Genomic DNA, 56809 nt, shown 5'->3' with positions numbered 1-56809 from the left:
CGTCCACGCAGGCGTTTGCGAAACCACATGGCCATTGCCGGAGCTGTCTGCGGATTGACTGGTTTGGTGGTCGAAAAAAAGAGATGACTCGCCGATTTGGCGGGCCGATAAATCAGATATAACGGCCCACCGGAGTTCTGGATTGTGAATGTCCAGACTCCAGGGGCCGGTCCGAAGACTTTATCGATTCGACGTCCCGCCAGTGCGGACGCAAGTTCTTTCCCGAGAAAACGGAAAAAGTTCGCTTCCATGGTTGGCGATGCCGGTTTGACGAAGGTTGACGGCTAGTCGCCGCGAACAGCCTCGTCTTCTTCCTGTTTACTTTTGCAATTGATGCAGAGCGTGGTCATGGGTCTGGCCTTCAGCCGAGGAATCGATATGTCGTCACCGCACTCCTGGCAAATGCCGAACTCGCCTTCCTCGATACGGATGGCCGCCTGTTGAATCTTCTTAATCAGTTTCCGTTCACGGTCACGCAGTCGTAAAGTGAATGCACGGTCCGATTCCGCGGTTGCCCGGTCTGCCGGGTCGGCATAAACTTCGCCAGATTCCGTCATGTCCTCGATGGTTTCCTCACTTTTCCTGAGAATTTCATCGAGCATACCGTTCAGGGTATCTTTGAAGTATTGCAGATCTTTCGCTTCCATAGGTACCTCCCCTCAGGATTTTAACAAAGTTTGAGGAGTTAAGGGTGTAATCCTTTTTCTACTGAATTAAAGCGCGTTGGTATACCAAAAAGATACAAAAAGTAAAGTCTTTCTATGAGTCGATAAATTATAAGAAGTTCTTTACCCCTCGGAATAGTGAAAAAAATGAAAATACGCTTGACACTCGCAAGACCCGTGGGTAAACAGTAACTCGCTTTTGAGAGCGGGAATAACTCAGTGGTAGAGTGCAACCTTGCCAAGGTTGAAGTCGCGAGTTCAAATCTCGTTTCCCGCTCCAAAGTATGGCGACATAGCCAAGTGGTAAGGCAGAGGTCTGCAAAACCTCCATTCTCCGGTTCAAATCCGGATGTCGCCTCCAAGTCGCGGGAATAACTCAGTGGTAGAGTGCAACCTTGCCAAGGTTGAAGTCGCGAGTTCAAATCTCGTTTCCCGCTCCAGAGAATTCGGCCGGTCTCATCGAGATCGGCCTTTCTCTTGGGAGAAATTTTGTTTTTTTGAAAATTTATACTGACATTCAAAGTAGTTGTCGTTAGACACATTTGAGTATCAAGCGCGGGAATAACTCAGTGGTAGAGTGCAACCTTGCCAAGGTTGAAGTCGCGAGTTCAAATCTCGTTTCCCGCTCCAAAATATGGCGACATAGCCAAGTGGTAAGGCAGAGGTCTGCAAAACCTCCATTCTCCGGTTCAAATCCGGATGTCGCCTCCAAGTCGCGGGAATAATTCAGTGGTAGAGTGCAACCTTGCCAAGGTTGAAGTCGCGAGTTCAAATCTCGTTTCCCGCTCCAGGAAATTAAGCCGATTTCATTGAGATCGGATTTTCTTTTGAATAAAATTGTTTTTTTGAAATTTTGTGTTGACATCCCAGTAGGCTGTCGTTAGACAAGCCTTCGCTTCAAACGCGGGAATAACTCAGTGGTAGAGTGCAACCTTGCCAAGGTTGAAGTCGCGAGTTCAAATCTCGTTTCCCGCTCCAGAAAATCAGGCCGACCTCATTGAGGTCGGCTTTTTCTGTTTTGGGCGGTTTGATCTGCTGGAGAAACGTATTTCCCTTTCAATGTAAGTCATTCTCGGTATGGTCCCTGCATTTCCTGATACGGCGGCAAGAATTTCCCAACAGCGCGTATCGCCCGGACATTATGACGACGATTGAATTTTCTCAAGAACAGACAGATATTGACGGCTCGGCCCTGACGAAATCGCCTTTGGTTTCAACAGGGATTCAGGCCAGGAACTTCACGACTGCCTTCAATTGTTTTGAAAAAAGGAATGCCCCGGCATTTTATTCCTCGGACAGTTTGGCGCATGAGGTTGAGTTGGCGTGCGATCCCCATAAGCCGATCTCCGATGCAAGTCTTCTCAATATCGCGGTGAAGTATTTTTTTGCTTATGTCCATGATGCGTGTGATGTCTCTGTACCCTATGAGGAAATTGCCACATTGTATGGACAGTTCTCTAGACATCAATCCATGAATGAACCCGCGGACGACATTGAAATCATGAATCGATTGCGGATGTGGTCTTCGGTTTTGCGCGTTTTGGCCGATGTCCCCCGAGCAGCGTCTGTGATGCGGTGTGTGCTGAGTCAGAGTCGGCCACGGCAATCAGAGGGTGGCCCTTTCGTCGGTGTCGATCTTGGGACCGGCACGGGTATCGTGTTGCTCGCGTTACAGATTCAGGCGAGAAGGAGCGGTTTTTCCGACATCCAAACCCTGGGCTTTCAGTCAGATCCTGTCTCCGGGGAACGCACCCATGACCTTATTCACGCTTTGGGGGCCGGGAGTGTCATGTTGGCTGATCCCACTCGTGAAGGCGCATATGCCGTGGTCAGGGGGCGAAATATTGATTTTGTCGCCAACGAGACCTTGGCAGGTATTCAACAGTCCCTTTCGGCGGATAATTGTTTTCGAAAATATCAGGCGTTTTTTGCCGCAGTTGGAAAGGAAGTAAATTCAGCGGTCTTTTTCCCGGACGGGGTTATCGCATACAGTGCCGTGGCACAGGCCTCCGTTATTCTGGCCAAGGAAAATGAATTTCAGCCTCCGCTTGATCGTGCGTATGAAACGTTGATCCCACAAGGACTGTTTTTCGACGGCGCATTGGTTCCCATCCACAAGCTCGGTCAAGAATTGTATCACCTCTTGGTGTGAGGCTGTGTCCGTTTATTAAAAAAGAGGGAGGATTTTATTCTCCCCCATGCCATCCTGAATAGGGCTTTGGGGCAATCGTCGGGTGTGGGTACAGATTCTTTGCATGAGCTCTTTAACAATTTGTCTCAAATTGAAGTTTTTCCCTTTCTATAGCCACCTTTTGGGCCTCCAAAATATGGATAAAGCCGTGGTCGTGTAGCGACCTGTGTCTTTTGATCTCTTTCAATATGTGATGATCCGTTGATCCGAGGGTGAATTGTTTGTTTGGTCCTGATTTTTCGAGCAGGATTTTGTTTGAGAAAGTGTTGTTGGGCCGAAATTTAATTTTTTAATCTGTCTATATCAACCCTTTATAATTATTGACAGCTTGAAAGATCTTCACTAGGCCTATGTACTCAATGATAATCACTACTGTTATCGGTTGGCGCGTATTCGATAGTGTGAGTTGAAGCGTGTTGCCGATTGAGTACAGAGTGCAAATAAAGGAGTGAGGGTGATTTGGTGTTAAAAAATATGTCTGTCAATTTGAAACTTTTTTTGGGGTATGCTCTTGTCTTGTTGTTGCTGTTGATTGTGGGGGGCATCGGCTATTATTCCATGTCCGGTGGAATGGACGGATTCATTTCTTATCGTAATCTCGCTCGGCATACCAATTTGGCTGGAAGAATTCAGGCAAATATGTTGATGGTGCGAATGAACGTCAAAGATTTTATCATTACGAATAGTGACGCAGATCGGCAACAGTATGAAAAGTATCATAAAAGTGTTCAGGAATTCATGCGCGCGGCCAAGACGGAAATCGTCGAGCCGAAGCGTGCCGAATTGGTTGCCCAACTCGCACGGGATTTGAGTGCGTACAATGAAGGGTTCACGTCATTGGTCGAGATGCAGTCCGAACGAAATACACTTGTCTCCAATGTATTGGATGTTCAAGGACCATTTATGGAGAAAACCTTGACCGGCATTCTTGATACAGCCAATCGTGACAAGAACACGGTGGTTGCTTTTAATGCGGCCGTTTGCAGCAAGCATCTCATGCTGGCCCGGTTGTATCAGGCCAAATTTATGGTATCTAATGATGTGGCGCATTTTAATCGGGTACAGAGCGAAGGGACCAAAATCGATCAATACTTGGGTGTCCTTGACAAGGCCGTGCTCAATTCCGATCAGCGTCAAGCACTGAGCATGGTTCATGAAGCAAAAGCCTCGTATTTCAAGACGATTGCTCAGGTTGCTGAAATTATTCACGAGCGAAATACTGATATTATTGCCGGAACACTGGATCGTATAGGTCCGAACATTGCCGAAAATATTGAAAATGTGAAATTGTCTATCAAGACAGAACAGGACGCCCTTGGTCCCATGCTTCAGGCTGCGAACGAACGTGCCGTGTTGTTGATTGCTTTTGTGGCCGGATTTGCCATTCTTATTGGCATGACGGCGGCATGGTTGATTGCCCGAGGTATCACCATTCCGTTGAATAAAGCGTTGCAACTGAGTACCGCTGTCGAAAATGGCGATTTGACCACCACCATCAATGTGGATCAAAAGGATGAAATCGGGCAGCTCTGTCATTCCATGGAAGCCATGGGCGACAAGTTGCGTGAGGTCTTTGCCACGGTTCAGGATGGTTCGGTGCAAGTGGCGACAGGCAGTGAAGAGCTGGCTTCGGCAGCGGGAAGTCTGTCGGACACCGCCAACGATCAAGCTGCTGGGATTGAAGAAATCTCTTCATCCATGGAAGAAATGGCGAATAATATCGGTCAGAATACGAATAACGCACAACAGACCGAAGATATTGCCCGCAAGGCTGCGACTGATGCGCAGGTCAGTGGAGAGGCTGTCTCCGAGGCCCGGAATGCGATGATAAATATCGCTGAAAAGATTTCCATTGTTGAAGAGATTGCGCGTCAGACCAACCTGTTGGCATTGAACGCGGCCATTGAGGCGGCTCGGGCTGGAGAACATGGCAAAGGATTTGCCGTGGTCGCTGCTGAAGTGCGTAAATTGGCTGAGCGGAGTGGGACAGCCGCTGCCGAAATCAGTGAATTATCCACATCCAGTGTCTCTGTCGCAGAAAAAGCGGGCGAGATGCTCGAAGTGCTTGTGCCGGATATTCAGAAAACCGCAGATCTAGTTCAGGAAATAGCGTCGGCCAGTATTGATCAAAATGAGAATGCCAGTCAGATCAATGAGGCGGTGTCCATGCTGGATTCGAATATCCAACAGACTGCGGCCGCAGCAGAAGAGTTGTCTTCGACCAGCGAGCAGTTGAGCAGCCACAGTATGCAGCTGGAGGAGGCCATGAGCTTTTTCAAGGTCGGCAATTCAGATATGTATTCCAATACAGTGACCAAGACAGTTACACGTCAGCCTTCGACACAGGCTCTTCCACAATCCAGGAATGATGCATCGACGCATGGTTCCGGTGTGGTGCTGTCAATGGATGGTGGTGACGAGTTCGAAAAGTTCTAATGAAATCTAAAAAAACGGAATGCGAGGCCGCCCGGAGTTCCGGGCGGCCTTTTTTGATGACTGAAAAGTGTCGAATCCGGGCTGGATCCGGAAATGAATTGACGAAATTTGAGAAAGGAAAAATCGTAAAATTCTATACGCCGGGGCAAAAATAGAGTAAAAACAAAACTTGCGGTTTACCGAAACGGTAGATAAGAATTGAAAAAAAGACGCAAAGGAGCATGAAATATCATGTTGAAACCCTCTGTTGGTGTCTCTCTTGAAGGGCTGCCGTATATTATTATTTCCGCTTTTACGACATTGATTTTTGCCGTGATCGGGTGTTGGCCTGTGGCTGTCATCGGGCTTGCTTTGACCTGTTTCATTGGACATTTTTTCCGTGATCCTGAACGTGTCGGACCGGAAAATGCCGAGGACGTGTGTTCACCTGCGGACGGAAAAGTCATCAAGGTCACGCGTGAAATCGACCCCGTCTCCGGCGAAGAACGTCAGGTCATCGCCATTTTCATGAATGTTTTCAACGTCCACGTGAATCGGATGCCGGTCAGCGGAAAGGTTGAACTCATTCGTTATATTCCAGGTAAATTCTTCAATGCCTCTTTTGACAAGGCGAGCACGGATAATGAACGGAATATCCTGGTGATAACCGGCAAGGGCAACCAGCGGTTTACCATGGTCCAGATTGCCGGATTGATCGCTCGTCGGATCGTTTGTTGGGCTGAACCGGGTGACAAACTCAAACGTGGCGAGCGGTATGGTTTAATTAAGTTTGGATCAAGAGTTGACCTTTACATGCCGGATGGCTATGTACCCACTGTCAGTGTCGGACAAACCGTTGTCGCTGGCGAAACCCCTCTGGCGGAAAAACGATAGGTTTTTCCGCTCGGATATAGAGAAATGATTGTCATGGCTAAAGAAAGAAAACTGCCGCGCCATAAGAGCGTCTACATCCTCCCGAACCTGCTGACCACGGCCAGCTTGTTCATTGGCTTTTTAGGACTGACATGGGCTATTCAGGGCGATTATGCCTCCTGTGCCATGTGCATTCTTGCAAGCTGTATTTTTGATGGATTGGACGGTAAAGTTGCGCGTATCACCAACACCACTAGTGAATTCGGCGTCCAATTGGACTCTTTGGCCGATCTGGTCGCGTTTGGTGTGGTTCCGGCAGTCATGACATATCTGTGGGTGCTCAACGACTACGGCAGACTCGGCCTCATGGCTGCATTCCTGTTCATGGCCTGTGGTGCACTCCGGTTGGCCCGTTTCAATGTACAGGCCGCCACTTCCTCGAAAAAACATTTTGTGGGGCTGCCCATTCCCGGGGCGGCCTGCACACTTGCCACATTGGTCCTTTTTTCCGAGTACGTTCCTGCCGAGTACATGCACACAGTCATGCCGACCGGTGCATTGGTGTTGGTGTATATCCTGTCCTTTTTCATGGTCAGCACCATCCGTTTCTATTCGTTCAAGGAACTCAGCACATTCAAGGCCCATCCCTTCAGCTGGATGGTCACCGCTATTCTGATTTTTTCTTTGGTCGCGTCCCGTCCCAAGGTGCTCGGCTTTCTCATCTTCTTGGGCTATCTTATTTCTGGCCCGCTCTACACCATTTTCCTACTATCCCGTCGAAACAAACGACTACGCAGGGATAACTCCAAGGAAGAAGGGCTGAACTAGCTCACTCCCCCATTCTCTCAATCCCATATTAGTACGTCGTACTGACCCTGTATCGCCACGCATTTGGTGCGTTTGGCGATTGTCTATATTTGCAATCATAGAGTAAATCCCCCATAACTGAAGGGGGAAGAACCGGAGGACATCATGGCAGACAGAGTGTATGTATTTGATACCACCTTGCGTGACGGCGAACAGTCTCCTGGCGCAACCATGAACCAGGATGAAAAAATTCGAATGGCACATCAGCTTGAAACATTGGGTGTGGACATTATCGAGGCTGGGTTTCCAATTGCCAGTCAAGGCGATTTCGAAGCGGTCCAGGCCATTGCCCGGGCCGTGGACTCCGTGCAGGTTGCCGGTCTGTGTCGGGCTGTTATCGGTGATATCGACCGATGTTGGGAAGCGGTGCAGGACGCGAAGAATCCACGGATTCACACTTTTCTTGCCACCAGTGATATTCACATGAAACACAAGTTGGACAAGACCCCGGATGAAGTGATCGACATGATCCAGACGGCGGTCAGCCATGCCAAACAATATACGGACAACGTGGAATTTTCCGCTGAAGACGCGTCTCGTTCTGACTGGGATTTTCTGGTCAAGGTGACGGAAGTTGCCATTGAGGCCGGGGCCACGGTGGTCAATATCCCGGATACTGTCGGGTATTCTCAGCCTTTTGAATATTACGAACTCATCAAATATCTGAAAGACAATGTGAAGAATGTGGATGACGCGATTTTGTCCGTGCATTGTCATAACGATCTCGGATGCGCTGTGGCCAATACCTTGGCCGCTGTGACAGCGGGTGCCCGTCAGGTTGAATGTACTGTTCTCGGTATCGGGGAACGGGCAGGCAACGCGGCTTTGGAAGATCTGGTCATGGCCATCAATACCCGCAAGGAATTGTATGATGTTGAGACCAATGTCCGAACCGAGCAATTATATCCGTCCTGCCGCCGCTTGTCGCAGATTATCGGTATGCCCATTCCGCCCAACAAGGCGATCGTCGGGGCCAATGCCTTTGCCCATGAATCTGGTATCCATCAGGATGGTGTTATCAAGAATCGGCTGACATATGAGATAATGACGCCGGATTCCATTGGTCGCACCAGTAATGATATCGTGATCGGCAAACATTCTGGCTCCCATGCTGTGAAGAACAAGGCGACGGAATTGGGATATGAGTTGGAGAATGATCAGATTCAGGTGCTGTTCAAGGCCGTGAAGGACTTGGCGGACAAAAAGGAACAGATTTATGATGAAGACGTCGAAGCCTTGATTCTGGAGTCGGTCTATCGGCGCAAGGATCGGTTCCGTCTGGTTGATATGTCTGTCTTTTCCGGGACAGGCGATGTGCCGCCCCATGCTGCAACCGTGATGGAATTCGGGGCCAAGGGGGCTGCGGAGATCAAGCGGACCAGCTGTTTCGGTGAAGGTTCCATTGACGCCGTGTTTCAGTCCATCTATTCATTGATAGGTGTGGTCCCGAGACTGGAAGTATATTCTGTCAACGCCGTCACTGAAGGAGCGGATGCACTGGCAAGTGTGGCTGTTCGCATCGCGCATAATGGGACAAAAGCCGTTGGGCGCGCCAATGACGCCGATGTGGTCAAGGCAAGTGCGCTCGCCATGATCAACGCATTGAATCGCATGGAAAAAGCCAAAGAGGAGAGATAGAACATGGGTCGAACTTTAGCTGAAAAGATATTGCAAAAACATACGGACCAGGAAATCACTGGTGCTGGGCAGATTGTCCAGTGCTCGGTGGATATGGTCCTTGCCAATGACATTACCGCGCCATTGGCCATCAAGTCTTTCAAGGCGATGGGGGCAAAAAAGGTATTTGACCGAGACAAGGTCTCTCTGGTCTGCGATCATTTTACGCCAAACAAGGACATTGATTCTGCGGAACAGGTCAAGGTCGTGCGTGAGTTCGCCGAAGAATTTGACATCACCCATTATTATGAGGGTGGTGAAGTCGGGGTCGAACATGCCTTGTTGCCGGAAAAGGGCATTGTCGGCCCGGGCGATATCGTGGTGGGTGCTGATTCTCATACCTGTACCTATGGCGGATTGGGCGCGTTTGCCACTGGCATGGGGTCCACGGATGTCGGAGCAGCCATGGCCCTTGGTGAAACATGGTTCAAGGTGCCGCCCACCATTAAGGTGAACCTCACAGGAACACCTGGTGAACATGTCGGGGCCAAGGATTTTGTGCTGCATCAGATCGGTCAGCTCGGTGTTGCCGGGGCCTTGTACAAGGCTTTGGAGTATTCCGGCGAGGTCGTGGATGCCATGTCCATGGAAGGTCGGATGACCATTGCCAATATGGCGATTGAGGCCGGCGGTAAGGTCGGGCTGTTTTCTGTTGATGAAAAGGCGATGGAATATGCCAAGTCTACCGGATTTTCCGGTGGAGAGTTGATGACGCCAGATGCGGATGCCGAGTATGAACGAGTGTTGAATATCGATGTCACGGGCATGGCTCCCCAAGTGGCTTGTCCTCATTTGCCGGACAACGTCAAATCCGTTGACGACACGAGCGGAGTGCGGATTCATCAGGCAGTCATTGGGTCCTGCACCAATGGTCGGATCGAAGACATGCGCGTCGCTGCGGCTCTTTTGAAAGGTCGCAAAGTCAGCCGTTCCGTCCGGTGTATTATCCTGCCCGCGACACCGGCCATCTGGACGGCCTGTATGCGCGAAGGCTTGATGGAGATTTTCATGGAGTCGGGATGCATTGTCGGTCCGCCGACCTGTGGTCCCTGTTTGGGCGGTCACATGGGTATTTTGGCGGGTGGGGAGCGGTGTATCGCGACCACCAACCGGAATTTCAAGGGGCGTATGGGATCACTTGAAGCGGAAGTCTTTTTGGCGAATCCCGCAGTGGCTGCGGCCAGTGCCATTACTGGCGAAATCACCAACCCCGCCGCATTGTAGGAGGTTAGTAGAATGAAAGTGACTGGAACTGCTCACAAAGTGGGCGACCATATCGATACGGATGCCATCATTCCGGCCCGTTTCCTGGTGACCACTGACGCCAAGGAATTGGGTGCGAATTGCATGGAAGGTTTGGAAGCCGGATGGGTTTCCCGTGTTCAGGAAAATGATGTCATGATCGGCGGTGTGAATTTCGGGTGCGGTTCATCCCGTGAACATGCTCCTATTTCAATTTTGGGTGCCGGTATCCCGGTTGTCGTTGCTCACAGTTTTGCGCGTATTTTCTACCGTAATGGTTTCAATATGGGACTGGTGCTGCTCGAAATCGGTGATGATATTGAAAAATTCAATGATACAGATACAGTAGAAGTCGATACCACGACCGGAATCATTCGAAATATGACCTCTGGTGAGACGGTACAGGCTGCGGCTGTTCCGCCGTTCATGCAGGAGATTCTGGATGCCGGTGGACTTGTCGAATACGCGAAAAAGAAATTGGCTTAATCGAACGACTGGAGAAAGAAATGAAAATATGTGTTTTGCCGGGTGACGGTATCGGACAGGAAATCGTGACCCAGGCCATGCGCGTTCTTGACGCAGTGGGGCAGCGGTTTGGTCGTACATTCGAGACCACGGAAGCCCTGATCGGCGGATGTGCCATTGATGCCGAAGGCGTTCCCTTGCCGGATCAGACTGTGGCCATGTGCAAAGAGGCTGACGCCGTGTTGCTCGGTGCGGTCGGTGGACCGAAATGGGACACGATCGATCCTGCCATTCGTCCGGAAAAAGGGCTGCTTGGTATTCGCAAGGCGCTTGGATTATTTGCCAATGTCCGTCCGGCTCGACTGTACAAGCAATTGGCGGACGCCTGTTATCTGCGGCCTGATATTGTTGCCAAAGGATTGGATGTCATGGTCGTGCGGGAGCTGACCGGCGGGATCTATTTTGGTGAGCCGCGTTTTGACGGGGAAAAGGACGGCGAACGTTTCGGGTACAACACCATGACCTATTATGAGCATGAAATTCGTCGTATTGCCCGAGTCGCTTTCGAGGCCGCGCGCAAACGGTCCGGTCGGGTTTGTTCTGTAGACAAGGCCAATGTGCTGGATGTCTCCCGCGTCTGGCGTGAAATCGTCATTGATGAGCATAAAAAATACGCTGATGTCGAGTTGTCCCATATGTATGTGGATAATGCGGCCATGCAGTTGGTGCGTGATCCCTCGCAGTTCGACGTGATTGTGACCGGGAACCTGTTTGGTGACATCCTGTCTGATGAAGCGGCGGCCATCACCGGGTCTATCGGGATGCTGCCGTCCGCATCGCTTGGCGAATCCAATCCCGGGTTATATGAACCGATTCACGGATCTGCGCCTGATATTGCAGGGCAGGACAAGGCCAATCCGTTGGCGACCATCCTTTCCGTGTCCATGATGTTGCGTCATTCCTTTAACATGGTCGAAGAAGCCGACTGCATTGAGAATGCAGTGGAAAAGACCTTGGAGCAGGGCTATCGGACCGGCGACATCAGGCAAGAACAGTGCGAGATGGTCGGTTGCACCGCCATGACTGAGGCTGTGCTCGCCAATATGGCCTAGATACGGCATCGCATCATATTAATATAATGAAAGAAAAGTCCCGAAGACAGAGCGTCTTCGGGACTTTTTTGATGTTCGTATTGGGGCTGAATTACAGTTGAATACCGGTGTCCTGCAAATCCTGTTTCAGCAACTCCCGGAGGCGTTGTGCGATCGGTCCCGGTTTGACATTGTGAATGGGTTTGTCATTGTACCTGATAACAGGGATGGCGTCGCCGGTGGTGCCGACGATGATGACTTCCTTGGCCATGAGTATTTCTTCTTCACGAATGCCACGGAACATGATTGATATTTCGTCTTTTATCAGATCGACCGCGCGCAACATGGTTGTGCCGGGCAGGGCATTGGTGAATTCGGGAATAATCAATGTGCCGTTGTCGTTGACGATACAGACGTTTTCGACAGCTCCTTCGGCGAGGAATCCGTCATCATCGTAGCAGAAGGGGTAATCGTAGCCTTTTTCAGAAGCCTCGTGTCGCATCAATACATTTGGCAGATAATCAATGGATTTGATGGTCGCCAGATAGGATTGTTTGGCCGGAACCGAGGTCTTGAAAGCCGTGACCCCTGTTTCATAGGCTGATTCTGATTTGGCAGTGAAGTCATAGGCCACGATATATAAACTGGTTTCTGGGCATTCTGCCGGATCAATGCCAAAACCACCGGGACCACGACCAATCATCACGCGGACCATGCCGGTAGCCCGGCCTCCGGCCCGACATACTTCGAGAACCAATTCACTGATTTTATTCCATGAACACGGTGGTGTCATGAAGATGGATTCGCAGGAACGTTGCATTCGTTTCATGTGCGGTTCGAGCTGATAGAGCTTGCCGTCAACAAATTTCATGACCTCGAAGATCCCATCTCCACGGTGTACCAGATGGTCATCCCATGGCATGAGCATGACTTCGGGATTCTTGCAAATTTTTTCGACACTGTGGTCGTAAAACGCATGAACTTTTTTGTTGATAGGTCTTTTGACCGCGAGCAGAGCCTCGATATATCCTTCAGAATCAGTCACTTGTACCACAACGGTATCCTCTTAGGGAACACGAACCAAATCGCGTTCAATCAAAGTTTCGGCAATCTGGATGGTGTTCAAGGCGGCACCCTTACGGATGTTGTCGGAAACAACCCACATGTTGATGCCATTTTCAATGGTCTCATCCTCACGGATTCGGCCCACATATGTCGCATCGTCTCCCGCAGCCATCACTGGCATGGGATAGGCGTTTTTCTCAGGGTAATCTTCAACGATGATACCGGGCGATTTCGCCAGCAGGGCACGGACGTCATTTGCCGTCAGCTTTTCTTCGGTTTCAATATTGATCGCTTCGGAATGGCTGTAGAAGACCGGGACACGCACGCAGGTGGCGGTGACCTTGATGGACGGATCGCCCATGATCTTGACGGTCTCGTTGACCATTTTCATCTCTTCCTTGGTATATCCATTGTCCATGAAGACATCGATATGCGGCAGGCAGTTGAAGGCAATCTGGTGCGGATACACATCGGCGACGACCGGCTGTCCCGACATGAGTCGGCGCGCTTGATTTTCCAGCTCTTCAATGGCCTTTTGTCCGGTACCGGAGACGGCCTGATAGGTGGAAACAACCACGCGTTTGATGCGGGCTTCGTCGTGAATGGGTTTCAGGGCGACCATCATTTGAATGGTGGAGCAGTTCGGGTTGGCGACAATACCCTTGTGCCAATCCAGGTCTTCGGGATTGACTTCGGGAACGACCAAAGGACATTCGTCATTCATTCGCCAAGCTGCGGAGTTGTCGACGACGACACAGCCCGCTTTGGCTGCGATGGGAGCGAATTTGAGGCTGGTTGCGCCTCCGGCGGAAAATAGCGCCAGATCAACGCCGTTGAAAGAGTCTTCGGTCAATTCGGCGACCGTGAGTTCTTCGCCTTTGCAGGTCACTTTTTTGCCGACGCTTCGAGCAGACGCCAAGGGAATGACTTTGCTATAGGGAAAATCGCGTTGTTCCAATACCTGCAACATCTCCTGACCGACTGCGCCTGTTGCGCCACAGACAGCCACTACCAGATCTTTCTTCATAGTGAGGTTCTCCACACTCTAAAATTGTACATCGTGTCCGATTTCAGACATGGTTTTGTCTGATTGAACGTATATAAATGCCCGCCAGGGTGTCTTTCCTTTGGCGAAAAAATTCCAAAGAGAGAAAAGGGATTTCCCTTTTCGTCCATCACAGACTCGCAATACGTTGTTTCTTCAACCATTGATGCAGATGTGCATCTTTTACTGTGCAAATAAAAACATATACCTTTTCGTAACGCAACCACCAATGCCGCTTGGCGGCGAATTCTCCTGCTATGATTCGTGGTGGTGCGAATGCAAACTTTCGACAATGCCGACATCGGCTGGCAAGAAGTCCAGGGATGCGGACTGACAGGGATCAACCCATTGGAACTGTTGATTCTCCACCATGGTCAACTCACCTGAGTAGTGATGAATATGGTAAAAATGAATGTGAACGACAAAGGCCTCATATTCATGCTCCCGTTCCTGCCAATACGTAAAATCCGTTGGAGTGAGTGCGAGTTCTTCCTGAAATTCTCGAACCAATGCCGTGTCACGGGATTCGTCCTGTTCCACTTTGCCGCCGGGAAATTCCCACCATCCAGCCATGGGCGCACCCTCTGGACGTTGAACCGCGAGATAGTTTCCGTCGTGCCAGAGAATACCGGCGACCACTTCGAGATGAGGTTTCATCACTCGTTTGCCACCGTGGCTGTCATGATTTCGATTTCTTCTTCCAGTTCGCCCATGCGAACCATCAGCTCTTCGGCCCAGTCTGAGGCTTCCTTGTAGGCGTTATTCAACTTGAGTGCCTCTTCCGGCTTTTCATAGGTCGCGGGATCGTTCATCTTTGCTTCAAGGAGAGCCTGCTCGTCCAAAACTTTTTCCAGATCGGCTTCGAGCTTTGTATATTCTTTTTTTCGTGGTTTGAGTTGGCGATACAGCATATTCCGTTCTTCGGCTTGCCGACGTTTTTCTTCCTTGGTCAACTTTTTCTTGTCACGAACGGCTTCCGAATTGGCTTCGGGCTGGCGATCTGGGGCCGATTCTTCCAAAATAGTCTTTGCGTGATAGGCTTCGAATCCACCGAGATGCTGTGTCAGACCGTTTGTATCCAATGCCCAGATTTCTTCGGCTATCTCATTGAGCAGATATCTGTCATGAGCCACGAAAAGCAGAGTACCGGAGTACCCTTTCAAGGCTTGAATCAGTCCCTCTCTGGTCTCAATATCCAAGTGGTTTGTTGGTTCATCAAGGATCAGCAGGTTGGATCGAGACAGGAAAAGAGTGGCCAGCAGCAACCGACTTTTTTCACCACCGGACAAGGCCTTGACCTTGCGTTCGAAAAAGGATTCGCCCAAAAGGAATAGTCCCAAGACGCTCATGACCTGTTCTTCGGTCAAATTTGAATCGGATAGTCGTCTGATTTCGCCAATCACCGTATTGTCAAGATTGAGAATTTCATGCTGATGTTGGCTGAAATATCCCAGGTCCGTTCCACTGCCGACCTTGACGTGTCCGGCCGTGGGAGTAAGCGAGCCAGTAATCAGTTTGAGCAATGTTGATTTGCCCGCGCCATTGGGGGCGACAACGGCAACTTTTTTCCCTCGGAAAAGTTGAAAATTCAACGTGGGCCAGATGGGGTCGAGCCCTTCATAGTGAAATGCCAAATCCACGGCGGAGACAGGAACCTTGTCGCCTCGTTTCGGTTCGGGCAAACGGAAATTCAAACTTTTGCCGCGATGCGAGGCAGCCTGTGCCTCTTTGATCTGGCGCAGTTCTATTTCCAGTTTTTCCACTTTTTTCAATTTGCTCTGGGCTTGCGCAGCCTTGCGGGCCTTGACGCGGAATTTGTTGATGTATTTATATTCGTTTTCAATTCTTGCGGAGAGCTTATCGGCTTCTTTTTGTCGTTGCGAGCGGTTTTCTTCATCCCACACCAGAAATTCATTAAAGGTGCCTTTTCGAAAAACCGGTTTGCCCGCACCAAGAAACAGCACGTGGGTGCCGACCCGATTCAGGAAAATTTTGTCGTGAACGACAAAGGCCAGCGTGCCTCGAAAGTTGAGCAGATAGTTTTCGAGCCATTCGACGGCTTCCAGATCAAGATGGTTGGTCGGTTCATCGAGCAGCAGAATGTCAGCGCCTTGCAGGAGCACGCGTCCGAGTTTGGCCCGTTCTCGCCAGCCACCTGACAATTCACCAATGTTTTTGAATAAATCGTCGTCCCTGAATCCCAGCCCTGTCAAAATGGCCCGAGCCTTGTGATCGGGGTTGTATCCGTACCGTTCTTCGAATTCGGCTTGGCGGTGCGACAGTTTTTCGATTCGTGCTGTATCGTTTTCAGCGACCGCTTTTTCCCAATCTTCCCAGAATTCGTTCCAGGAGGGGAGTGCAGACAGGACCCATGACAGCAGTTGATGTTCAAGCACATTGCCGGTCATTTCCTGCGCCACATAGCCGATCTGTGCTCCCTTGGATACCGTCAATTGTCCGGTATCGGGTTCTATTCGGCCAGCCAGGACCTTGAGCAGGGTACTTTTTCCACAGCCGTTGGGACCTGTCAGGGCAAGACGCATCCCTGGTGAAACCTCAAAGGCCACATCTGAAAAAACGGGGTCTCCTCCATAGGATTTCCCGAGACTCTGGACAGTGATTCGTGACATAAAATAAACTACCTCTTTAATGCTTGGATAAGGGAGTATATTGCGCAGTGCGGATTGGCAAGACTGTTTTGACCGGACATGCTGTTCAGGCTATGAAGGCCCATGCAATGCTGGTACGTTTATCTTATGCGGTGTGCTGATGACAGTTTGTACTGCGGCATAACCACTGATGTTGAAAGACGACTCAAGGAACACAATGCCGGAACTGCTTCGAAATATACTCGTTCGAGGCGTCCTGTCTGCGTTGCCGCTGCCGGTATGGTTGCAGACAAAAGTGCGGCCTTGAAATTGGAAATGGCCATCAAAAAACAAGATCGTGTCCATAAAATAGTCTATTTGGAAGCACATACTTCCAATTTAAGATGATGTGCTGGGAAAATGCACAAGAAGGTTGCCAAAATGTGCAATTACAGGCAATCACTATGGGTAATTTGTTGATAAATATTCATAACGCGGATATCTGAGCTGCCATGTTGGATTCGAATACGCTGTATCTTTTGCTGGCAATGGCTGGTTTTATTCTTATCGCTGCCCTTGTCGTGCACCATCACAATTGTTCTGATCAAATCAGACGAAAGCGGATGGAAGTGAAGGGTGTCTCTCAACAACTTGGATACAAGATTGACACTTTGGAACAGGAATTGACTGAACTTAAAAGCCAAATTGATGACCTTGACGAGCAGATAGGCGCTTTGAAGGTATAAACGAGATCATGACCATCCCCATTAGTCTTTTTTGTCTGACAATTGGTTTTTTCGTTTTTTCTCTTCGTGCCATCAATTTGCACAAAGAGTCAGTCATCACCGATCTTGCGCGTCAGCAACAGGAAATTCGTTTCAAATATGAATCCGTGGTCAAGCAGAAGAAAGCCCTGCATACTGAACATGAGAAAAAGGCTCGCCAACTCAGTCGGCTCAAGAATTCTCAGGATGGGGTCTCTGTCATTTCGTGCGAGGACTTGAATCTCGAAGAGATCGATGACGATCAAAAAGCCAGTCAATATCTGCTTGGGCAGGGAAAAATCACCCTGGAACAAAACGAGCGCGCTTTTCAGAAAATGGGTGTGTTGAAGATGGATTACCTCGGTGTCTGTCTCGCGCTTGGATTTATCGACATGGAAACCAGTCAGCGCGCTCTCAAGATCAATAAGGCAAGAAATTCTTCAGCATTGTGAGAAAACTGTGGCGAATGCCGCACGCTGTTCGGTGGTCAACAATGCGAAATCCAATCCGAAGGTGGTTGAGATTTTAACTCGGGAGCAGCGGATTGCAGGGGCGCAACTCAAAGCCATGTTTCAAGATATTTTCAACGAAGCCAAAGAGTACCAGTTCCCGTCGAGGAAAAACGGTTCACTCGACTTTCCTCGTGTGTCGAATGGGGAAGTGAATGCGAGTGCCGTTTGTTGTCTTGCCTTGTGCTGTCGTGTTTTCTTGTCCGGAAAAGAGGGTCACTGCTTGCGTGCATTGGGTGGTTCACGTATGTCTTTAAAAGACTGAGAGAATGTTCTCGCCGGAGCCAAGGTCCGGCTACACCGTACATCATATGCTTTTGGTGGTAGACTGTGGCGATTTTCAAATGCGATTCCTGTGGTTATGAACGCGAAGTCCCGGCACAATTGATCGGGAAAAAGGCACAATGTCCCGGGTGTGGACATGGTGTTGTCATTGTCGATGCGTTTTCGGGAAAAGATTTCGATTCTGAAGAGACACCGTTGGATTCAAGTGAAACGGGTGAGTCGGGTGAGCGCGAAACCTCGCAGCGACGGGCCTTTGATCTTGATGCGGCCATGGAAACTTCTGTTGTACAGGAAATCGACGAGGTGCTGTGTCCTCAATGCGGACATGTTCAGGCCGCCGATTTGGGAGAAATTTGCTCCAAGTGCTCGGCGTTGCTTGAACCCGAACTGGCTGCTGTGACCATTGACGAAAGTGCCATTGATGTCAGTGATCTGGCGGGTCAGGAAGAGGCGCAGGTCTGGGACGAGAACTACACGGAGGACTCGCAGGTTCATGTCGTCGAGCACATGGAAGACCCTGATCGTTGGGTTCTGTTTCGAGGAACGGTGTCTCTCAATCTGTATGCCGGAATCATTTCAGGCGTTTTGGCATTGTTTTATGTGTACTCGCTTTCACTCCTCGCTTCAGCCAATGCGGGAACGTATGAATTCTTGCCATATGTCATTGGCGCAACCCTGACAGGTATTATTGTCGGGAGCGTTTTCAATGCGTTTTTTTCTCGTATTCCATTTGGATTAGTTGGGCCGGAAACGATTTTGGTCTCTGTTGTTTTTCTCTTTGTCGGCAGCATGTATCGCTCCATGGCCGCAGAGTCTGGGGAACTGATTCTCCCGACGCTTTTGGCGGGGGTCGCTCTGGCCGCGCTGTTGACCGGCATAAGTCTGCTCATTCTTTCAAAATTTCGGTTGGGCGAATATGTCCGGTATATTCCGTTGCAGATTGTGGGCGGGGTGATCGGTGCTGTCGGTTTTATTGTGCTTTTGGCAGCCTTTGATTGGATCGATCAGATCGGCCTTGATTGGAGCAATAGTTACACGGTGGTCACATCTTTCGTGCATGGATTTGATGCGGATGTGGCGTTTCGATCTCTTGGACCGAGTCTGGTCTTCGGTGCGGTGCTTTTTTTCGCCATGTGCCGGGCCAAGAATTCTTTTTTCCTGGTCGCATTAATTCTGGCTGCTTCCGGAGCCGGGTATGCGGCAGGCATATGGGGCGGTTCCGATGCGGTGCGAGCCGTGTCAGCACCGATTCCTTTTCCTGATGGACCGAAAATGGTTTTTCCGGTTGAGGTCTTGAATTCGGAGTTCTTTTTTCGAAATATTCAATGGGCAGTCATCAAGGCGAATAGTCTCTACATCGGTGCCATGGTGGTATTGTCCGTTTTGACGGTCATGTACCGAATTACTCGGCTGGAGATCGTGCGAGGACGACAGAGCGACCTCAATGTCGAATATCGGGCCTTGGGGTTGACCAATGTGCTTTCCGGGCTGTGTGGCGGGATGCCTGCATCCTTGACATACGGCCGGAGTCATGGAAGTTACGCCACTGGTGCCCGCGGACCTGTTGCCGGAATCATGGCCGGAATCGTCTGCACTGTGGGGTTGTATTTTGCGGATACAGTGCTTCCACTTATCCCCCGATTTGTCCCTGAAGGGCTGTTGGTGTACGCCGGACTTGACCTGATTCGGGATTGGATGTTTCGGACACGAACTGCGTTTACCAGCCGATCAGAAATGTGTTTGCTTTGGTGCACCTTTTGCGTGACGCTTGTTTTCGGAATTTTGGAAGGGATCGGTTTCGGTGTGGCCCTGGCTTTGATGGTCACTGTGAGTCGGGCCAGCAAGGACGGAGTTGTTCGGAATGTCCTTTCCGGGGCGAATCATCGGAGTAATGTTGATCGGGCGTCCTCGCAACAGCGTATTTTGAAAGAATTTGGCGATCATATTTATATTCTTCGGTTGCAGGGATTCCTCTTCCTTGGCGCAATGGAACGGCTGCTCAAAGGGATTCAGATTCGTATTGATGATCGGGACCAATTGCCGGTCAAATTTCTTATTCTTGATTTTAAATTGGTCAGTGGGTTTGCTTCTGCGGCGGGGATTGGGTTCGATAAATTGCGTCAGTTTGTTGCAGAGGAGGAGTTGGAACTCATTATTACCAATGCGCCTCTGGAGTTGGAAGAACATATGGAGGCGATCGGGCTTGTTGGAGAACGGGACGGGGTCTTTAAATCCTTTCTCAATTTGGACTACGCGCTTGAGTGGTGTGAGAATCGGATTCTTGATGAAGAGAATATGTTGGAGCTGACGGAGTTGACATTGCCGGAGCTGTTGGCTCCGATTTTTCCTGAACCCAAATACATCCCGGCGTTGATGAAAGTACTCAAACGTGAGTGCGTGCGGCCTGGAACAGCCGTTTTCCGACAGGGAGACGTGTCTGATTCCATGTTTTTTGTTGAATCAGGATGTTTGGATGTTGAATTGGAGCGGGATGACGGTAAAGTCTTTCGTTTGAAAAAAGTTGGGCCGGGTGCCGTGTTTGGAGAAATGGGCATTTATACGCTGGCACCACGTTCCGCCACCATTCGGGCTGCGGAAAATTGTGTTTTGTACCGTATGACCCTGACGAAATTGGGTGCGATTGAAGAACGGGCACCAGCATTGGTGACCGTTATCAATCGTTTTCTTATCAATATGTTGTCGGCACGTCTGGTCGATGCGAACAGTCGGGTGCGTGACCTGATGCGTTAGACCGTGTCTGTTCCCAGATGGAGCTGATTGTGAATGTAGTCTTTGAGCGCGTCTTCCCATAATCGTGGGGTCAATCCGGTTGTCCGGGTGTATTTTGAAAGATCCAACACCGAATAGTGCGGGCGGACCGCTTTGGTCGGATAATCACTGGATGGCACTGGCGTGACCGTGCATTTTTTGTCAGCGAGTGTTGCGGCCATACTGGCGAGACCATGCCATGACGTTTGGCCGGAATTGGCCAGATGAAAAACACCTGTGGCTTGTTTTTTCAAAAGGTTGAGCGTGCCGGATGCAATGTCCGGGGCATAGGACGGTGAACCGAATTGGTCATCGACCACGGTCAGCGAGTCATGCGTGTCACATAACGTCAGAATTTTTTCCACGAAATTCATACGGTCCGGTCCGAAGAGCCAGGATATCCGAATAATCAGGGTGTGCTCATATCCCAGTTTGAGCAGACCTCGTTCGCCGTCAGCCTTGCTGATTCCATAGACGGAAAACGGGGTTGTCGGATCGTATTCCGTATACGGTGCAGTCTTGTCCCCCCTGAAAACGAAATCCGTGCTGTAATGGACAAAAGGGATAGAGCGTTGTGCGGCCAGGGCTGCGAGTAGTGGAGGGGCTGTTGCGTTGAGGGCAAAGGCCTTTTCTGCTTCGTCTTCTGCTTGGTCAACCTGTGTATAGGCTGCCGCATTGATGAGGATATCCGGGTCTTTTCTGTTCAGGATCCGTTCTACTGATTTGGGATTGAGAATGTCACAATCGGCGCTACTCAACGCAAGTGGATGTGCGCCGGCTTGGGAAAAGGTGCGGCAGAGAGCTTGGCCGAGCAATCCTGTTTTTCCGCCAATGATGGCGATTGTTTTTCCGGTGAGACTCATGCCGTTCGATCCTCATACCAGGAGTTCATGAATGTGCGGTATTCACCACTTTGCACCTGTTCGAGCCATTCGGTATTGGCTTCATACCAGTCGAGAGTCTTTTTCAGGCCGTCGGCAAAGTTGACTGTCGGGGAAAAACCAAGCTCTTCGTGTGCAAGGGAAAAGTCCATGGCATACCGTTTGTCGTGCCCCGGACGGTCCGTCACATAGGTAATGAGCGATTCTGGTTTGCCCAGCAGGGACAACAAAGTTTTGACGACCGTGATGTTCGGTTCTTCCGCAGCTCCACCGAAATTGTAGGCCTGACCTTCTCGTCCGTGCGTCAATGTCAGCTCAACGCCGAGACAGTGATCGTCGACATAGATCCAGTCCCGTACATTCATGCCGTCACCATAGACCGGCAACTGCTTGTCGGCCTTGGCATTGAGAAACATGAGAGGGATGAGTTTCTCTGGGAACTGGTAGGGACCGTAGTTATTGGAGCAACGGGTGACCAGAATCGGGAAGCCGTAGGTTTCAAAGTACGCACGGGCCATGAGGTCGGCCCCGGCCTTGCTGGATGAATACGGGCTGTTCGGGGCAAGGGGGGTTGATTCGGTAAATTTCCCTGTCGCACCGAGCGTGCCATAGACTTCATCAGTGGAGACGTGCACGAATCGGCCGATCCCGCGTTGACGGGCACATTCCATGAGATTTTGCGCCCCTCCCACGTTGGTGGTGACAAATGGAGAGGGATCGCTGATGGATCGGTCCACATGGGATTCAGCCGCGAAATTGACCACCGCATCAACGGCATGATTTGCCAGGATGTCCATAACCTGATTTCGGTCACAGATATCGCCATGAACAAAGGTGTATCGAGGTTCATTTTGTTCAAGATCGATCAAATTCAGCCGATTTCCAGCATAGGTCAATTTGTCCAGATTGATGATGGACCAGTCTGGGTGTTTGGCCAGCATGAGTCGAACGAAGTTCGTTCCTATGAATCCGCAGCCACCTGTTACGAGAATATTCATATGTATTGTCTGTCCCACATGTTTGGGTTGGTTGTCACAAAGTTTGTTGAATCAGGGCACAATACCGGGCAAGAACGGAAAATTCAAGGAGAGGTTGGGTTGTCCATAATTCCATTGGTCTGCCGCAGGGCTTCAAACAAGAGAATGCCAGTGGCTGTGGAAAGATTCAGGCTTCGGACTTCACCCCAGATCGGAATCTTGATGGTGGAGTGACCAGCCATGAAGTCCGGGGTCAGTCCCCGAGTTTCAGGACCAAGTACGATGGCGTCGTCTGGCCGAAAAGCGAAACGGTGGTGCGATGTGGTGGCCTTGGTGCTGGCCATGACGAGTCTTGGCGGTTGCACCGTCTCCATGAAATCTGTGAAATTCGGGTGAATGGTCACATCGACATGGGGCCAGTAGTCCAGTCCCGCGCGTTTGAGATGTTTGTCGTCAACCGAGAATCCCAGTGGTTCTATGAGGTGGAGCGGGGTTTTGGTCGCAGCGCACAACCGTGCGATGTTGCCGGTATTCGGTGGAATTTCCGGCTCAAAAAGAACAATGCGCATATGTTAAACGTCCAGTTTGATGGTTGCTTTGCCCGGAGAATAGCCTTTAAGCGTGCGGATCATCTCTCGGATCGAAGCGGAAATGATGTCTTCGACAAACGGTTTCATGCCGACTGGCGAACCGTTGATATCGACTTCAATGGAATTGTGCATGGCCAGACACGCTTTGGTCGTGGCTTTTCCGGCTACTATTTGGGTGGCCAAGGCTCGACAGTTGGGGCGTCCGCATGTCCCACAGTCCATGCCAGGCAGGAAAAATCCTTTGTCGAGAATGGTTTTTGCCAGTGGTTCGATGGCGTTATAGGCAGGAATGCCTTCCAATGTCGTTTCGCCATAGGTGGCGATGGCAAGGTCGGGACCAAGCCAGTCCGTACCGTCCGAAAGATCTCCTCGTAAACAGAGCACGCGCGGGAGGTACCCGAGTGTTTTCCCGCCTTCGACAATGAGGACGTCAGCGGTGAGCAGCGGAAGAATATCCGGGAGGAATCGACGATCTGTCCAGTTGACAAAGGTTTCTTCGGGGCTGAGTCCCGCGACCGCGTCACAGACTTCGGCATATTGAGTGGTGTCGGTGTCGGCCCAGTCAAATCCGTGATGACTGAATTTCGCGGCAGCGACAGTCAGACCGGACGCCTTGAAGTGGCGGGCCAATTCCAGGCCAAGGGTCGTTTTGCCGGAATTTTTGGGACCAACGATGGATAGTGCTTTCATGAACCGTCTCCGTGGGAACAACTAGAGTCGCTCGACAATAGAGCCGTGATCGAGATAAATGATACGGTCACTGACTTTGTCGAGCCAATTGAGATCGTGGCTGGCGACGACCAGACTTGTTCCATTGTCTGTTCTCGCTTTGAGCGCGGCCTCCCTGATTCGAGTGGCGCTTTGGGTGTCCAGACTGGCTGTGGGTTCATCCATGAGCAAGACTTTGGGCTTGAGAACCAGACGCGCGGCCAGGGCCACACGCTGCGCCTCCCCACCAGATAACTCGAACCACTGCCTGGAGGCAAATGATTCCGGTGCCAATCCTACCTGGGTCAAGGCATTGTGAACCTTGGTGGTCATATCCGATTTTTTGCGGACTTTCAGCCCATAGGCCACATTCGCATGAACCGTCCGTTTCAGCAGGTATGGCTCCTGAACAAGCAAGGTGACCTGACGGTGAACCGGGCCGGGGGTGTTGGATGTTTCATTCCCCATGAATGCGATGGTGCCGGATGTCGGGGCATCGAGAAAAGCGAGCAAACGGAGTAAGGTGGATTTTCCGGACCCGTTGGGACCGGCGAGACCGATGATGGCTCCCTGTTCGATTTCCAATGAGTCGATGTGGAGCACCTGCCGCCCTGAGAAAACCTGTTTGACGGCGTGAAAAGAGATAACTGGTGTTTTCATTGGACCGCCTTTTTTTTCAGGCCCGAGGCTGCGATATTCACGAGAAGGGCCACAGCGAGCAGGACAATGCCAAGGGCGATACCGACTGCAAATTCTCCTTTGCCTGTTTCCAGGGCAATAGCTGTGGTGATGGTTCTGGTGTGCCATTTGATATTTCCGCCAACCAGCATGGAAATACCGACTTCCGAGACAATGCGGCCATAGGCGGCCATGGCAGCGAGCATGATGGAGAAACGGGCTTCCATGACGGTGGCCCAAAGAATTTGTCGGGGATTCGCTCCCAGCGTAATCAATGTCATGGGGAGCCGTTTGTCGAGACCTTCGACTGCATTGGCTGTCATGGCGATGATGATGGGCAGGCCGAGCAGTGTTTGTCCGATGGCAACGCCCGGAATCGAAAAGAGCAGCCCTGTTCCGCCGAGTGGGCCGTTTCTGGTCAGAAAGGCATAGACCAGCAGGCCGATGACAACCGTGGGAAAGGAGAGCAACGTGTCCACGAGGGTTCGCAGGACTCGTTTGCCGATGAAGGTTTTGTGCCCGAGGAAAAAACCGAGCGGCACACCGATGGTGAGACTGAAGAACATGGAGAGCGAGGACGCGCTCACCGTGGCCCAAATAGCTGAATATGTCTCAGGGTCGCCAGTGAAGAGCAGGACAAAGCCCTGAAGAAAACCTTGAAGCAGATAGTCCATTTAAAACCTTTTTTTGACCGGGAAGACAGAGTCTGCCTTCCCGGTGAATTAACGTATGCTATCTACTGTGCGTTGGGAATGAAAAGCTTCTTGCCCAAGAGCTTGAAGTTGCCAATTGCTTCCTGTGTTTTCGGGGAAGCCATCCATGCGATGAACTGTTTTGCCAGGTCATACTGCGTGTCCGTGCAATGTGCGGGGTTCACAGCCAGTCCACTGTATTGGTTGAAGAGGACCTTGTCGCCTTCGACGAGAACGACCAGCGGCGGGTTGCCTTTGTGGTTGTCAGCGTATTTGATGAAGGTGCCACGGTCGGTCATGGTGTACCCGGACTTTTCGTTGGCAATGTTGATGGTTGGGAGCATTCCCTGACCAGTCTGAACATACCAGGCGTCCTTTTCGGGAACTGCCATGCCAGCGGCTTTCCACAGGGAAAGTTCCTTTTTGTTGGTGCCGGAGTTGTCGCCTCGGCTGGCAAAGGCGGCTTGTTTGGCCGCAATGGTTTTCAATGCGTCTGCGACCTTCATGCCCTTGACGCCTGCGGGATCAGCGGCGGGACCGATGATAACGAAGTCGTTGTACATGAGTTCGGTGCGGTCAACGAGAACGCCTTTGTCCATGTAGGCTTTTTCAGCGGCAGGTGCATGAACCAAAACGACATCGACATCGCAGTTCTCAGCCATTTTCAAGGCTTTTCCTGTGCCGACGGCAACGAATTTAATTTCAACACCGGTATCTTTTTTATATTGTGGGACGATCAGTTCATCCAACAGGCCTGTATTGGCCGTGCTGGTCGTGGTTGCCATCATCAACGCTTTCCCGGCCAAAGCAGGCACTGTCAGGGCAACAGTGAGTATGAGCGCGAGAGAAAATGAAAAGAGACGATTCATTGTGTCCTCCAAAGGTAGGGTTTTATTGGACAAGTGTCCAACAACAGGTGTGTATCCAGCCAAAATTTGGTGATGACGACTTATTGCGTATCGTCGCGATAAAATTCGCCGGATTTTTTGACGTCCATTTGCAGGAGTTCTCCGGCGCGTTTGGTGGCGTAGTCTTCCACGTCGAGATAAAAGCTCAGAAATTTTTCCATCAGCTCTTTGCCATAGGGAGACAAGTTGAATCTTTGGCCCATCCCCTTGGTTTTTTCGACGAGGGGTTGTCCAATTCGTTCTTCGGCGTTTTTGAGTTTGCCCCAGGCCCGTCGATAGGACATGCCCAAGGCTTCGGCAGCCTTTCGCAGGGAACCGAGTTCCTCAACGTGTTTGAGAAGCAGTGTGCTTCCGATGCCGATGTAGGTCTTGTCTTTTTGTTCGAGCCAAATTCGAAGGCGGAGAGTGGTATCCTGTTCTTTTGTCATGATAAAGTGCCAAATCTATGTATTGATGTAAGAAAAAAATATTGAGTCGCTGTTCTTGAAATATATGCAGGAACTTTCGTATTAAGTCAACGGAAGCATAATTTCAGTGCAACGAGAACGCCTTATTAAATCGATATCGTTTCGAACGTCGTCGTGGCAAGGTCCACGATAATCATTGTCTGTTGCATGAGAGAGGGATCGCCAGTCAACACCTTGAAAGTCTGGGTTGCCATGAGGGATGCTATCAGCGCGACCGCAGGAGCCGGGCAACCGAGAATGCCTTCTGCCTCATTATCAACACCCATGATGTCCGCAGGGCCGATATCACCGGGCATGACCACGCCGACATATCCTGTCCATCCGGCCAAGGCACCGGTCACGAGGGGAATGCCGACCTGTGCGGCCGCTTTTTGCAGATGGAGTCTGGATTCCAATCCGCCGAGTGCGTCAATGGCGACAGTGGCTCCTGACAGAAATTCGGGAAGTGATTCTGTAGTGAGGAAGGTGTCTGTGGCTGAAAAGTCGACGGACGGGTTGACCGAGGTTGCGCGGACCATGGCTGTTCGAGCTTTGGATTTATTGAGAGTTTCAATCGTGGAAAGCTCCTGTCTATTCAGGTTGCTTTCTTCGAAGTGGTCGCCGTCGGCGGTCCGAATCGTTCCAACCCCCATCCGAAGGAATTGTTCCAACAAATTCCCCCCGAGGCCCCCGAGACCGACCTGCGCAATGGTTGCTTCCAACAAATTAATTTGGGCATCCGTTGTAAAGGACTGCATATTCCTGAGATATCGGAGTGGATAAATGCCCTCTGTCAAAGCGTGTCGTTCAACATCATGACCAGACATGCCATGTCGTGTCGCCAATGCTGACACGTCGGCAGTCGGGAGGATCGCTCCGGTTTCTCCCCAGGGAAGCAGCGAGTTCTTGGCCGATGCTTGGATCTCTGCGAGAAGATTTTTCATGAATCAACCGCCTCCGACCGGTGGAAATAATCCCACTCTATCGCCGTCATGTAGTTCGGTGTCCAAGTCGGAGCGTGCTGCATTGATGAAAATGAGGGTGACGTCATCTTTGGGGATACCGAGTTTTGCGACGAGCGTTCGAACCGTTTCTTTGGTTTCAATCGGGTACTCATCGCTGTTTTCCGGCAGGAACTGCGCCAATGTTGCAAAGCATTTTATTTCTATTCCCATGAATCCAATCTAGCCATTTGAAGAGAGTGGGTCAACAGACGAAAAAAGGCCGGGGAACCCCCGGCCTTTGCATTCGATGAAGAGAGGAATTACGCTTTGGCGGCCTGAAGCTCGTCTTCGTCATAATCCCACGTGACATTGTGCGGCGGAAGCGGTTCGTTTTCAAAGAAACGGGGCAGCTTGTCGTCCGCCTTGGTGAATCCGGCGCGTTCGTTGAACGCTTGCTCGTCCTGCATGGCCCGAACACCCAGCGCGATCAGATCGTCTGCGGTGAAGGGATTGCCGGTCCAGGCCTGCACCAGATCAGCCATGGTTTGCACACCGTTTTCGGAATCCAGAACCGCAAAGGCCACGAACAGGCAGAAGCCCATGGAATCAATGGCCGCAGTGGCGATCTGCAAGTTCTTGGACAGCTCGATATTGCCGTCTTTTTTGAGGCCGTCAATGGTTCCGCCGACACCGAGCAGGTTGGCAGTCACGCCGTATCCGGCGGTGTGGTCAGCCCCCATGGCCGTGGTGGCGTAGGTCACGCCGACGCCCTTGACCGCGCGCGGGTCATAGGCAGGCATGGATTGACGCTTGACGGTGGGAAGCCGATCAACACCAAACGCTCCACCTGCGAATTGAACACCGTTGCCGATGATCATTCCCATGGGATCGTCTGTTCCGACTTTTTTCAGCAGTTCGATGGCAGCCTTGCCGTCACCCCAGGGAATGATACCGCCATCCATGGCCACTGCAATGGTGTTGCCGGCTTCGATGGTGTCCATTCCCTTTTCGTCACAGATGCGGTCCATGGTGGCGATGTCGTCAAAGTCCTTAATCAGTGCGTTGGCGCCAAATGCCCAAATGGTCTCGTATTCGAAACCAGAGGTCAGGTAGTTGCCGTCAGCGTCGTTATATTGCTGGGAGCACTGAATGATACAGCCAGTGTGACAGCCTTCAGTGGTCTTGCCTTTCCGTGATTCGATGATCTCAGCCATCTTTTCGCCGGAGATATCGGCCGCGTGTTCACATTGACCATAGCGGAAGTTCTTGGTGGGCATGGCTCCCGCCTCGTTCACCAGGTTCACAAGAATAGCGGTTCCGAAACCGGGCAATCCTTCGGATGTGACAGGATGGCCTTTAAGAATCTTGACCCAGGTGGACCGGGCGGTCTTGAACGCTTCGGTATCAACCGGGCCGACCTTGTTGGTGAATTCGGGATCAAGGACAATGGCCTTGATCTTTTTGGACCCCATGACTGCACCGGTGCCGCCACGACCAGCGGAACGAGCCGGACGTTTGTACGGGTCAGTGAACTGGATGGTCGCAGTCGTGCGCACGGTTTCCCCCGCTGGTCCGATGATTGCGGCAATCAGCTTGTTACCGTATTCGTCCAGCAGTTTGTCGTGAGCGGGGTAGTTATCCATACCGACAATATCGGTGGCATCGCGAAATTCAACCTTGTCATCTGTGATGAACAGAGTGGAAAAAGGGGCTTCTTCTGCGGGCTTGTCTTCGAGAATAATGGCAAGCAGGTCCATTTTTGGCATTTTGTGCGCAAACAGGCCGCCGGAGTTGGACTCTTTGATGCCGCCGGTCAATGGGGATTTGGTGCCCACGGACAAACGACCAGAGTTGGCGGCAGTGGACCCTCCCAACAAACCGGTTGCAAAGACGAGTTTGTTCTCTGCGGACAGCGGATGGCAATCTGCAGGAACTTCCTTGTTGATGATGCGGGAGGTCAGAGCGCGACCTCCGAGGTTGACGTAAGGACCGACATCTTCAAAGGTGTACTCTTTGGTACGGCAGTTGATTCTGAGAATCTGAGGCATGAGATTACCCTCTGCTTGAGTTGATATGTATGCGTTCAAGTTGACGCGGTAATAATACCTTAACAAATTACTTGCTTCATATACTCGTTTGAAGAATAATGTCAAAAAAAACAATAGATTGTGTTCGGTCGGACATAATGTAAAGGCCGAGGCGACAGCCGTTTGTCCAACGTGGGGTAAAGAATGAACAATGTTGATTTCCTGAAAATACGAATGGCAGCGACAGCCGTTTCTGGCTGGAATTTTCTTTTGCAAAAAGGCTTTTTCCTGCATGGAGTTTCAGGAATGTCTGTTCGAGAATTGTTGCAGAATGCGTTAGGCTATGCCGATACTTTTATCGATGAAACCGTTCGAACCATTTTTCGCAATAACAGGCCTGTGGACGATATTGATACGGTCTTCGTCCATGATGGAGACAGGTTCGCACTTGGTGGGGCAATGCCCGGCATTGTCGGGATCGTCATGGGGCGGGATAATCCGTATAAGAGTTTTCGGAGTGATATTTCAGTCCACAAGGACCGGAAAGAAAGAACGGCTATTCCCGTGACTGTTTCAATGAAAATTTTCAGCACGCTTGCCGTGGAAACTGCGGTTGATGTCTTGGGGCGCGGAATTGTCGTAGAGCCTGTGATTTTGGCTGACTTTCTTGACGGGAAAGAATCGATGATTGTCGAAGGCGGGGGAATGACGGGATGGGATTTTCTTGCTCGGCTTCGGGCCATGGATGATCCTGTCGGGATTCAGGTGTTTTTTGAATAATCGACGGATTCTTTATTTTTGGAACCGACACAACTGACTGTGCCGGTTCCTTTTTTGGTGGTCAGAGGAAAGTTGGGTGCCGCAATTTTACTGTTTTAGGCGGTTCCGTTTTTTTTCATGCTCAAATTTATTCGGCCCCGTTTTTGGTCGATACCGATAACCGTCACTTCGACTTCACGTCCTGCGGCAACCACGTCGGCAGGATCGCGGACAAAGACGTCCGCCAATTGGCTGATATGAACCAGACCGTCCCGATGAACGCCGATATCGACGAATGCCCCGAATTTGGTGACGTTGGTCACAATACCTGGGAGCTTCATTCCTTCATGAAGGTCTTTGATATCGTGAATGCCTTCGGCAAAGGAAAAGGCACTGAATTCGGCTCGTGGGTCCCGTCCTGGTCGTGCCAGTTCGGCCATGATATCCTGGAGTGTCGGCAGTCCCACGTTTTGAGACACGTAGTTTTCAATGGCAATACTTGTTCTGCGCGTTTCATCCGTGATGAGGTCTTTGACCGTGCAATTGGCGTCCTTGGCCATCTTTTTGACCAGCGCGTATCGCTCAGGGTGGACCGCACTGGCATCCAGAGGGTCTTTGCCTGTCACGCGAAGGAATCCGGCAGCCTGTTCAAAGGCCTTGGGGCCAAGTCGTTTGACTTTGAGCAGTTGGCGACGTGTGGTGAATGGGCCGTGTTCATCCCGATAGGCAATGATGTTGTCAGCCAGGACCGGGCCAAGGCCGGAGACGAAAGCGAGGAGTTCCCGGCTTGCGGTATTCACATCAACACCCACAGAGTTCACGCATCGTTCAACCACGTCATCAAGTCCTTTTTTCAAGGCTTTTTGGTCAACGTCGTGCTGATATTGCCCCACGCCGATGGATTTGGGATCGATTTTGACCAGTTCGGCCAATGGGTCCATGAGGCGGCGTCCGATGGACACCGAGCCGCGCACGGTCAGGTCCAGATCGGGAAATTCCCGGCGGGCCACTTCGGAAGCGGAATAGATGGATGCGCCTGCTTCATTGACCAGTGCCACCGGAATGTCGAGATGCAATTCATTGACAAAACTTTCGGTTTCACGGCCCGCAGTTCCATTTCCAATGGCAATAGCTTCAACGGCATATTGGGAACAGAGCGTCGTCAGGGTGTGTCTGGCGTTGTCCTGTTGTTTTTTTGACCCGGTGGGGAAAATGGTCGTGTGTTCCTTGAGTGCACCTTGGGCATCAAGCACCGTGAGTTTCGCTCCGGTTCGGAATCCGGGATCAAGGGCGAGCACGCGTTTTTGTCCCAGTGGGGCAGCCAAAAGAAGTTCCCGAAGGTTGGCGGAAAAAACGCCAATGGCCTCTGCGTCGGCCCGTTTTTTGACTTCGGCACGGACTTCATTCTCCATGGATGGGCCGAGGAGTCGTTTATAACACTCATCCAAAGCCTTTCCGACTTCGCGGGAGTCCGCTCCAGAGCCTCGCACAATTGATCGATGCAGCAGTCCCGTGGCTTCTTCTTCCGGTGGACGAAGGGAAAGTTTCAAGTGCTTTTCATTTTCGCCTCGAAACATGGCTAACGCCCGGTGTCCGGGGATGCGCGCCAGTGGTTCGTCCCATTCAAACCAATCTCGATAGGTCGCACCAGCGTCTTCCTGTCCTTTGGCAACGCACGATGTGAATCGTCCCCGTTTGACGAACAGTGTTCGCATGGCTGCCCGGGCCTTTGGATTTTCATTGATATTTTCGGCGATGATGTCGCGCGCTCCAGCCAGAGCCGCTTCGCTGTCCGTGACATCTTTTTGGGGATTGATAAACCGTTTGGCTTCGGCGTGGGGATCACAGCCTCGTTGGCTCATCAGCGTGTGAGCCAACGGTTCAAGTCCTCGTTCTTTGGCCATGGCCGCCCGAGTGCGCCGTTTGGGGCGATAGGGCAGATAAATATCTTCAAGTCGGGCTTTGTCCTGAGCGGTTGTGATGGCGTGCTGTAACGCTTCGGTAAGGAGGTCACGTTCTGTGAGTGATGCAAGAATGGCATCCCGTCGTTTGTCGAAGTCTGCCAATTCGAGCAAACGGTCGCGAACCCCGGCGACCTTGACTTCATCCATGGTGCCGGTGGCTTCCTTGCGGTAGCGGGAAATAAAAGGAACCGTCGCCCCTTCGTCGAGGAGTGCGGCCACGGCTTTAACATGTTGCGGTTTTAGCGACAATTCATGGGAGATGGTCTGGATATGCGTGGAGGTCATAAGATTTTCCTTGGCTGCTGAAAAAATGTTCCGTGGTTGAACCGTGTTCCGTCTCCCCTGTCAAGTGGGAGAACATTTGAAGCCGACGAAATTCGTGACCTATTTGTTTTTTAGACGTGAGCAAGGTTGTCCTGAGTCGGAAGACGAGCCGAACAGCATGACAGCACCGAGTACTATAGGGATGCCGATAACCAGGGAAAGAAACACGTCCCACGAGGATAATGTTTCTCCCGGCCCGAGACAAAAGGAGAGAACAAATCCGGCACCAACAAGGCCGATCAGTGTCGCGAAAAAGTTTTGCATGGGGTGTTCCTGTTGTTTCGAATATGGCGTGTCATGGTCCTCGGCCAGATGACGACCATACTGTATGAAAAGACCCTGAGCAAATAGAGAGAAAAGGAGTCTGCACGAAAAAACGGGTGCTTGAATATTCAAGCACCCGTTTCCTTTTGAACAAATTGGTGGGCGATACGGGATTTGAACCTGTGACTTCCACCGTGTGAAGGTGCTAAAGCCCCTTAATCACACGGTAAACCTATGTTTTAGGTTGTCATCTGCCCCCTCTTGACCATCTTTTTAACCTTGTAAAAGGTGAGTAAAACCACCAGCAATTTTTTTTGTACAAAGAGAGGTTGTTGGTGTTTTTTTATATATTGTTGGTTAGTTCTTTTCGAAATTTCGACCGGGACGGTCGCATCCGCTTTTGTTCTTGTGGGGACTGGTGTTATTCGCCTCCTCCGCTTCCTCCTTATTCAAAATCTCGTCAAATGGTCCAATATGGCCCTTGTCTTCATGGGTCCTTCCTACGGCTTCTCGTATACGGGTCGCGAGCATCGCAGGGTTTGTGCGTGGGTGTTTTTTTTGTTTGGGTGGGAATTTGGGAAAAAGGGATGTTTTTGCGGGATGCTGTGAAACATTTTTTTTGGTTTGTGCCTGTGCTTTTAGAGGTGAAATCGAATCTGGAGATCAAGCGTGGCTGATAATAAAAATGAATCCGTTGCTGGCGACCCTGTCGGGGAAGTCGTCGATATCAGGAAGATGATTGAGGTTCGGCGTGAGGAGGAAGAGGCGATTGTCGGCGAATCTGATGAAAAGGCCGGACCCTCATCCGATTTTATTCGCAAGTGCGCCAAGTCGGGGCAGCTGGGTGATGGCATGCTGTTCGCGGCTCTCCATCAGGGGCGGTACGTCTTCAATAAGCAGACCAAGGAATGGCTCGTTTTCAATGGTCATCACTGGGAGCTTGATGAATTGGATACGGTCAAGGCGGCCGTGGAGGATGTGATTGACGTCTACATGGCCGAAGAGGAGCGGCTTTGGCCATTGTATTTTGATGCGGTTCGAGAAGAAGACAAAAATGAAAAGAGACGGCTGAAACGGATCCTTGATGCGGTCCAGACGAAAATCAAGTCTCTCCGGAATGACAATGGCCGGAATAAGTGCCTGGAGTTCGCTCACACCATGCGGGAGAACCCGCTTCATATTCTTGGTGATGAGCTGGACTCCGATCCGTGGCTTCTTGGGTGCGCTAACGGAGTTTTGGACCTTCGTACTGGTTTGCTTCGAAAAGGGGGGCCGGAAGATTATATCCTTAAGGGATGCCCGACCGAGTGGAAGGGGATCGATAGCCCTTGCAAAGTGTGGGAAAAATCTGTCCTGGAAATTATGAGTGATGATTTAGAGATGGCTTCGTATATACAGCGGGTCTTTGGGTATGCTGTTTTTGGAATATCTCCGGAACATATTTTCGCAGTGCTTCATGGGCAGGGGCGGAATGGTAAGTCGTTTATGGTCGAAACCATTCAGGATGTTCTCGGTGAAGTGGCTGGGCCTATTCCTGCCGAGATGCTTCTGGACCAGGGGCCAGCGCGCAGTTCTTCCGGGCCAACTCCTGACATTATGGCCCTTCGTGGTCGTCGAGTTGCTTTTGCTTCGGAAACTGATGAAGGCCGTAAGTTTAGTGCCAGCCGGGTGAAGTGGTTCTCCGGTGGAGACACTCTGACAGGACGTTATGGGTACGGCAATATGCGGATGGTTTCATTTAAGCCTTCTCATCAGCTTTTTCTTCTCACCAATCACAAACCCCACGCTTCGGCGGATGATTTCGCCTTTTGGGAACGAATGCATCTGATCCCGTTCGAACTCAGTTTTGTCAAGCGCAAGCCCCAAGCTGACAATGAACGTGAAGTGGACAGGGACCTCGGGAAAAAGGTCAAGCCTGAGGCGTCCGGCATTTTGGCCTGGTTGGTTCAGGGATGTCTGGATTGGCAGAAACAGGGGTTGAATCCTCCCGCAAAAGTTTTGGAGGCAACTGCCGAGTATCGGCGTGATGAAGATCTGTTGGCGGACTTCGTAGACGAGTGCTGTTTCGTTCCCGAAACAAATTCCGAACAGGTGTGGATCGGGGCGACGGACATTTATGATGTCTTTTGTTGGTTTTTCAGACGGATGTATTCAAAGAAGAAGACCATTCCCCAAAAGACTTTTGGCAAACTCATGAAGAAACGTTTCAAGCACGAAAAGGTTGGGACCTATCGCTACTGGGGGGTGAGTGTGCTTGCCGAGGTTAGGGAGCAGATCGAACAGGAGTCGGACAAGAGGAAGTTCTAGAAAGATGGACCATAGGACCTTGTGGACGGTCAAGGTTTTCAATCGTCCATAGTTTTAATTGTTTGTAATGATTGAAGGGATTAGTGCGTCCCGGACTAAAGGACCGAATCTTAAAGTTCTCTGACAAAGATACTTTTTGATTTTCATAATAATTTTATATTTGTTTTTTGGTCTAATCGTCCAAAGAGGAAAATAAAGTAAGAAAAATGAAGATATTAAGAGGTTGGACGAAGAGCTTTTTGAAAGGTCCGTCATGGTCCAAAGGTCCAAGAGGTGTTTTGTGAGTGTCAATGTTCTGGATTTGCTTCGGGAGATGGGGATTGAACCCAAATTGATCTCCAGCACCAACGGCGGCGAATGGCATTCGCAATGTCCGGGGTGCGGTGGCAAGGAACATCGGTTTTGCGTTTGGCCGGAGCAAAATGACGGCTCTGGGTCTTGGTGGTGCCGAATTTGTGATGCTGGCGGGGATAATATTGAATTTCTGAGGAAGTATTGCGGCATGGAGTATTTCGAAGCCTGCAAGAAGGTTGATCGGAACCCCGAGGAGCAGCACAGGATGCCCAAAAGAAAGCCTCGGAAGGACTCCTTTCAGCCCAAGGCGTGGGATGATCCTAATGAAAAGTGGCAGGGGCGGTCTGTGGAATTGGTCGAGTGGGCACATGGGCATTTGTTGAAAAACAGTGAACAACTCGACTATTTGGCCAAGCGCGGTGTTCCGCTGGAGGCGGTCAGGCGATTCAAGTTGGGGTGGAATTGTGGAGAAATGGGGCGCGATGTTTATCGGGCAAGATCGGCCTGGGGCCTTCCTGATGAAATCAATCCGAAGACCGGCAAATTGAAACGGATGTGGATGCCCATTGGCCTAGTTGTTCCGTCTTTTTGGCAGGGCACATTGCAGAGAGTGCGATTCAGGAGAACTCCAGAGGCGCGAGCGCAATGGGGGCGCGACATGAAATATGTGGTTCTGCCCGGATCGGCCATGGGGCCGATGTTGACACGTGAGTCCGCGCAGGCATGGATGATCGCCGAAGCCGAATTGGACGCAATCGCCATGGATTATGCCGTCGAGGACCTTGATGTCGGTGCTATTGGCCTTGGGTCTCTGAGCAGTAAGCCCGACGCGAGGATGATGCCCCTTCTTCAAGCATCTTTTTGGATGGGCAATGCGTTGGATTTTGAGCTGTATGAGCCGAAGACCGAAGAGGAAGAGCGCAGTATCCAGATGCAAACCAAGGCGAAGCATTGGTGGGGTAAAGAATTCTCACAGTGTGAGCGGTGGCCGGTTCCGAAGGGGAAGGATCCGGGTGATTACAAAGCGGATCACGGCGGCGACTTGCGGGAATGGATTTTGACCGGCCTGCCTCCGGTCCTTCACCCTGGACCTTCGATTTCTGCGATTTCGAATCAAGGGGAGAAGCTGGTTGTGCCGCCCAGGCATGTGGAGCGGAAGACGGTTCTGCCGGATGACATTGAGGAACTGCGGGCAATTTTGGCGACGAACAGGATGGAGATTCGCGTGGACAGGGCCGGGTGGGCTTGGAGTTATGACGGGCCGATGGAGTTGTATGGTCGGGTCGCGGATTTGTCGCATCAGCCTGTGGTTATGGCGTGGCTGCGTGAGATAGGTGATCCCGTTGTGAGTTGGCGAAATTTTATGAAACCGATGGAGGGGAAATAATGTCGGAAATTCGATTGACGACCAGCGAAGTGGATGCAGTTTTGAGTGCTGAATCATTAAAAGTTCCTGCTGAAATAGGAATATTTGGTGGTGCGCGATTTCTCATAAAGGCGAAGGTCAACGGTGAAATGTTGCTCGTCAACGTGGTGTGCAAGTGCAAACCATACAACAAGGAATTTAAGGACGGGCGCAAGGCCCGGTATGTGAACGTGTGTGGATACGGTTTGCGTGAGGCTGTCAATATTACGAAGTTGCGGATGAATCCCCAGCCTGTGGAGGTGGAGCGTGGTTAAGGATACCCGGATATTCAGAACGCAGACTGAGGCGTGGCAGTTTCTGGACGGGGAGGGGTTTAAGTCAAATTCGTCTTCTTTTGGGCGGCATTGCCAAGCCGGACTTGTCGGAAAAAATACGGATGGAGCCTTTGAAGCAGAGGCTTTGTTGACGTATGCGCGGGCAAAACTAAATCGGAAGACGTCGGGAAAGAAGGTGACGCAGGAGGAAAAAGACCGGGATGTTCGTAAGAAAGAGGCCGAGATCAATTTGACCGAATTCAAGGCTGAGCGGGAGCGGATCAAACTCGAAAAGGAGCAAGGTAAACTCATTGAGCGGAATCATGTGCAGCGTGAGATCGGGGCGCGGGCCGGAGTGTTGTCATCTATGTTCAAGTCTGAAGTTCAAAAGCGTGGACGTGAATTGGTGGAGACGGTGGAGGGCAAGCCAGGGAAAACCAGAGACTTGATTCGGGCCTTAATCGAGATGTTTGATGACATGGCAACAGAGTACTCAAATATGAAAACCATAGAGGTCATGATTAGCGATGAAGATAGCATGTAAAATGTTGATTGATCCCAAGTGGGTTCCGGGCGGACATTTTGGCGAATCTTTTACGGTCAGGCCGTGCAAGGCTGAGCGCAAGGTGCTGCGTAAGCGCAAGCGTATCAAGCCGAGTGAGTGGGCGGAGAGACATCGGGTGTTGGGAAATGAGTCGGCTTTGCCCGGTCCCTGGAGGAATGATACGGCACCTTACGTGACAGGTCTTTTGGACGCGGCTTATTTCCCCGGTGTGCGCGAAGTGGATTGGTGTGCGGCTCCGCAGGTGGGCAAGACCGAAGGGGTCAATACCTTGCTCGGCTATTCCATTGATCGTGATCCCGGTCCGGTGATGTTGGTTTATCCCGATCGGGACACAGCCAAACACAACCTGACTACCCGCATCCGTAAAGGGTTAATTGAGCCGAGTCCGAGGCTTGTTTCTTTTGTGACTGGCGTCGAGGATGATTTCTCATCTTACCGGATCAACTTGCAGCACATGTCTATCTACACCGCGTGGTCCGGGTCGGCCTCTTCGCTGTCAAACAAGCCGGTCAAGACCATCATTTTTGACGAGGTGGACAAGTATTCCAAGGTCTCTTCCAAAAAGGAAACTGGGCCGATCCCGTTGGGCGAAAAGCGGTTACGTACATACAAGTGGTCCAGCAAGAATTTCAAGATCTCTTCACCTACTGTTTCGACTGGTGAAATCTGGCAGGCTGTGTTGAGTGCCCAGGTAGTGTTTCATTATTACGTGCGTTGTCCTCAGTGCGGGGCATATCAACGGATGCATTTCAAGCAGTTCAGGATGCCTGAAGATGTGCGAGATGCAGAGCGGATTGAGGCTGAGTTGTTTGGTTGGTATGAGTGTGAGAATATGGGGTGTCGGTGGGATGATCATGATAGGGACAAGGCCGTGGCTTTGGGCGAGTACCGGGATATTGAGACGGGTATCGAGTTGTTTGCCTATCTTAAAGCACATCGGCCTCGTCGAATTGGATTCCATACTCCGGCCTGGTTGTCGCGATTCGTTACCTTGTCCGAGGTGTGTGCCGCTTTTTTGCGTGGCACCAAGGAACATGGTGGTAGCGATTGGAAGGAACGAGCCAAAGATTTCAAGAATGGGTATGAGGCCGAGCCGTGGGAAGATTTTCAGGTTCAACGTGATACGGACAAGGTGGACGCCATGTGCGATGACCGGCCGCGCTTGATGGTGCCGGGACCAGTGGATGACGTGCCGAGAGTGGCCGGGCTGGTGGCGGGAGTGGATACCCAGGACAAGAGCTTGCCCTACGTGATTGTGGCTTACGGGTTTGGCAGGGCCGAGGAGTCGTGGCGGGTGCGTACTGGAGCGGCCCTGACTATTCCTGATCTGGAGGAGATCCTATGGGGTCAGACTTACAAGGACCCGGAAGGGAACGAGCATCGAGTGGAGCTGGTGTTCTGGGATGCCATGGGCCACCGGACAAAGGAAATCTATTCGGCGGCTATCCGGCACCGGGGCAAGATGTTGCCTATTAGGGGGCGGGTTGGCATCAATGCGCCGTTGACTTTTTCCAATATCGAATATTTCCCGAACAGCAAGATTAAGATTCCCGGCGGTGTAACGCTGGTGAATATCGATACCAAGTTTTTCAAGGATGACTTGTCTACGGCCATGTCTGTGGAACCGGGTGATCCTGGCGGGTTTCATCTCTACAACAAGGAGGAGATGCCGCATGACTATTCGGCCCAAATGTGCGCCGAGTATCTTGACGAGGAAAAACAGGTGTGGATGCAGCCTTCGGGAAAGAAGGTGGACTATTGGGATTGCGAGGTCTATGCGCGGGCGGCTTGGTATCACCTTGGCGGGGCCAACCGTGAGCTGCCAAAGCCTAAAAGGAAGAAGCCTGAGCAGATGAAAGAGCGACCGAAAACTCAAGCTGATATCCTCAGTGGCTGGCGACCGGGTTGGTACGAGAACAGATAAGGAGATGGCATGAGTGAGTATAAGGATTTGGGACCGGCGTTGAATTGGAAGCAGGTAATCAAGCAGCTTGGGTGTTCCAAGAGCATGTTTTATCGGATGGTGGACGAGGGCGCTTTCCCGAACGCGTTTCGGTTCGGCAAGAGCAAGGGCATTCGGGTGCCGCAGGCGGATGTGGATGCGTATTTGAGGAAGAAGCGGGCTGCGTAGTGTTGAATGAATATATGAATAGGCGTATTGGGTGGATGTTATTTTAAAATATTTGTAAGGAGTTTGAAATGCTGCTGTTTCCACCACTTCCTAAGATTAAGCCTATGGAGGGTTTTACAGAAGACAATGATATTTTTAAGCGGAAGCCTTTTGGTGAGAGCCTTATGAGGTTGGTACAGCGTAGTGACGAAGCTATTGTGTTGGGGTTGGAGGGCCCATGGGGCGCAGGTAAGACTACCTTTGTCCAGCAGTGGAGAGGGTTGCTTTCAAGGGAAGAGAACGGAAGTATTGATTCAATTTATTTTGATTCGTTTTCTCAGGATTATCAGGATGACCCGATGGCGGCTTTGGCTGATGAACTTTATGAATTTATCGATAGCAAAGCCAAAGGAGAAGATAAGGGCGTTTGGGTAGAGCAAAAGCCTAGTTTTAAGGAGAGTGTTGGGGGATTATTAACAAGTGGTGTAGGTTCTTTTGGAAAAGTTTGTGGTGCAATAGTTGGTGCTGGCGTTTCAGCCGTTTCAGGAGGGGGGGGGCCAGAGGTTGAAATGATCGTTGCAGGTGCAGGTGCTGCTGGTGAAGAAGCAGGTTTACTCGCAGAGAATTATTTCGAGTCAAGAAAGCTGTGTAGAAAAGGCCTTAAAGAATTTAAGGATTCATTAAAGGCGATTGGTGCAGGGTTGCGGGAACAAAAAAAGTCGCTTGTTTTTATTATTGATGAGCTTGATAGATGTCGTCCTGATTTTGCGTTGGATATTTTGGAAAAGGTGAAACATGTTTTTTCAGTGCCTGGGATCGTTTTTGTGCTGGTTTATAATGGCAAGCAGTTGGAGCAGCACATTCGCGCCCGGTATGGTGATGTTGACGCTGCTATATATTTAAACAAGTTTATCAATATAAATGTCCTTATGCCGAAAGCGGCAGATGTTCGGCAGTTGTACAATGACGATACGAATAGATATGTTGAATATCTTGTCAGAGAAATGGGAATCCCTTTTCGTGCAGAGGGGCTCATAGCGGCTTATGCGATAAGAAAAGGTATGTCGTTTAGAGAAATAGGCAAAATAATGACTCTTATCAGTACAGCAAAGCTTTCACTGCCTAATAATATGGCTGAGTGGGATGTTGTTATATTTGGTGTGTCACTCGTTTTTTTGTGTGATCAAGATCTTTTTAAAAAGCTCAGAGATAAGGAAAATTGTTGGGCTGATGTGAATAGCTTTTTTGAGTTTAAAAAACTGACGGCTGATGAATTGAATTATGCTAAACTAGAATGGTTTCACCATACATGGAGTGGGCTGCTTAATCCCCATCCTACGAATGAAGAGAGACAGCGATTTGGTATAAACGGAGAAAATACTGTTGCGCTCTGTTGTCGTGCTTTGTCCAATTTTACACCTAATCCAGCATAAATTTATTTTTCTAACATGAGTTTTTTCCTAAAAACTTACCTTTTCTGTCCACCACGTCCACTACGTCCACCATGTCCACGACATTGATCCGATTTACGGATTAATGTCGTGGCATGTTTATTTGGGATAACAGAGACGAGATTCTCGATCAGATTGCCGCGAATAAGGCGGCGTTGAAAAAGGCGCTTGATCCTAACTTTACCGCTGATGGCGATAGTGTGGAGTATGTGGACCTGGACATGATCCGGGCGAACATCAAGTGGCTTGGGCGTGAGCTTGTGGTTTTTGATGGGGTGGCCGGGCCTGTGGCTGTGCAGGGGAGGATTCGGCGATGACGCGTTTCCCCTCCGCTCGTGCTCAGGTCATTGCCCGGAATCGTGCAGTGAAGGCTCGTGGTCTTGGACGCGTCCGTTCGGTTGGTGGTTCTTATCGTGGCTCCATGTCTAATTGGAATACGCCTCGGATGACACAGGACGGGGAAGCGTCTGAACGGGCGGTTATCTCCCGGCGAGCTGAAGACCTGGTGGACAACAATCCGAATGCTGCGTCTGTCATTGATTCCATGGCGGTCAATGTTATTGGGCCGGGGTTGCGGCCCCAGGCACGAGTTGATCGCAAGGCGCTTGGCCTGACCGAAGATCAGGCCGATGCGCTGCAGGCCAGTATGGAAAAGGCCTATAAGGTCTGGAATCTTGAAGCCCATTCACGCGGCCTGGCCACTTTTAATGATCTCCAGTTTATGGGTTTACATTCGGTGTTGACCAAGGGGGAATTTCTGTTTTTGCCCCGGATGCTGGACGACGCGAAGTATCCGAACCGCTCCTTTTCTTTTGCCCTGCAAGATATACATCCTTCCCGCCTGTCCACTCCCGCCGATTTTTTCAATCGTGAGAACATCGTGGACGGCGTGGAAATCAATGGTGATGGCCGTCCGGAAGCCTATTGGGTGAGCAGTCCGGGGCAGTTCAACACGGGGGAGATGCAGTCTAGCGGGAGCTATACCCGAATTCCTGCGGAGAATGGGCATCGTCCCGGCATGCTGCATGGGTTCCGTCTGACTCGCGAGGAGCAGTATCGAGGGCGCAGTGTGTTGTCTCCGGCCATGAAATACTATCGGCTTTTGGATGACTCATACGACTACAATTTGATTTCCCAGATCATGGCCGCGTCCATTCCGGTTTTTATTTCCACGCAAAATCCATATGAAGCGGCTGCCCAAGGTTCCACTGTACCAGAACCGGTAGATGAAAATGGCAATCCGAATCCTCTTTTTCATAAGAGCTATGGGCCTGGTACTATTTTGTACGGTGCGCCAAATGAAAAACCGCATATTTTGGAATCTAATCATCCGGGTAACAATTTTGAAGCTTTTGCACGGTTGATTCTGCGGGCCATGGCAGCGGCTACGGGCATGCCTTACGAAGTGCTTTCCAAAGATTTTTCCCAGACCAATTATTCCAGTGCCCGTGCCGCTTTGCTTGAAGCATGGCGGGTTTACCTTATCTATCGGGCTTGGGCTGGAGTGCATTTTTGTCAGGTCAACTGGGCCATGGTCCAGGAAGAGGCCTGGTTGCGCGGGATGTGGGAGATGCCTTCCGGTGCTCCCGATTTTTACGACGCCCGGCACGCTTATCTCGGTACCCGATGGATCGGTCCGGCTCGTGGCTACATCGATCCGGTTAAGGAGATAGTGGCTTCCATCAAGGGACTGGAGAACAACATTATTACCCACGCCGACGTGGTGGCCGAGCAGGGCGGAGACGGCCAGGAAGTGGCCGAGATTCGTGCGGCTGAAATCAAGCGGGACCGGGATCTCGGTCTTGCTCCCGAGGAGGCGGCATGAATGATTGGCTTTCTCTCTTGAATGTTCCGTGGGCCATTTCCGACGAAGGTATGGAAATTTTGACCAGAGCCCTTGGGCTGACTCGGCAAGGACCTGATGGCGGTTCGCAGTTCTTTTCACTGGATTGGCAGGAGGCTCAAACAACGGCTCCGCGAATTGACCATGGCAACGTTTCTGAGATTGAGGTGTTTGGGCCAATGGTGAAGCGACCAATGGTCGTCCCTTCCGGTTTTTGTGTGGCATCCTATGAGGCTGTTCGAGCTACCCTTGAGCTGGTCCTTGATGATGATTCCGTGGATGCGGTTGTTCTCAATATCGATTCTCCCGGTGGAACCGTGGACGGCTGTCGAGAATTGGCAGAGTTCGTTTTTTCTGTGCGTGGAGAAAAGCCCATTGTGGCTTTGGCCAACGGCACTATGACCAGTGCTGCCCAGTATGTTGGTGCGGCTGCGGACAGAACGGTGGCGACCAGTCCAATGACAGTGGTTGGTTCCGTTGGAGTGATCCAGCGGCACATCGATTGGTCCAAGCTCAATGCAGAGATTGGCGTTAAACCGACTTGGATGCATGCAGGCAGCCGCAAGGCAACCGGCAATCCTGATGAGCCTTTGTCCAAGAGCGATCTGGCTTATTTTCAAGAGCGTCTGGATCAAGCCTATGAAATTTTCACTTCCGACGTTGCCCGATATCTCGGGCTGGACCTGGCAGAGGTCGCCGCATGGGCGGACGGCCAGCACTTCCGGGCGTCAGTCGGTCTGGAGCTGGGGTTGATGCATGACATCATGACCCGGCAGGAACTCATTGCATCCTTAAAGGAGGAAGCCATGACCAAAACGGCAGCGCAGCTCCGGAACGACCATCCCGATGCTGTGCAGGAAATCGTGAGATCCACTGAGCGAGCAACTCGCGACACGGTGGACAAGGAAAAGGCTGAGGCTGTGACTCAGGCCAAGACTGAAGCCAGGGATGAAGCCCTTGCCATGGTCGGAGCCATTATGGGTGACGAAGCCAAGGCCAAATTGGAACCGGTCCTCAAGGCCGAAAACAGTGTTGAGCAAGCCACGGCCATCGCCAAAGCCATGACTCCGACCAGGAGTGACGACGACAAGGACAAGGAAACTGCCGTTGAACAGGGTGGCGTTACTCGTGCCGCCATTTTGGAAGGTCTCAAGGGGGCGGATTTTGGTGGGGTTGCTCCTGGCGGTCAGTCCGAGATGACTGAGGAACAGAAACGCGAAGCCGTTATTGAGCGGATGAGCAAGCTTTAGGAGTTGAATCGTGACTCGTAAATATAGCAGCTATACCTCTCTGGAGCAGGTTCGTTTCGTGGGCGATCATCCTGTGTTGATGAAGCCACTCACGCTTCTTTCCAGTGGAACGGTGCGGGAAGTGAAAGCCGGTACCGTGCTTGGTAAGGTGACAGCTTCCGACAAACACACTGAATGGGACGTCAGCGCCTCAGATGGTTCCCAGAATGCTGATTTGATTCTGGCCGAGACTGTGAATGTGCCTGCTTCCGGAGATGAAAAGAGTGTGGCCTACCGTCATGGTGAATTCCTTGAAATAGGCCTGACCTTCGACCCCGATGCAAACGCCGCCCAGATTTTGGCGGCCAAGGACGTTTTGGAAGCCAAGGGCGTCTACATCAAATAAGGAGATTATATCATGGATACCCATGTTACTTTCGAGAGGCGGACCCTGACCGGGGTCATGAACAAGCGCCCCAAGAAACCGGGGCTGTTCAAGTCCCTGTTTTTCCCCGAATCCAGCCGTAATACGTTGGATACATCCACCGCCGAAATCCACACCATCGTGGGGGGCAAAAAGCTGATTCCCTTTGTCTCTGATGTCGAGGGTGGCACTATCGTGGAAGGCACCAAACAGGAGTCACAGATTGTCAAGACTCCTCGTTTGCGCCCCAAAGTGCCGTTCAAGGCTTCCGATCTGCTGGATTTTTCCAAGCCAGGAGAACCTCCCCTTGTCAAGCCTGGCGTGGCTGATGACCGGGTGGAAACAAAGGTTTCTCGTGATCTGCAGGAGGTCAAGGACCGGTGCGAGATCACTATCGAATACATGGCCTCCAAGTCCTTGTGCGGTGGCAAGATCATTGTGACCCAGGACAACATTCAGTTCGAGATTGATTTCCGTATGCCTGCTACCCACATTATTGTTTTGAGCGCCGGTTCCAAGTGGAATGATTCCGGAGTTAATCCGTTGGAGAATCTGGAAGAATGGGCGGACCTTATTGTGGAGGCCTGTGGGTTGAGTCCTGACGTTTGTATTATGGGTACCAATGCTCATAAGGCGTTCCGTAACAACGCCGCTGTTCAAGCTGAACTGGATAATCGACGTATTGAATCCGGTGCCTATGCCCCAGTGGTTGGCAAAGCATACAAAGGCCATGTGCAGGGGGTGGATGTTTTCCGATATGGGGGCACCTACCACGATGTGGACGACTCCCCCGTGAAGTTGATGGAACCGGACTATATTCTTCTGGGATGCACGGATGCCGAGAATTCTCTTGAATTCGGTCGTCCGACGGATCTGGAGTGCGACGGCCCTACCGAATACTTTACCAAATCGGACCTCAAAAAAGATCCCTCTCAGCTTGACCAGATTACTGAGACCCGGCCCCTTCCCTGGAATAAACAGCCTGACGCATTCGTGTACGTCAAAGTCGTCTAGGGGGGTGTCATGGCAGTCAAGAAAAAGAAAATTCTGCTGGGTGTTTCCCTGGTCAAGGACGGAAAGACCATCCCTCCGGGCAAGGTCGTGTCTATTCCAGTCAAGGAAGCCGACGAGATGATCGCGGCTGGTCAGGCTATGGACCCGTCCAAGGTCGTTGACGTGGATTCTGTTGAATCCAATGCCGTGAAAGCGGCTCAGGCCGAAGCCAAGGAGGTCCGCAAGGCTCTCCAGGAGGCTGAGACTCGTGTTGAACAGGCTGAGAAGGGTATTACTTCTCTGAGTGAGGCTGTGCTTGGCCTTGATCCCGATGACCCCAGTCTCAAAGATTCCATTGTTGAAATTCAGAACAATCTTAAAGAGGCAATCAACGCCTAAACCATACCTTCCTACCTCCCGAGGGGCGGTCCGGTTCACCGTTTCATGCCGGTCCGTCCTAGGAGAGGGAAAAGACAAGGACTGACAATGACCTTCACTGCACTCGAAACCATGAGCATCGCGGGATTGTTTTCTTTGGTCTCAGCGGTGTTTGTTCGTCTTCTTTTCTCGCGGTCCTTTGTCACGCGGGGGCAGTGCTCGGCTGAGCGGGAAAAACTTTGCATAGAGCGGGAGCAGTTCGGAAAGGATATTCAGAGCATCAAATCAGGGCAACGCACACAGTTCAAGATGCTGAGAGCCATCATTGTTCACTCGGGCATTCCTGCTGAGAAGCAGGAGGACATACTTAACGAGGATTGATCATGATTGAGAAAATGTTCATTAAGCGTGACATCTGCGACGAGCTGGCCAGTCTCGGCGAACTTTTTATCGTTGACGATCTGGGCGAACGGAAAGTTCTCTGCACTTTGGAAAATCCGTGGCTCGACAATCAAACCAATATTTCCTGCATCCCGGTGGGCGACTACATTTGTCGCTGTGTGATTTCTCCCAAGTATGGCGAGACTTTTGAAATTGTGGGCGTGGAAGGCCGGACGCATATCCTTTTTCACTGGGGGAATTTTGTCGAGAACACAGATGGTTGTGTTTTGCTCGGCTTGACCCGCGAAGAATATGTGCCTGCTGTTTGGAACAGCAGGGCGGCACATGCTCAGTTCATGGAAATGTTGGAAGGTGTCGATGAATTTTCGTTGAATATTTACGAGGAGGCCGCATAGCCATGCCTGCACCTGTCATTATTGCCGGATTGATTGGTCTAGGGAAAATGATCATTGGAGGAGTGTCTGACTCCATCAAGCGGAAGCAGGAACTTAAAAAGACTGTGCATGAAAATCGCATTCGTCTGGCTGCTTCGGATCGTGAATTCAACCACCAATGGGAAATGAAACAGCTCGAAAATGCTGGTTGGAAAGATGACGTGTTGTTTTTTGCCTGGATAGGATTTTTTATTTGGTCCGGTGTTGATCCTGAAGGAGCTGGGAAGGTTATCAAGGCCTGGGAGCTGCTGCCGGACTGGTTTCTGCAAATTACCTTTTGGATTATTGCGGCAGTGCTTGGCGTCAAGAAAATCGGTGATTACCTGCCTGCAACGATCAAGGGTGTGAAGGATATTTTCGGAGGCTCCAAATGATTTTTTCCGCGGCCTATTCCGATAAATTCAACCGTTTTGGCGTTCTTGCAACGTATCAAGGACCGCAGCCGTCCGCTCCGGTGCCGTGTCTTGTCCGTTTTCAGTATGGTGGTCTGATTGAAACTCGTCACGGTGAGCAGGAACAATCCATCATCAAGGTATTATGGACCGATTTTCCGCAGCGTCCTTCGGGAATTTTTGTTGTGAACGGCGAAGAATGGAAGGTCTTGGATTACGCCGGTTATGCCGACGGTCACCGGGAAGGGCTGCAGCGCGCGCTTTTGTGTGGGAAAACCAGAAAGTTTTCAGTGGAGAAGTAGAAATGGCAAAGGGCAAATCCATTGAGATCAAGGGCGTGCCAAAGTTGCTCAAAGCCATTGAAGGCATTGAGAAGGGAAGCCGAACGATTATCAGGGATGCTGTCAACCGAACTGCGGATGGTGCCCGGACTGATTCTGTCAGGTTGATTCGTCAACACCTTATGCTCAAGGCCAAATCCGTGCGGGATAATATCCGCGTAGTCAAAGGGACTAAGGACCGGCCAGTTGCCCGTCTTATAGCCAAAGGCAAAAAAGGATTGCCCCTTTTGGGCAATTACCCGGTGCGTCCTGGCAGATTAGGAACCAGAAAGCCCAAGGAAGGTGTGTCCGTTCAGATCAAGAAGCACGGCACTCGTAAAATCCTCAAAGGGTCTTTTCTGGCAAAAATGAAATCAGGTCATGTCGGCGTATTCAAGAGAGAAAAAGGGGCCAAACGTCTCCCTGTTAAACAACTCTTCGGCGTTGGGTTCATCGGCTTGATGGAGCGAGGCATGATTCATCGCAAATTGAAAAAGAGTATCAACTCGCGGCTGGAGAAAATTCTTAGGCAGGGGATCAATCGTTTGTATCACAAAAATTTGCAGAAAGTTGAGAGGTTGAGGGGATGAGCCAGCAACAATTTACCGAGGCCAGACAAGCGGTGGCTTTGGCCCTTGTTACGTCCACGGAAATTGATGATTTCGTGGCTAGCAATTTCCCGGGCAAGACGTTGAAAGTCTTTCGGGAGGTTGATCCGGGTAATCTCCCTCCCGCAACAGAATGTCCTTTTGTCGGGTTTGGGCCGTTTACCCATGCTCAGCTCGATAAGAATGTACATCAGATCGAACACGCCATGCCGATGGGGGTGTTTGTGGATGGGGAGTCCGGATATGTCGAATCGACTCCAAATATTTTTGTCATTCCGGCAGCGGCGGCTTTGGATGAGCTGTCGGCATTGGTAGAGCGTGTTGCATCAGATGCTTTGCTCAACGCGGGTATTTCTTTTGAGCATGACCCGTATCTCCCGGACGATGTGGCCTGGGGGCAATATTTCATGAGTTTTTATTTGTACCGGGTGCGGACCACCCGGCGCATCAATCTTTAGGAGGAAACCATGCTGACCAAAAAACAGGTACTCTTGACCAAAATCGAGACCACGGAAGGCGTGGCCGAGGTCGTTGATCCGGCAACCGACGCCGTGCTTATTTTGGACGGTGGAGCCATCACGCCAGAGGGGCAGGTCGTCGGTTCGGCCAGGCTAAATGCTACCCTGTCCAACGAGTCGGATACCATCGGTCAAAAATCACTGTCTTTGACCGCGCCCTGTGAGTTTCGCGGCGGTGGCATCGATGGCAGTACCGTAAAGGCACCCGAATTTGACACCATGCTCCGCGCCGGAGCCATGAAGCGCACGAGTATTGAGTTCGTGGCATGCGACACTGTGACCGGAACCTTTGCGCGCGGCGAGATCGTCACGGGCGGGACCTCGGATGCAACCGGCGTGCTCGTCGCTAACGTGGGCGGTGGACTACTTTTGGAACCGCTGACTGGTGACTTTGCTTCCGGCGAAACATTGACTGGCGGCACCTCCGGGGCCACATCGAATTCCACGGTCGTGCCCGTGAGCGGTTTTCAATACATGCCGACCTCGGTCAAGGACGAAATGAAGTCCATGACCGCTGTGCGTTATCACGACGGCCATAAGTTTACCGTGTCCGGCGCGCGTACTACCTTTTCCCTGAATCTACCCACGAGCGAAAAGCCGACCATTGAGTTCTCTGTCAGTGGCCGGTGGAATGATCCTGTGCAGCAGGTCAATCCTACTCCAACCCTTTTGGAAACCAACGCACCTTTGGTGGTCAACATGGGTTTGAAGGTTGGCAGCCATGCGCCTTTTGGCGTCAATTCGATATCTTTGGACATGGCGAACACTGTCTCCAAAGCGCCTGATTTGAACGCACCGGACGGGTTGCGTGCCTTTAACATCACGGGTCGCAAACCTGCCGGGTCTTTTGACCCAGAATCCGAGGCCTTGAATGACTACAATCCATGGCAGGCATGGATGGACGGTGCCTTGGCCGAGTTGTCCTTTTTGCTTGGTTCGGTGCCGGGTAATCGGATTTATGTGTGCATGCCCAAGGTTCAGCGTACCTCTGTTGCCTATGGCGATCGTGAAGGGACGGTTATTTACAATGAATCCTTTGAACTCAAGCGTGATGATGCGGGCGATGATGAGTTGCGCATGGTCTTTTTTTAGGCGGACAGTATGAGCAAATATATAACAAAGACGTATGAAATTAATGGCGAAGTTTACGAGCTGATGCGCCCGGTTTTCGGTGTGTTGCGCGATATTGCTTTTTTTTGCCGGGAAGCGGGTGAATCGGTGAGCAACACTGAGGATCTGAAAGTTTTTCTCAAGGACAAAACCGGGTTGTTTGTGGCGCATCTCATTACACCCAAAGGCATACATCCCATGGACCGAGATTTTGAATCCATTGCTCGTGTTGTGGATTGGGAAGCCGGGCCGGATTTGTCTTTGGAGGTCATGGACGATTTTTTCGGCCAACCGGGGGCGACTCCGGAAAAGCTTCTGATGGCGGGCAGTATGACGAATTCGGTGGCAGGGATGATCCTGCCGTCGAAGATTGCCAGAGAGGTCCAGGAAGTTGGGAAGATGCCCTTGACACCATCGAGCGACATGTTGCCGAACTCGCAGGAGGTGACCCCCTCAAGCGAGTTCGAATCCTCTGGCAATTCGGATATGGCGACATAGGCGGCTGTCTGGAGGTTCGTGTTCGTGAGGCCGTGTTCCAGCAGGCCGTACTCAAATTTATGGGTGTGGACTGGAAGGCGGAGCGCAAGGCGAAAAAGAACCAACCCGTGGGCGGTTACTGCCACGGAAAATATGTTGAGGAGTGCCGGGCAAAGTTCGGCAACGGTCTTGAAAAAGTGTGTTCCACCTGTCCTGACTAAGAGGCGACCATGGCTGTCATCGAGACTCAGATCAAGGCGATCAATAAATCCGAGCGAGAGTTCAAGAAGCTCCATAAGGATTTGAAAAAGACCCAGACCGAGGGCCGGAAGGCTACTACGGTCTGGGACCGTTTTGGCAAGGCCGGAAAAGGCGCGGCCAACGATGTGTCCAAGGCCATGGAGAGTGCGTCCGGTAAGACCGGAATGTTTGGCGCGACTCTTGGGCGGCTTGGCCCGACCGGATTGGCTGTTGGTGCTGCCATCGGAACCATGACGGCTGGTTTGGTGTCGGGGACCATGGAGATGGCTGAGTGGGAGCGGCGACTCGGCAGGACCGAGGCTTTGCTCAAATCCACGGGGTATGCGGCGGGTTTGACCGCGAGTGAATTGGATAATCTGGCGCGTGAGCGAGATCTCGCAACTTTGGGTGACCGAAATGAGATTATGGACGCTATCAATCTCATGCAGACATATAAGTCCGTGTCCGGTGATACTTTTCGTGAATCCATTACATTGGCTCAGGACATGAGCGCGGTCACGGGTCAATCTTTGACCAGTGCAACGACGATGCTCGGCAAGGCCCTGGAGGATCCTATCAGGGGATTGACGTCCATGCGTCGGGTGGGCGTGAGTTTTACTCAGACGGAAGAGGAAGTCATCAAGGCGATGGCAGATGCCAATGATATCGCCGGGGCACAGGCCAAAATTTTGGAAGTTCTGCGGGGACAATTCGGAGGAGCCGCCGAAGGTGAAGCCAAAAATTTACTCGGTACATTGGACACGTTGTCCTACGAGTGGCGGGACTTGAAAGAAGCCATGTCCAACACTGATGCAGCCATGGACGGGGTCAATGCGCTTATTGGCGTTATCCGAGAACTTCAATATGCGGTCAAGGACACGTTCGGTGAATTTTCTGGGGACGAACAGGTTGCCTTGCTGGAAGCATCCATTGCCAATCAAAAGAGATTGATCGAAGCAATGCGCGACGAAGCTGTCGAATTGCCTGTGTTGGATGCCTGGATAGGCAAGAGTGCTCATTTGGATGCGGCTCAAGAAAAATTGGAGGAGCTGGAGGGACAGCTTCATCGCATCGAGGCCCTGCAGGAAGGCGGGGAGATGCGTGACATGTTTGTCATCAAGGATCAGGGCAAGAAAGCAGCGGATTCTCGTGCCAGCGATTATGAAATTCAAGAGCAAATAAGGAAAGAGGAAGAGGCGCAAAAAGCAAAGGAGGCTGCAGACAAGAAAGCCGCCGCTGAGAAGGCCCGTTTGGAGAAGGAGGCCGTTCGTATTGCAGAGGCCGAAATCAAGGCGCGTGAGAAGCGGCTGGCAGACTACAGGCTTCAGCTTGATGAAGCTCGGCTTGGCAAGGAGTACGTCAAGCGGCAGGAAATCGAAGCGCAATATCAGCAAATGTTGGCCGATGGTATATCCCAGGCTGATGCCGATTTTTGGAAAGGGAAGGAAATTGAGAAATTGACCGACAAGGTCAAGGACAATGTCAGCCAGTGGAAAGATGCCTTTGGTGAGTTCGGCGATGAGGCGGAGTCGGTCTTTGGGAGTGTAAAAAATGGACTAATGGATTCCTTGTCCACTGGGAATGATTTGTTGGATCAACTTATTGGGAAATTGCTTGATTTGGGTATGGCCCAGATAGAGGGCATGGTTTTGGGAGGCCATTCAGCTGGTGGATTTGATTTCTTTGGAACTCTTGGCGGATTTGTTTCCTCTATTTTTCATGATGGTGGTGTGATTGGCGGCTCAGCCCCAGCACGGATTGCGCCTGTAGATTTGTTTAAGGGTGCTCCGCGATTTCATGGTGGTGGCATTTTAGGACCTCGCGAAGTTCCGATTATCGGCAAAGAGGGGGAACTTATTCTCAACGCCATGCAGCAAAAAAATGTGGCCGGGGTTATTGGCGGTGGGGCAACATTTGTTTTTAACGCCGATATTTCTTTGCCGACACCGAGCGGAAACAGAGATCAGGATTCTACTTATCTTGATGATGCGGCAAAGGCTATGGAGCGGCAGTTTGACGTGTGGTGGTCGGGCAAGATGCGACAGGCTCAGCGGCCAGGAGGTCAACTGAACGGAGGCCCGCGAGTATGAATTTGATGACGTTTGTTCCCCCTGTTTCGCCGGATTATCCTGCATCCAGAAGTTCTGCAGCCAACGTTAAGACTCTTACATTTGGCGATGGGTATAGTCAGAGGACTCCTAGCGGTTTGAATTCACTTTCATGTTCTATGTCTTTGACTTGGTCCAAGTTGGTCAAATCGGAAGCTGATCTGATTGAGGCTTTTTTCCAGGGTCGAAAGGGGACAGAAGCTTTTTACTGGACAGCTCCTCACCAAGAAGCGGCACAAAAGTGGGTATGCCAAAAATGGAGTCGTGATCGCCAAATTGGGCCATTTGATTCTCTTAAAGCGAGTTTTCAGGAGGTTTTTGACCTTGATTAATAGCGACGTTCAAAAGGCTTCGCCCGGCAACCTGGTGCATCTTTTTGACATTGATGCCACCGGCATTGGTGGAGATGTTTATCATTTTGTTAAGGCGACGGACCAAGGGCAGCCTGTGCGATGGAGAGGCAATGTATATATGCCGCTTGATTTTGAGGGTGAAGGGTTTGAGGTCAATGGGCAGGGATCGCTTCCGCGTCCGACGCTTCGCGTGTCTCACATCAAGACGGCTTTGCTCGGCGTGGTGCGTGAGTCCGGTGATTTGCTTGGCGCGGAGGTTACGCGGTGGCGTACTTTTTCCAAGTATTTGGATGGCGGGCCGCAGGCCGACCCTAACGTTCACTTCCCGCCGGACATCTATAATATCGACCGCAAGATTGTTCAAAATAAAGTTTTTATTGAGTGGGAGCTTGCAGCGTCCATGGATCAGGAGGGCAAGAAACTACCTGGTCGGCAGATCTTGCGAGATACCTGTACGCATATTTACCGCCGGTGGACCGGTTGCGCATTCGACTATTCCAAAGCGACGTGTCCGTACACCGGGGGAGGCTGTTTTGACCGCGCTGGCAAGCCCTGTTTGGAGGGGGAAGATCAATGTGGCAAGCGGCTTTCCGATTGTGAGCTGCGTTTTCCTCATCAACCGTTGCCCACGCGGGCTTTCCCTGGCGTGGCTCGAACGAGGGCGTAATGTTTGATCAGCAAGTCATAACGGCAGCCATGGACCATGCGCGAGCTAAATTTCCTTGTGAAGCCTGCGGGCTGGTCGTGGACAGTGAATATCTGCCGCGAGAGAACACGGCGGACGATCCGCTTAACGATTTTCGAATTGCGCCACAGGCGTTTGTTGCGGCCAGCCGCAAGGGAGAGGTGCAAGCCGTTATCCACTCCCATCCTAAGGGACCGGATTGGCCGAGCCATGTGGATCAGGTGGAACAACTGCGCATGGGACTGGCATGGGGCATCGTTCCGTTTATTGGTCAAGTGCCGCAATCTCCGTTTTTTTGGGGCGGGGATACGCCGATCGCCCCGCTTGTGGGACGCCCTTTTCGACCTGTGGCGGCGGACTGCTACACTCTATTCAGGGATTGGCTGCGGGTGCATCGTGATGTTGTCTTGCCGGACCTCGAACGCTCTGACGAGTGGTGGGACGGCGACGAGGACAACCGGTTTATGGAAGGGGTCGAGGCCATTGGTTTCCGTGCCGTGGATGACGACCCGAAGCTGGGTGACGGCGTGTTAATGCAGGTTTGTTCCAGCAAGGTTAATCATTGTGGGATCTACGTGGGCAACGGACTGCTTTTGCATCACTTGCAAAACCGGTTGTCTCGCGAAGAACCGTACATTCGTTGGCGCAAGCATGTGCGTACAATCATTCGGAGGGTACAATCGTGATGCGGACCGTTTATTTGCATGGCTATCTGGGCGAGACGTTTGGTACGGAATTTCGGCTTGATATTGCTACGCCCACCGAGGCCGTGCGAGCTTTTGCTGCTAATTTTGGCAAGCGTTTTTTGTCCATGATCCGCGACGGGGAGTGGCATATTATTGCTGGGGAATCGCTCGATGAGGGCGAAGATTACGGATATCAAGATATGCTTGCCTTGGGGCTTGGTGCATCGGACCTGCATATCGCCCCGGCTGTGCGCGGTTCCAGCGGGCGCGGTTTAGCTCAAATCGTTATAGGCGTGGTCATTGTCATTGCCTCTATTTATACCGGTGGCGCGGCGGGTGGCATGTCTGCGTCGGCATTTTCTGTCGGTGGCGCGTCAGTGTCTTATGGTAGTCTTGCCGCTATGGGAGCGATGATGGCTGTGTCTGGCATTGCACAGGCGTTGACTCCGGTTCCCAAGCTCGGAAGCGGCTACGGAGATCGCGAAGACGTGGACGAACGGCCTTCATTTCTGTTCACCGGTCCGAAAAATACCACGGAACAGGGTGGACCTGTGCCGGTGGTATATGGACGGCATCGCGTTGGATGGACGCTGGTATCAAGCGGCGTGGAGGTTGAGCAGATATGAAGCGTCTTGAAATTACAGGTTCTGGCGGTGGCGGCGGTGGCGGCGGTGGTGGGCATACGCCGATAGAAGCTGCGAACGACCTGAGAAGTAAGGCCACCACGCGAGGACTCGGTGTCCTTAGCGAAGGGGAAATTTTCGGATTGGTCGCCGGAGCCAAGTCCATCTATTTTGATAATACCCCGCTGGAAGACGAAAACGGCATTCTCAATTTTGAAGGCGTTACCTGGTGGGAACGCAAAGGTACACCCGATCAGGAATACATCCCCGGCTTTCCGGCTATCGAAAGCGAAACCAACGTCAATGCCCAAGTCGTTCATGACACGCCGGTCACGCGTACCATCGTCAACCCAGACGTTGATGCTGTACGCGTTCGGGTGCAGTTGCCGCAGGGGTTGATGCAGCAGGAAGAGGACGGCGACCTTGTAAAATATTCTGTGGATATCGCCTTTGATGTTCGAGCATCCGGTGGCGATTGGATTGAACGGGTGTCCGATACGATAACCGGCAAAACCATGTCACCCTATGAACGGGCCTATCGTATTGACCTGACTGGTAGTGCGCCGTGGGATATCCGCATGCGTCGTGTCTCCGAGGATACCGAGTCGTCAAAGATCCGTGACGAAGTCTCCTTTTCCGCCTTTACTGCGATTATCGACGCCAAGCTCATTTACCCGGACACGGCAGTCATGGGACTGGCTATTGATGCCGAGAAGTTCGGCAATGCCATCCCGTCCGTGTCCTTTGACATCAAGGGCATCAAGGTCCAGGTGCCGAGCAATTACGACCCGGAAACGCGGGAATTTGCTGGTCTGTGGGATGGCACGTTCAAACTGGCGTGGACCGATAACCCGGCGTGGTGCGTCTATGACATGATGCGCAACGACCGCTATGGTCTTGGTCTGACGGCAGTGGACAAGTGGGCCATGTATGAGATTGCGCAGTATTGCGATGAATTGGTGCCCGACGGCTTCGGCGGCATGGAACCGCGCTTTCGCCTTAATTGCGTCTTGCAAACTCGCGAAGATGCTTATCATGTTGTCAACACGTTGATTTCGGTTTGTCGTGGTCTTTGTTTTTGGGGTTCCGGCACAGTGACTTTTTCGCAGGATAAACCGGACACGCCGACGCATGTTGTTGCGCCTGCCAACGTGGAGAACGGTGATTTTCAGTATCAGGGTACCGGCCTTTCGGCCCGGCACACTGCCGTCCTTGTGACGTGGAACGACCCCGAAGACGGGTACAAACCTACGGTGGAAGTCGTAGAGCACGCGGAAGGGATGGCCCGATACGGATGGAATCCTACGGACGTTGTTGCATTTGGCTGCACGTCACGCGGGCAGGCGTACCGTGTGGGAAAGTGGATTTTAGACACTGAACAGAGTGAAACAGAAACTGTTTCTTTTGTTGCGGGGTTGGATTTTGCGGACGCACAGCCTGGCAATTTGATCGAGGTGGCTGACCCGGCGGTCGCTGGGGTGCGCATGGGAGGGCGGCTCAAGAGTGCCTCGGTTTCGCAGGTGGTGCTTGATGCGCCCATTATCATCGATGAGGGCGAGGGGTATGTGCTGACGGTGGTGTTGCCCGACAAAACTGTCTTTGATGCCAGGGTGGTCAATGCACCAGGCGAAACCGATACGCTTGATCTGTCTGAACCCCTGCCACAGATACCAAAAAGCGGAGCAATGTGGGTTGTTTCAGCTACAAATGTTGAACCTCGAGTATTTCGAGTTCTATCTAACCGGGAAGCTGATCTGCATAAATACGAAATCTCAGCGATAGAGCGCGATGATACCAAATTTGCACGGGTGGAGCAGAATATTAAATTTGACCCAAAACCGACTTCCCTGATTCCCTCCGGGCCAATACCCAAACCCACAGCCCCGGCCATTGACGAATATCTTTA

The 56809-nt window shown here is 51.4% G+C and carries 59 protein-coding genes and 8 tRNA genes (1 of these 67 cut by a window edge); 48 read left to right on the top strand and 19 right to left on the bottom strand.

Translation table 11 applies throughout. The annotated features are described in order from the left end of the window. Together GO013_RS11555 and dksA are read right to left on the bottom strand one after the other, a co-directional pair. Window positions 1-251, bottom strand: partial view of an NFACT RNA binding domain-containing protein gene (locus GO013_RS11555; protein ID WP_163811268.1) — the 5' end (the start) only. It extends 1267 nt beyond the left edge of the window; 251 of the gene's 1518 nt are visible here — the first part of the coding sequence; the start codon lies at window positions 249-251; the stop codon falls past the left edge of the window. A gap of 33 nt (window positions 252-284) precedes the next feature. Further along, window positions 285-647, bottom strand: a complete 363-nt coding sequence (gene dksA / locus GO013_RS11550) for an RNA polymerase-binding protein DksA (protein ID WP_163811266.1) — start codon at window positions 645-647, stop codon at window positions 285-287. Between the two features lie 223 nt (window positions 648-870). Between dksA and GO013_RS11545 the strand changes: the two genes are divergently transcribed. The 15 genes from GO013_RS11545 (at window position 871) to leuB (ending at window position 11507) form a co-directional block, all read left to right on the top strand. Next, window positions 871-945 (top strand) — tRNA-Gly (locus GO013_RS11545). A 6-nt stretch (window positions 946-951) separates the two neighbouring features. Continuing rightward, window positions 952-1026: transfer RNA gene (locus GO013_RS11540), tRNA-Cys, on the top strand. Between the two features lie 4 nt (window positions 1027-1030). Then, window positions 1031-1105, top strand: a tRNA-Gly gene (locus GO013_RS11535). Between the two features lie 115 nt (window positions 1106-1220). Further along, window positions 1221-1295, top strand: a tRNA-Gly gene (locus tag GO013_RS11530). A gap of 6 nt (window positions 1296-1301) precedes the next feature. Then, window positions 1302-1376 (top strand) — tRNA-Cys (locus tag GO013_RS11525). Between the two features lie 4 nt (window positions 1377-1380). Then, window positions 1381-1455 (top strand) — tRNA-Gly (locus GO013_RS11520). A gap of 113 nt (window positions 1456-1568) precedes the next feature. Then, window positions 1569-1643: transfer RNA gene (locus GO013_RS11515), tRNA-Gly, on the top strand. Between the two features lie 163 nt (window positions 1644-1806). Then, window positions 1807-2817 carry a hypothetical protein gene (locus tag GO013_RS11510; protein WP_163811264.1) on the top strand — a complete coding sequence of 337 codons (1011 nt, stop codon included), beginning with the start codon at window positions 1807-1809 and terminating at the stop codon, window positions 2815-2817. A gap of 513 nt (window positions 2818-3330) precedes the next feature. Next, window positions 3331-5292, top strand: coding sequence for a methyl-accepting chemotaxis protein (locus GO013_RS11505; RefSeq protein WP_163811262.1), 1962 nt, complete (start codon window positions 3331-3333; stop codon window positions 5290-5292). A 231-nt stretch (window positions 5293-5523) separates the two neighbouring features. Beyond that, entirely contained in the window at window positions 5524-6165 is a 642-nt protein-coding gene (locus GO013_RS11500; RefSeq protein WP_163811260.1) for a phosphatidylserine decarboxylase family protein, read from the top strand. 33 nt (window positions 6166-6198) lie between these two features. Continuing rightward, window positions 6199-6972: a CDP-diacylglycerol--serine O-phosphatidyltransferase gene (gene pssA, locus GO013_RS11495; protein ID WP_163811258.1), complete on the top strand. Its 774-nt coding sequence runs from the start codon at window positions 6199-6201 to the stop codon at window positions 6970-6972. Between the two features lie 144 nt (window positions 6973-7116). Beyond that, window positions 7117-8649 carry a 2-isopropylmalate synthase gene (locus tag GO013_RS11490; RefSeq protein ID WP_163811256.1) on the top strand — a complete coding sequence of 511 codons (1533 nt, stop codon included), beginning with the start codon at window positions 7117-7119 and terminating at the stop codon, window positions 8647-8649. Window positions 8650-8652: 3 nt separating this feature from the next. Continuing rightward, window positions 8653-9912: a 3-isopropylmalate dehydratase large subunit gene (gene leuC, locus GO013_RS11485; RefSeq protein ID WP_163811254.1), complete on the top strand. Its 1260-nt coding sequence runs from the start codon at window positions 8653-8655 to the stop codon at window positions 9910-9912. A 12-nt stretch (window positions 9913-9924) separates the two neighbouring features. Beyond that, window positions 9925-10416, top strand: coding sequence for a 3-isopropylmalate dehydratase small subunit (locus GO013_RS11480; RefSeq protein WP_163811252.1), 492 nt, complete (start codon window positions 9925-9927; stop codon window positions 10414-10416). Window positions 10417-10436: 20 nt separating this feature from the next. Beyond that, the gene (gene leuB / locus GO013_RS11475; protein WP_163811249.1) at window positions 10437-11507 is read left to right on the top strand and encodes a 3-isopropylmalate dehydrogenase; all 1071 of its coding nucleotides are present in this window, start codon (window positions 10437-10439) and stop codon (window positions 11505-11507) included. Between the two features lie 91 nt (window positions 11508-11598). Here leuB and GO013_RS11470 read toward each other — a convergent pair whose 3' ends face one another. From GO013_RS11470 to GO013_RS11455, 4 genes are all read right to left on the bottom strand, one after another. After that, window positions 11599-12540, bottom strand: a complete 942-nt coding sequence (locus GO013_RS11470; protein ID WP_163811247.1) for an aminotransferase class IV — start codon at window positions 12538-12540, stop codon at window positions 11599-11601. A gap of 12 nt (window positions 12541-12552) precedes the next feature. Beyond that, a complete protein-coding gene (locus GO013_RS11465) occupies window positions 12553-13578 on the bottom strand; it encodes an aspartate-semialdehyde dehydrogenase (RefSeq protein WP_163811245.1) in 1026 nt (341 codons plus the stop codon). Between the two features lie 273 nt (window positions 13579-13851). After that, window positions 13852-14253, bottom strand: coding sequence for a (deoxy)nucleoside triphosphate pyrophosphohydrolase (locus GO013_RS11460; protein ID WP_163811243.1), 402 nt, complete (start codon window positions 14251-14253; stop codon window positions 13852-13854). Beyond that, complete coding sequence (locus GO013_RS11455) at window positions 14253-16226, bottom strand: ABC-F family ATP-binding cassette domain-containing protein (protein ID WP_163811240.1); 1974 nt, start codon at window positions 16224-16226, stop codon at window positions 14253-14255. The genes GO013_RS11460 and GO013_RS11455 overlap by 1 nt, the downstream gene beginning before the upstream one ends. A 102-nt stretch (window positions 16227-16328) precedes the next feature. On the opposite strand from GO013_RS11455, the gene GO013_RS11450 reads away from it, so the two are divergent. From GO013_RS11450 to GO013_RS11430, 5 genes are all read left to right on the top strand, one after another. Continuing rightward, window positions 16329-16592 carry a GIY-YIG nuclease family protein gene (locus GO013_RS11450; protein WP_163811238.1) on the top strand — a complete coding sequence of 88 codons (264 nt, stop codon included), beginning with the start codon at window positions 16329-16331 and terminating at the stop codon, window positions 16590-16592. A 104-nt stretch (window positions 16593-16696) separates the two neighbouring features. Further along, the gene (locus GO013_RS11445) at window positions 16697-16930 is read left to right on the top strand and encodes a hypothetical protein (protein ID WP_163811237.1); all 234 of its coding nucleotides are present in this window, start codon (window positions 16697-16699) and stop codon (window positions 16928-16930) included. Window positions 16931-16938: 8 nt separating this feature from the next. After that, window positions 16939-17400, top strand: coding sequence for a hypothetical protein (locus GO013_RS11440; RefSeq protein ID WP_163811235.1), 462 nt, complete (start codon window positions 16939-16941; stop codon window positions 17398-17400). A gap of 7 nt (window positions 17401-17407) precedes the next feature. After that, window positions 17408-17722, top strand: coding sequence for a hypothetical protein (locus GO013_RS11435; RefSeq protein WP_163811233.1), 315 nt, complete (start codon window positions 17408-17410; stop codon window positions 17720-17722). Window positions 17723-17787: 65 nt separating this feature from the next. Continuing rightward, on the top strand, window positions 17788-20493 hold the full coding sequence (locus GO013_RS11430; protein WP_163811231.1) for a SulP family inorganic anion transporter: 2706 nt from the start codon (window positions 17788-17790) through the stop codon (window positions 20491-20493). Here the strand turns inward: GO013_RS11430 and rfbD are convergent. The 11 genes from rfbD to GO013_RS11375 all read right to left on the bottom strand — a co-directional run bounded on the left by rfbD (window position 20490) and on the right by GO013_RS11375 (window position 29383). Then, a complete protein-coding gene (rfbD, locus tag GO013_RS11425; protein ID WP_163811229.1) occupies window positions 20490-21374 on the bottom strand; it encodes a dTDP-4-dehydrorhamnose reductase in 885 nt (294 codons plus the stop codon). The genes GO013_RS11430 and rfbD overlap by 4 nt on opposite strands. Then, entirely contained in the window at window positions 21371-22390 is a 1020-nt protein-coding gene (gene rfbB, locus GO013_RS11420) for a dTDP-glucose 4,6-dehydratase (protein ID WP_163811227.1), read from the bottom strand. The genes rfbD and rfbB overlap by 4 nt, the downstream gene beginning before the upstream one ends. An 83-nt stretch (window positions 22391-22473) precedes the next feature. Next, window positions 22474-22938 carry a tRNA (cytidine(34)-2'-O)-methyltransferase gene (locus GO013_RS11415; RefSeq protein WP_163811225.1) on the bottom strand — a complete coding sequence of 155 codons (465 nt, stop codon included), beginning with the start codon at window positions 22936-22938 and terminating at the stop codon, window positions 22474-22476. Between the two features lie 3 nt (window positions 22939-22941). Further along, the gene (locus GO013_RS11410) at window positions 22942-23649 is read right to left on the bottom strand and encodes a molybdopterin-guanine dinucleotide biosynthesis protein MobB (RefSeq protein WP_163811223.1); all 708 of its coding nucleotides are present in this window, start codon (window positions 23647-23649) and stop codon (window positions 22942-22944) included. A 21-nt stretch (window positions 23650-23670) separates the two neighbouring features. Next, window positions 23671-24327, bottom strand: coding sequence for an ABC transporter ATP-binding protein (locus GO013_RS11405; protein ID WP_163811221.1), 657 nt, complete (start codon window positions 24325-24327; stop codon window positions 23671-23673). Further along, window positions 24324-25019, bottom strand: a complete 696-nt coding sequence (locus GO013_RS11400; protein WP_163811219.1) for an ABC transporter permease — start codon at window positions 25017-25019, stop codon at window positions 24324-24326. Before GO013_RS11400 ends, GO013_RS11405 begins: the two co-directional genes overlap by 4 nt. Before the next feature lie 62 nt (window positions 25020-25081). Then, window positions 25082-25906, bottom strand: a complete 825-nt coding sequence (locus GO013_RS11395; protein ID WP_163811217.1) for a substrate-binding domain-containing protein — start codon at window positions 25904-25906, stop codon at window positions 25082-25084. Window positions 25907-25986: 80 nt separating this feature from the next. After that, window positions 25987-26373 (bottom strand): LysR family transcriptional regulator, encoded by a 387-nt coding sequence (locus tag GO013_RS11390; protein ID WP_163811215.1) that lies wholly within the window; start codon window positions 26371-26373, stop codon window positions 25987-25989. Between the two features lie 125 nt (window positions 26374-26498). Beyond that, window positions 26499-27335, bottom strand: a complete 837-nt coding sequence (locus GO013_RS11385) for a ThiF family adenylyltransferase (protein ID WP_163811213.1) — start codon at window positions 27333-27335, stop codon at window positions 26499-26501. 3 nt (window positions 27336-27338) lie between these two features. Beyond that, the gene (locus tag GO013_RS11380; RefSeq protein ID WP_163811211.1) at window positions 27339-27566 is read right to left on the bottom strand and encodes a MoaD/ThiS family protein; all 228 of its coding nucleotides are present in this window, start codon (window positions 27564-27566) and stop codon (window positions 27339-27341) included. Between the two features lie 89 nt (window positions 27567-27655). Then, entirely contained in the window at window positions 27656-29383 is a 1728-nt protein-coding gene (locus GO013_RS11375) for an aldehyde ferredoxin oxidoreductase C-terminal domain-containing protein (RefSeq protein ID WP_163811209.1), read from the bottom strand. A 183-nt stretch (window positions 29384-29566) separates the two neighbouring features. On the opposite strand from GO013_RS11375, the gene GO013_RS11370 reads away from it, so the two are divergent. After that, a complete protein-coding gene (locus tag GO013_RS11370) occupies window positions 29567-30142 on the top strand; it encodes a hypothetical protein (protein ID WP_163811207.1) in 576 nt (191 codons plus the stop codon). A 95-nt stretch (window positions 30143-30237) separates the two neighbouring features. Here GO013_RS11370 and GO013_RS11365 read toward each other — a convergent pair whose 3' ends face one another. Next, a complete protein-coding gene (locus GO013_RS11365) occupies window positions 30238-32370 on the bottom strand; it encodes a Tex family protein (protein WP_163811205.1) in 2133 nt (710 codons plus the stop codon). A 459-nt stretch (window positions 32371-32829) separates the two neighbouring features. After that, window positions 32830-32898: transfer RNA gene (locus GO013_RS11360), tRNA-Val, on the bottom strand. A 444-nt stretch (window positions 32899-33342) separates the two neighbouring features. Here GO013_RS11360 and GO013_RS11355 point away from each other — a divergent pair. The 27 genes from GO013_RS11355 to GO013_RS11225 all read left to right on the top strand — a co-directional run. After that, complete coding sequence (locus tag GO013_RS11355) at window positions 33343-34980, top strand: phage/plasmid primase, P4 family (protein ID WP_163811203.1); 1638 nt, start codon at window positions 33343-33345, stop codon at window positions 34978-34980. A gap of 280 nt (window positions 34981-35260) precedes the next feature. Next, window positions 35261-36661: an alpha helicase gene (locus tag GO013_RS11350; RefSeq protein ID WP_163811201.1), complete on the top strand. Its 1401-nt coding sequence runs from the start codon at window positions 35261-35263 to the stop codon at window positions 36659-36661. After that, window positions 36661-36954, top strand: a complete 294-nt coding sequence (locus GO013_RS11345; RefSeq protein WP_163811199.1) for a hypothetical protein — start codon at window positions 36661-36663, stop codon at window positions 36952-36954. The genes GO013_RS11350 and GO013_RS11345 overlap by 1 nt, the downstream gene beginning before the upstream one ends. Then, on the top strand, window positions 36947-37498 hold the full coding sequence (locus tag GO013_RS11340; RefSeq protein WP_163811197.1) for a hypothetical protein: 552 nt from the start codon (window positions 36947-36949) through the stop codon (window positions 37496-37498). The genes GO013_RS11345 and GO013_RS11340 overlap by 8 nt, the downstream gene beginning before the upstream one ends. Further along, on the top strand, window positions 37482-39443 hold the full coding sequence (locus GO013_RS11335; RefSeq protein WP_163811195.1) for a terminase gpA endonuclease subunit: 1962 nt from the start codon (window positions 37482-37484) through the stop codon (window positions 39441-39443). Before GO013_RS11340 ends, GO013_RS11335 begins: the two co-directional genes overlap by 17 nt. Window positions 39444-39452: 9 nt before the next feature. After that, window positions 39453-39650 (top strand): helix-turn-helix domain-containing protein, encoded by a 198-nt coding sequence (locus GO013_RS11330; RefSeq protein ID WP_163811193.1) that lies wholly within the window; start codon window positions 39453-39455, stop codon window positions 39648-39650. Between the two features lie 68 nt (window positions 39651-39718). Beyond that, window positions 39719-41062 carry a P-loop NTPase fold protein gene (locus GO013_RS11325; protein WP_163811191.1) on the top strand — a complete coding sequence of 448 codons (1344 nt, stop codon included), beginning with the start codon at window positions 39719-39721 and terminating at the stop codon, window positions 41060-41062. A gap of 113 nt (window positions 41063-41175) precedes the next feature. Continuing rightward, window positions 41176-41397, top strand: a complete 222-nt coding sequence (locus GO013_RS11320; RefSeq protein ID WP_163811189.1) for a hypothetical protein — start codon at window positions 41176-41178, stop codon at window positions 41395-41397. Further along, entirely contained in the window at window positions 41394-42905 is a 1512-nt protein-coding gene (locus GO013_RS11315) for a phage portal protein (RefSeq protein ID WP_163811187.1), read from the top strand. Before GO013_RS11320 ends, GO013_RS11315 begins: the two co-directional genes overlap by 4 nt. After that, window positions 42902-44173: a S49 family peptidase gene (locus GO013_RS11310; RefSeq protein WP_163811185.1), complete on the top strand. Its 1272-nt coding sequence runs from the start codon at window positions 42902-42904 to the stop codon at window positions 44171-44173. The genes GO013_RS11315 and GO013_RS11310 overlap by 4 nt, the downstream gene beginning before the upstream one ends. Window positions 44174-44183: 10 nt before the next feature. Next, window positions 44184-44558 carry a head decoration protein gene (locus GO013_RS11305; protein ID WP_163811183.1) on the top strand — a complete coding sequence of 125 codons (375 nt, stop codon included), beginning with the start codon at window positions 44184-44186 and terminating at the stop codon, window positions 44556-44558. 12 nt (window positions 44559-44570) lie between these two features. After that, window positions 44571-45590: a major capsid protein gene (locus tag GO013_RS11300; protein WP_163811181.1), complete on the top strand. Its 1020-nt coding sequence runs from the start codon at window positions 44571-44573 to the stop codon at window positions 45588-45590. Between the two features lie 9 nt (window positions 45591-45599). Beyond that, window positions 45600-45968, top strand: a complete 369-nt coding sequence (locus GO013_RS11295) for a hypothetical protein (protein ID WP_163811179.1) — start codon at window positions 45600-45602, stop codon at window positions 45966-45968. An 87-nt stretch (window positions 45969-46055) separates the two neighbouring features. After that, window positions 46056-46328 carry a hypothetical protein gene (locus GO013_RS11290; RefSeq protein WP_163811177.1) on the top strand — a complete coding sequence of 91 codons (273 nt, stop codon included), beginning with the start codon at window positions 46056-46058 and terminating at the stop codon, window positions 46326-46328. 2 nt (window positions 46329-46330) lie between these two features. Further along, entirely contained in the window at window positions 46331-46744 is a 414-nt protein-coding gene (locus GO013_RS11285; protein ID WP_163811175.1) for a DUF5675 family protein, read from the top strand. A gap of 2 nt (window positions 46745-46746) precedes the next feature. Beyond that, a complete protein-coding gene (locus GO013_RS11280) occupies window positions 46747-47157 on the top strand; it encodes a hypothetical protein (protein WP_163811174.1) in 411 nt (136 codons plus the stop codon). After that, window positions 47154-47477: a hypothetical protein gene (locus GO013_RS11275; RefSeq protein WP_163811172.1), complete on the top strand. Its 324-nt coding sequence runs from the start codon at window positions 47154-47156 to the stop codon at window positions 47475-47477. Before GO013_RS11280 ends, GO013_RS11275 begins: the two co-directional genes overlap by 4 nt. A 2-nt stretch (window positions 47478-47479) precedes the next feature. Further along, complete coding sequence (locus GO013_RS11270) at window positions 47480-48085, top strand: phage tail protein (RefSeq protein ID WP_163811170.1); 606 nt, start codon at window positions 47480-47482, stop codon at window positions 48083-48085. Then, window positions 48082-48561 carry a hypothetical protein gene (locus GO013_RS11265; RefSeq protein WP_163811168.1) on the top strand — a complete coding sequence of 160 codons (480 nt, stop codon included), beginning with the start codon at window positions 48082-48084 and terminating at the stop codon, window positions 48559-48561. The genes GO013_RS11270 and GO013_RS11265 overlap by 4 nt, the downstream gene beginning before the upstream one ends. Window positions 48562-48570: 9 nt before the next feature. Further along, on the top strand, window positions 48571-49713 hold the full coding sequence (locus GO013_RS11260) for a hypothetical protein (protein ID WP_163811166.1): 1143 nt from the start codon (window positions 48571-48573) through the stop codon (window positions 49711-49713). 9 nt (window positions 49714-49722) lie between these two features. After that, window positions 49723-50229: a hypothetical protein gene (locus GO013_RS11255; RefSeq protein WP_163811164.1), complete on the top strand. Its 507-nt coding sequence runs from the start codon at window positions 49723-49725 to the stop codon at window positions 50227-50229. Between the two features lie 209 nt (window positions 50230-50438). Then, window positions 50439-52538 carry a phage tail length tape measure family protein gene (locus GO013_RS11250; RefSeq protein WP_163811163.1) on the top strand — a complete coding sequence of 700 codons (2100 nt, stop codon included), beginning with the start codon at window positions 50439-50441 and terminating at the stop codon, window positions 52536-52538. Then, the gene (locus tag GO013_RS11245; protein WP_163811162.1) at window positions 52535-52888 is read left to right on the top strand and encodes a phage tail protein; all 354 of its coding nucleotides are present in this window, start codon (window positions 52535-52537) and stop codon (window positions 52886-52888) included. Before GO013_RS11250 ends, GO013_RS11245 begins: the two co-directional genes overlap by 4 nt. Further along, window positions 52881-53576 carry a phage minor tail protein L gene (locus GO013_RS11240; RefSeq protein ID WP_163811161.1) on the top strand — a complete coding sequence of 232 codons (696 nt, stop codon included), beginning with the start codon at window positions 52881-52883 and terminating at the stop codon, window positions 53574-53576. Before GO013_RS11245 ends, GO013_RS11240 begins: the two co-directional genes overlap by 8 nt. Further along, window positions 53576-54280: an NlpC/P60 family protein gene (locus GO013_RS11235; protein ID WP_163811160.1), complete on the top strand. Its 705-nt coding sequence runs from the start codon at window positions 53576-53578 to the stop codon at window positions 54278-54280. The genes GO013_RS11240 and GO013_RS11235 overlap by 1 nt, the downstream gene beginning before the upstream one ends. Beyond that, the gene (locus GO013_RS11230; protein ID WP_163811159.1) at window positions 54277-54906 is read left to right on the top strand and encodes a tail assembly protein; all 630 of its coding nucleotides are present in this window, start codon (window positions 54277-54279) and stop codon (window positions 54904-54906) included. The genes GO013_RS11235 and GO013_RS11230 overlap by 4 nt, the downstream gene beginning before the upstream one ends. After that, window positions 54903-56809 (top strand): phage tail protein (locus GO013_RS11225; protein ID WP_163811158.1); only part of this gene is annotated, 1907 nt, incomplete at its 3' end. The genes GO013_RS11230 and GO013_RS11225, both read left to right, overlap by 4 nt.

Source organism: Pseudodesulfovibrio sp. JC047, assembly GCF_010468615.1.
GTDB lineage: Bacteria > Desulfobacterota > Desulfovibrionia > Desulfovibrionales > Desulfovibrionaceae > Pseudodesulfovibrio.
Note: the sequence above shows the minus strand (reverse complement) of the source record. Positions and strands in the feature narration are given on the sequence as shown.

Coding starts and splice junctions, on each gene's coding strand:
- dksA (WP_163811266.1), bottom strand. CDS start 647: ATGGAAGCGAAAGATCTGCAATACTTCAAAGATACCCTGAACGGTATG.
- GO013_RS11510 (WP_163811264.1), top strand. CDS start 1,807: ATGACGACGATTGAATTTTCTCAAGAACAGACAGATATTGACGGCTCG.
- GO013_RS11505 (WP_163811262.1), top strand. CDS start 3,331: ATGTCTGTCAATTTGAAACTTTTTTTGGGGTATGCTCTTGTCTTGTTG.
- GO013_RS11500 (WP_163811260.1), top strand. CDS start 5,524: ATGTTGAAACCCTCTGTTGGTGTCTCTCTTGAAGGGCTGCCGTATATT.
- pssA (WP_163811258.1), top strand. CDS start 6,199: ATGGCTAAAGAAAGAAAACTGCCGCGCCATAAGAGCGTCTACATCCTC.
- GO013_RS11490 (WP_163811256.1), top strand. CDS start 7,117: ATGGCAGACAGAGTGTATGTATTTGATACCACCTTGCGTGACGGCGAA.
- leuC (WP_163811254.1), top strand. CDS start 8,653: ATGGGTCGAACTTTAGCTGAAAAGATATTGCAAAAACATACGGACCAG.
- GO013_RS11480 (WP_163811252.1), top strand. CDS start 9,925: ATGAAAGTGACTGGAACTGCTCACAAAGTGGGCGACCATATCGATACG.
- leuB (WP_163811249.1), top strand. CDS start 10,437: ATGAAAATATGTGTTTTGCCGGGTGACGGTATCGGACAGGAAATCGTG.
- GO013_RS11465 (WP_163811245.1), bottom strand. CDS start 13,578: ATGAAGAAAGATCTGGTAGTGGCTGTCTGTGGCGCAACAGGCGCAGTC.
- GO013_RS11460 (WP_163811243.1), bottom strand. CDS start 14,253: ATGAAACCTCATCTCGAAGTGGTCGCCGGTATTCTCTGGCACGACGGA.
- GO013_RS11455 (WP_163811240.1), bottom strand. CDS start 16,226: ATGTCACGAATCACTGTCCAGAGTCTCGGGAAATCCTATGGAGGAGAC.
- GO013_RS11450 (WP_163811238.1), top strand. CDS start 16,329: ATGCAATGCTGGTACGTTTATCTTATGCGGTGTGCTGATGACAGTTTG.
- GO013_RS11445 (WP_163811237.1), top strand. CDS start 16,697: ATGTTGGATTCGAATACGCTGTATCTTTTGCTGGCAATGGCTGGTTTT.
- GO013_RS11440 (WP_163811235.1), top strand. CDS start 16,939: ATGACCATCCCCATTAGTCTTTTTTGTCTGACAATTGGTTTTTTCGTT.
- rfbD (WP_163811229.1), bottom strand. CDS start 21,374: ATGAGTCTCACCGGAAAAACAATCGCCATCATTGGCGGAAAAACAGGA.
- rfbB (WP_163811227.1), bottom strand. CDS start 22,390: ATGAATATTCTCGTAACAGGTGGCTGCGGATTCATAGGAACGAACTTC.
- GO013_RS11415 (WP_163811225.1), bottom strand. CDS start 22,938: ATGCGCATTGTTCTTTTTGAGCCGGAAATTCCACCGAATACCGGCAAC.
- GO013_RS11410 (WP_163811223.1), bottom strand. CDS start 23,649: ATGAAAGCACTATCCATCGTTGGTCCCAAAAATTCCGGCAAAACGACC.
- GO013_RS11405 (WP_163811221.1), bottom strand. CDS start 24,327: ATGAAAACACCAGTTATCTCTTTTCACGCCGTCAAACAGGTTTTCTCA.
- GO013_RS11400 (WP_163811219.1), bottom strand. CDS start 25,019: ATGGACTATCTGCTTCAAGGTTTTCTTCAGGGCTTTGTCCTGCTCTTC.
- GO013_RS11395 (WP_163811217.1), bottom strand. CDS start 25,906: ATGAATCGTCTCTTTTCATTTTCTCTCGCGCTCATACTCACTGTTGCC.
- GO013_RS11390 (WP_163811215.1), bottom strand. CDS start 26,373: ATGACAAAAGAACAGGATACCACTCTCCGCCTTCGAATTTGGCTCGAA.
- GO013_RS11385 (WP_163811213.1), bottom strand. CDS start 27,335: ATGAAAAATCTTCTCGCAGAGATCCAAGCATCGGCCAAGAACTCGCTG.
- GO013_RS11380 (WP_163811211.1), bottom strand. CDS start 27,566: ATGGGAATAGAAATAAAATGCTTTGCAACATTGGCGCAGTTCCTGCCG.
- GO013_RS11375 (WP_163811209.1), bottom strand. CDS start 29,383: ATGCCTCAGATTCTCAGAATCAACTGCCGTACCAAAGAGTACACCTTT.
- GO013_RS11370 (WP_163811207.1), top strand. CDS start 29,567: ATGAACAATGTTGATTTCCTGAAAATACGAATGGCAGCGACAGCCGTT.
- GO013_RS11365 (WP_163811205.1), bottom strand. CDS start 32,370: ATGACCTCCACGCATATCCAGACCATCTCCCATGAATTGTCGCTAAAA.
- GO013_RS11345 (WP_163811199.1), top strand. CDS start 36,661: ATGTCGGAAATTCGATTGACGACCAGCGAAGTGGATGCAGTTTTGAGT.
- GO013_RS11335 (WP_163811195.1), top strand. CDS start 37,482: ATGAAGATAGCATGTAAAATGTTGATTGATCCCAAGTGGGTTCCGGGC.
- GO013_RS11330 (WP_163811193.1), top strand. CDS start 39,453: ATGAGTGAGTATAAGGATTTGGGACCGGCGTTGAATTGGAAGCAGGTA.
- GO013_RS11325 (WP_163811191.1), top strand. CDS start 39,719: ATGCTGCTGTTTCCACCACTTCCTAAGATTAAGCCTATGGAGGGTTTT.
- GO013_RS11320 (WP_163811189.1), top strand. CDS start 41,176: ATGTTTATTTGGGATAACAGAGACGAGATTCTCGATCAGATTGCCGCG.
- GO013_RS11315 (WP_163811187.1), top strand. CDS start 41,394: ATGACGCGTTTCCCCTCCGCTCGTGCTCAGGTCATTGCCCGGAATCGT.
- GO013_RS11310 (WP_163811185.1), top strand. CDS start 42,902: ATGAATGATTGGCTTTCTCTCTTGAATGTTCCGTGGGCCATTTCCGAC.
- GO013_RS11300 (WP_163811181.1), top strand. CDS start 44,571: ATGGATACCCATGTTACTTTCGAGAGGCGGACCCTGACCGGGGTCATG.
- GO013_RS11295 (WP_163811179.1), top strand. CDS start 45,600: ATGGCAGTCAAGAAAAAGAAAATTCTGCTGGGTGTTTCCCTGGTCAAG.
- GO013_RS11290 (WP_163811177.1), top strand. CDS start 46,056: ATGACCTTCACTGCACTCGAAACCATGAGCATCGCGGGATTGTTTTCT.
- GO013_RS11285 (WP_163811175.1), top strand. CDS start 46,331: ATGATTGAGAAAATGTTCATTAAGCGTGACATCTGCGACGAGCTGGCC.
- GO013_RS11280 (WP_163811174.1), top strand. CDS start 46,747: ATGCCTGCACCTGTCATTATTGCCGGATTGATTGGTCTAGGGAAAATG.
- GO013_RS11275 (WP_163811172.1), top strand. CDS start 47,154: ATGATTTTTTCCGCGGCCTATTCCGATAAATTCAACCGTTTTGGCGTT.
- GO013_RS11270 (WP_163811170.1), top strand. CDS start 47,480: ATGGCAAAGGGCAAATCCATTGAGATCAAGGGCGTGCCAAAGTTGCTC.
- GO013_RS11265 (WP_163811168.1), top strand. CDS start 48,082: ATGAGCCAGCAACAATTTACCGAGGCCAGACAAGCGGTGGCTTTGGCC.
- GO013_RS11260 (WP_163811166.1), top strand. CDS start 48,571: ATGCTGACCAAAAAACAGGTACTCTTGACCAAAATCGAGACCACGGAA.
- GO013_RS11255 (WP_163811164.1), top strand. CDS start 49,723: ATGAGCAAATATATAACAAAGACGTATGAAATTAATGGCGAAGTTTAC.
- GO013_RS11250 (WP_163811163.1), top strand. CDS start 50,439: ATGGCTGTCATCGAGACTCAGATCAAGGCGATCAATAAATCCGAGCGA.
- GO013_RS11245 (WP_163811162.1), top strand. CDS start 52,535: ATGAATTTGATGACGTTTGTTCCCCCTGTTTCGCCGGATTATCCTGCA.
- GO013_RS11235 (WP_163811160.1), top strand. CDS start 53,576: ATGTTTGATCAGCAAGTCATAACGGCAGCCATGGACCATGCGCGAGCT.